Genomic DNA, 55,495 nt, shown 5'->3' with positions numbered 1-55,495 from the left:
TACGGATCGGATAAAGGTGGCAGGAGATAGGTTTTTGCCAGTCTACGGCACCATCCTCGTATGCTTTTTCAATACCACATTTGGTAATTCCTTTTTCATCGAATGTTACATAAGCACATTCGCGGTCCTCCACCATAGGAGTAACATACATTCCGTCGTGCGGATCAGTAGTCCATGTTCCCTGCTCTTCAAGGGCTTTGATTCCTTCCTGAGTAAGGTAAGGTTTTATTTGATCAAAAATACTGTCCAATATCTCAAGCTCGTTTTTATCCAACGGAGCTCCTACATCGCCCTCCACACAACATGCACCTTTACATTTCGTAAGGTTGCAAACAAATTCTTCGGAAAAAATTTCCTCAGAAATCAATTTATCGTCTATCTGAATCATAATTTTTTAAAATAAATCAAAAACTGTACCTGCTTTGAAGGTCAGTAAACTAATAATAATAAGCCATACACCGGCTTCACGCATCCAGTATTTGGGTAAAAATCTCATCATTCTGCTCAGAATAATACTTGAAGGAAATGCCAGAAGCAGCAGATATTCATAGCTTTTATTCATATATAAAATGATGGAAATGAGCTGTGCTACCGAAAAGACTAACAGAAAAGTATACTTGTATCTGCTTATCGGGCTTTTCTTATTATAATTTTTAAAATGGTCATATACTGCATAAATAAGCATCAGAACCACAGGGATCAGTGGCAGAAGCTCCGTATAATCCGTTACCGGTTTCATCTTTCCAAAAGGAAAATAGTCTATATTCCAGGAAGTAAACTGAACGAAATACATGATTGAAAAATAGCTGAATGTAATCAAAACAATTCCCAGTAGAAATCTGAAAAGGTTCAATGTAATTCTGGCAGAAGTAGCAATCACGTGAATAATTACAAACACTGCCATTGGCCAGGTTGTGGGGAGGAAAATAAAGTTCAGTGCCACAATAGCTCCTACAAGAACATATGATTTTTTTCTGGTATCTTCATCGGCACTCGTCAGAAGTAGGATAAGAAAGGAATTGGTAAGCAGCGAAACTGCAATTCCTATATCCAGATTTCCGGGATACAGCCCGAAAATGAAAAAAGTATATAAGAATAAAGGCAGATGGGTCTGATAATTAAGGGCAATACTGTGAAAACAAAAATATCCTAAAGCAATTCCCAGAAAAGTTATTCCGGCAACTATAGCTTCGTAAGTATTGAAATTCAGTATGTTAAATATTACGACTACTAAAAGAAGAAAACCAATATAAACAGGAATTGAAAAAATATTGCTTTCTTTTGAAAGTAATTTAAACATTTTTTATAAATTTGTACAAAGTTAATTTAAAAAAGGAAAATAATGACGTCTTTCTTTCTATTCTTAAGTAAAGTTTTCAAATGGACTTTCGGTTTCTTTGATACTTTCGGTAATGTTTTAAACTGGATTTTATTTGCAGTTTGCTGTGTACTATTTACTTATTGGTGCTATGTACTGGTAGTTACACTAGGTGGTGACAAAGACAAAGACTATTATTCTCCAACGGAAGGTAAGAATCCTTACTACGATCCGAATATCTACAAAAAAGAAGGTTAATTAATTGGTTATATAGTAAAAAACCGATCAAACATTATGATTTGATCGGTTTTTTTATTACTAACGATTAAAATTTTCTGTTTCTTAGTCGTGAATTGGAAGTACCAGAACAGGAATACTTGAACTTTTTGTAATTCCTTTTGTTAAGCTTCCTACAAACACATCATAAATTCCGCTTCTGCCGTGTGATCCCATCACAATATAATCTGCATTTTTCGCTTTTGCATATTCCAGAATAATATCTTTGGCAAGCCCCTGTTTTAGAAGATGTTCACAATCAATATCATGAGCAATGATTCTTTGCTCAATCTTATTAAGCTGTACCAGCTCTTCTCTTATTTCGTTGGCTTCCACTTCCGGAAAATATTGAAATCCCATATCTCCAATAGCAAAGCCGATATCTGATGGCGCTACATGGATCAGGTAAATTCTGCCGTTAAGCTGTTTTGCAAATTTTATGGCACCGTCTACCAGTTGGTCTGTCTTGTCCCCAAAATCTACGGGTAATACAATATTTATCATAACCTCTAATTTTGTTACCTAAAGATAGGAAAAATTTGTCAGACTTTGATGCTAAATACTTATAATATTCGAATATCAAGGATTTTTTCCTCTTCAAGGTAAGCTTCCAGAATATCATTTTCTTCTACCTTTCCAACCCCTTTTGGAGTTCCTGTGAAGATAAGATCACCCACTCTTAAGGTAAAATACTGAGAAGCAAAAGCAATAATATCATCAAAATTGAACATCATATCTTGGGTATTGCCATCCTGAACTTTGTCTTTATTTTTTAACAATGAAAACTGAAGACTATCAAGACTGAAATTCTCTTTTTTGAAAAAACTGCTTACCACAGCAGAGCCGTCAAAACCTTTGGCAAGTTCCCATGGCAGCCCCTTTGATTTTAGCTCACTCTGTAGATCTCTGGCTGTGAAATCTATTCCCAGACCTATTTCTTCATAATGTTTATTGGCAGATTCTTTCTGGATATATTTTCCTCCTTTGGAAATTTTTAATACCACTTCCAGTTCGTAGTGAATATCATTTGAAAATTCAGGGATGTAGAAATCATTTCCCTTCAAAACTGCTGTATCCGGTTTCATAAAGATAACAGGATTCTCAGGAATTTCATTTCCTAATTCTTTGGCATGCTCGCTGTAGTTTCTTCCTATGCAGATGATTTTCATAACTGTTTTAATTTTATTTTGTTGTCTTCGTCATTGCGAGGAACGAAGCAATCTTTATTAAATATTTAATGATGAAGATGATTAATTCCTATTGATTATGAGTGAATTCATTCCCGCAATAATAGCATTTGAATTTGTGGCTCGTCAGAAAAGAAATCCCAAAGAAGCTGGTGGCACTGTCATCTCTGTAAATATGATTGGAACCACACTTCGGACAGACAAAATCAAACTCAGGATCAGAAATCGTGTGTTCTACTTCCAGCGAATATTGCTCATTATCTTTGTAATCCTGAAGAATCTGCTGAGCTTTTTCCACATCTTCTTCAAAAACCTGAAGCTGTATACCGCCTACAGCCTGTGAAAGAAGCCAATCCGATTGAATCAGCTGCTCATTCGCAATGAAGCTGTTGATGCCGTTTTCAGCAAGTATCTGCTTATCCCTGTTAGCTTCAAGGGCTGTCTCATAAAATTTAAAACGAACAAGTTCTGACATTTTTAAAATCTGCTTGATAGTTGAATCTTTGTAAAAACTTTTTTAGTATACAACGGAAAATCAGCATTCTGAAGCCATCCGAAATATCCTAAATCCTTTTGAAATACTGCTTTTACAACCTGGCCTTTATATTTTCCAAAGTTGAAAACTTCTTCCATTTTTTCATTATATCCGATAAATCCGGCAAGATCTGCATTCTTGTTATGGAATGTAAACTCACTTAGCGGTGCTATTTCGTTCGGGATATCATCGTATTTTCCTACCTGGGCATCCAGAACTTCAAAAGTCGCCATTACATCAGCCTCTGCAGAGTGTGCATTTTCTAATGTTTTTCCACAGTAAAACTGATAAGCTGCCCCTAAATTTCTAGGTTCCTTTTTATGGAAAATAGTCTGTGCATCTACCAGTCGGAATTTACTCAGATCAAAATCCATTCCTACTCTTAAAAGTTCTTCTGCCAAAAGCGGAACATCAAATCGGTTGGAATTAAATCCTCCCAAATCACTTCCGGTAATCATCTCCATCACTTTAGAAGCAATATCCCTGAAGGTAGGAGCATCTTTTACATCTTCATCATAGATCCCGTGGATCTCACTGCTTTCTTTAGGAATAAGCATTTCCGGGTTTACACGCCATGTTTTGCTTTCTCTTGAGGCGTCCGGGTTTACTTTTAAGATACAGATCTCAACGATTCTGTCTTTTCCGATATTAGTTCCTGTAGTTTCCAGGTCAAAAATACAAAGTGGTTTATGGAGTTTTAAATTCATGTTGATGATTAATAATTTGAAGTGTGTTTTATATTAAATACGTTATTTTAACTGTCCCTGAAAAATAAGAGACACCAATATATAATAAATAACAAGCATTGGGATTCCTACAATCTGGAATATTGCAAGAATGGCAATTCCTCCTACCAGTAATACTACTTTAGGATAGTTGTCTTTTAATTGTTTGGATTTGAATTTCATGGCCATCATCTTAATCGGGCTGATCAGAAGCCATGAAGTAAGAAGAGTCAACAGAACCAATAGCAGCTCATTATTGAATAAAAAATCAAAAGTTCCTGTTTCTTTAAACGCGTAATAAAGTCCAAACAACAAAACAGTATTTGTAGGCGTATTCAATCCTTTAAAATAATAACGCTGTTCTTCATCAAGGTTGAAGATCGCCAGTCTCAGGCAGGAAAATATAGTCACAATTAGTCCAAGATACTTGATCTCAAACGGAAAGTGAATCCCAAGCAGCTCAGCACCAAACGGTTCCAACGCTTTATACATCGTAAGTCCCGGAATTACCCCAAAGCTCACCATATCCGCAAGAGAGTCCAGCTGAAGCCCCAGATTGGAGTTTGATTTTACTGCTCTGGCTACAAAGCCGTCAAAGAAATCGAAAATTGAAGAGAGAATAAGGCAGATTGCTGTAGTCTGATAATCTCCTAAAATTAAATGTATTGCCCCTACACAGCCTGCAAATAAATTAGCCAGGGTTAAGGCATTGGCAAGATTATTCTTTATAAAATTCATAGACACAAAATTACAGTTTTTAGAAATTCTAACTCAAAATAATCTGAACTAAAAAATGCATTAAAGTGATTTTGATGTAAATTTGTCTCATGAAATTTTTAAAAGGATTGAGAAAACAGGAAGTTCTGGCACTCGTTTACAGGATTTTTCTGGCCTATGTTTTTTATCAGATTGCCAGACTTTTATTCTGGTTTTTTAACAAAGATCTGATTAAAGTTGACTCTGTTTCAGAATACATAAAGCTGGCTTTCCACGGTACGGCTTTCGATACCACAGCTATTTTGTATGTGAATGCCTTATTTATACTTCTTAGTTTATTGCCGTTAGTAATCAATACAAAGAAAGTTTTTCAACAAATTCTTTTCTGGCTTTATTTCATTACCAACGGGATTGCTTATGCGATGAATTTCGGCGATTTTATTTACTACAAGTTTGCACAGGCTAGGCTTACTTCTGCCGTATTTCAGGTAGCAGAACATGAATCTAATGTTTCCAAAACATTGATGATCTCTGTTGGGGAGCACCCTTTTGTACTGATCTGGTATATAGTTTTGATGATTCTTTGGGTTTTCCTTTACAAAAGAGTAAAAGTAGAGGATGTGAAGCCTTCGAAGCTGGTTCCTTATTTTCTGACTTCCATTATTACTCTATGTATTACAGCAGTGCTGGTTGTGGGAGGGATCAGAGGAGATTTCAAACACAGCACAAGACCCATTAATATGGTAGATGCTACCCGTTTTGTAGCCAATCCGCTTCAGGGAAATATAGTGCTCAACAGTACATTCTCCTTTTTCAGAACTTTAAATACCAATAACTTTAAGGAAGTTCATTTCGTAGATGAAAAATATATTGAAGACAATGTACACCCTTATAAAGTATACGATAGAAAGGTGGAAAACCGCCCCAATATTGTTATTTTCATTGTAGAATCTTTCGGGAGAGAATATTCCGGAGCTTTTAATAAAGATAAAAATATCAAAGATTACGTCTCTTACACACCGTTTATGGATAGTCTGGCTGGTCAAAGTCTTATATTTCCTAATACTTTTGCGAACGGAAGGCAGTCTATTCATGGGATGAGCAGTGTATTGGCGGGAATTCCGAGTCTTACTGACGCTTTTACAGGCTCTCCGTATTCCAACCAAAAAATTCAGTCCATTGTTTCTGTGTGTAATGATCTGGGTTATGATACTTCTTTTTATCATGGTGCACCTAACGGTTCAATGGGATTCCTTGGATTTGGAAATATTTTAGGATTTAAACATTATTTCGGAAAAACAGAATATAACCACGATGAAGATTTTGATGGTATGTGGGCCATCTGGGACGAACCCTTCTTACAGTATTTTGCTAAAAATGTAGGAAAGAAACAACCTTTTATGACGACTGTATTTACCGCTTCATCACATCACCCTTTTAAAATTCCTGAAAAATACAACGGGAAATTTAAAAAAGGAAAAATACAGATGCATGAGCCGATACAGTATACCGATTACGCGATTAAAAAATATTTTGAAACTGCTAAAAAGCAGCCTTGGTACAATAACACCATTTTTGTTTTCACAGGAGATCATACCAACCAGGTATATTATCCTGAATATGAAAGAGCGATGAATCATTATGCTGTTCCATTAGTTTTCTACTCTCCGAATCCTGCTTATCAGCTAAAAGGAGTAAGCCAGGAAATAGCCCAGCAGGCCGATATCTATCCTACATTGGCAGACCTTATCGGGTATAACAAACCAATAAGAAGCTGGGGGAGAAGCTTGGTAAGTGATAAAAAATATCCTTTTCTCGTAGTCAATTCAGATGGAAGTACAGATCAGTTCATGATAGGAAATTATATTTACCGATTTGATGGCAAGGAAATCATTGGAGTATATGACAAATCAGATTTGAGTCTTGAAAAAAACATCATGAATGAAATTAAAAATCCTGAAGTGGAAGCCGGAAAGAAAACGGCGAAAGCATGGTATCAGGATTATATGGATAGGGTGATTAACAGGAAGCTTTATTAAGGCTTGGAAGGTAAACTTTGAATTCGCTTTATTGTCTTTCTTTACCTCTTTATGCTTTGTATAACAAAAATTTTTGTTCGTTGAAAATTAATTTATATTTTTATCAATACGTAGATAAGAATATTGTATAAAAATTAAAACTATAAGAAATATGAAAAAATTATTGTTAACGTTCGCGCTTTCTTTTTGCGGTGTGCTTACATTTGCACAGATAGAAGGTAAGTGGAAAACGATAGATGATGAGACAAAACAGGCGAAATCTATTGTTGAAGTGTACAAAAAGTCAGATGGTAAATACTATGGAAAAGTTTCTCAGCTATTAATCAAACCTGCTGATCCGAACTGTACAGTTTGTAAGGATGACAGAAAAGGGAAACCAATTTTAGGATTGGAAATCATCAGAGGATTGAAAAAAGACGGTGATGAGTTCACCGGAGGAACCATTACTGACCCTAAAACAGGAAAAACATACAAGTGTACCATTACAAGAAGCGGTGATAAGCTGAACGTAAGAGGTTACTTAGGATTATCTTTATTAGGAAGAACCCAGGTTTGGGAGAAAGCTAATTAATTTAAGTTTAAATAGAATTTTAGATGACATCTCAGAAACGGGATGTCATTTTTTGTGGATAAAAATTCTCTGTAAATTCTTCAGGACCTGGAAAAGCCACAGGAAGCAAGCAGAAAGCAGGAAAATTGATTTTAAATCCAGTTAATATTCTGACTTCTCTTGGAAATGAAGAGGCTTTTTATGATGTGTATAATAAAAAAACACTATTTTTGTAGTCTAAATTTTTCGAATAAATATGGCAGAATATACTTTTCGTGAGGTAATTGCACAGGCAATGAGCGAGGAAATGCGTAAAGACGAATCCATTTTTTTAATGGGGGAGGAAGTTGCAGAATACAATGGTGCATATAAAGCTTCAAAAGGAATGCTGGATGAGTTTGGTCCTAAAAGAGTAATCGATACCCCAATTGCAGAACTTGGTTTTACAGGAATTGCGGTGGGCGCTGCGATGAATGGTAACAGACCAATTGTAGAGTATATGACATTCAATTTCTCATTGGTAGGAATTGATCAGATTATCAATAATGCGGCAAAAATCCGTCAGATGAGTGGAGGACAGTGGAATTGTCCAATCGTTTTCCGTGGTCCTACAGCTTCTGCAGGTCAATTAGGAGCTACCCATTCTCAGGCTTTTGAAAATTGGTTTGCAAACATTCCTGGTCTTAAAGTAGTGGTTCCTTCAAATCCTTACGATGCGAAAGGGTTATTGAAAACTGCAATTCAGGATAATGATCCTGTTATTTTCATGGAATCTGAGCAGATGTATGGAGATAAAATGGAAATTCCTGAAGAAGAATACTACTTACCATTAGGGAAGGCAGATATTAAGAGAGAAGGTACAGACGTTACTTTAGTTTCTTTCGGTAAGATCATGAAGCTGGCTTTACAGGCTGCTGAAGATATGGCGAAAGAAGGAATCTCTGTAGAGGTTATCGATCTTAGAACGGTTCGTCCTTTGGATTTTGATACTGTTTTAGCTTCCGTTAAGAAAACAAACAGATTGGTTATTTTAGAAGAAGCTTGGCCATTTGCTTCTATATCTTCTGAAATTACTTATATGGTACAGCAAAAAGCATTTGACTATTTAGATGCTCCTATCAAGAGAATTACCACTCCTGATGCACCTGCACCTTACTCTGCAGCATTGTTTGCAGAATGGTTCCCTAAGCTTGAAAAAGTAAAAGAGGAAATCAAAAAAGCGATGTACGTAAAATAGTAATAGAAAAAAACTTCCGAAAGGAAGTTTTTTCATTTATTATATTCATGAAGAAAAATTCTTGACGTCATAAATTTAGTATAAATTTGCGCCTTTAAAATAATTAAGCTGATATGGCAGAAGTTACAGAAGATGGCTACCACTTCGACATAAAGAAACTTTCTTTTATGGGAGTTTTAGTGTCTCTAGGAATTGTTTTTGGAGATATTGGTACCTCTCCGCTTTACGTAATGAAAGCAATTGTGAATGCAAGATCTCAAGGGAGCAATATGCCTTTCAATGAATACATAGAGGGTGCGCTCTCCTGTATTATTTGGACCCTTACTCTTCAGACCACAATCAAATATGTGATCATTGCCCTTAGAGCAGATAATAAAGGTGAAGGAGGAATTCTGGCTTTGTTTTCATTAGTAAGAAACCTCAAGAAAGGATGGTTGTATCTCATTGCAATTGTGGGTGCAGCAGCCCTTATTGCAGATGGAGTAATTACGCCCTCACTGACGGTAATGTCAGCCATTGAAGGTCTTGAAATTTATAACCCCCACACACCTGTTGTTCCCATTACCATCGGAATTCTGATTGTCATTTTTGTGGTGCAGCAGTTCGGAACCAGCTTTATCGGAAAGTTTTTTGGTCCGGTAATGGTTGTTTGGTTCCTCATATTAGGAGGTTTGGGAGTAATGCATTTGAGCGAGAATTTTGAGATTTTAAGATCTTTTAATCCTTACTATGCTTATAAGCTTATTGCCAACTCACCAAGTGCAATTGTGATCTTAGGAGCTGTTTTCCTTTGTACAACTGGGGCAGAAGCACTGTATTCAGATTTAGGGCACTGTGGTGCTAAAAATATCAGAATAAGCTGGGCATTCGTTAAGATTATGCTTATTCTTAATTACCTTGGACAAGGTGCATGGCTTTTGACCAATTACAACAAACCTGGATTCTCCGTAGTAAACCCTTTCTTTGGAATTATGGAAGAATGGATGATCATTCCGGGAGTAATTTTAGCAACAGCCGCTGCAATTATTGCCAGCCAGGCATTGATTACAGGTTCTTTTACCATATTCTCAGAAGCAATGTCTCTTAACCTTTGGCCAAATCAAAAAATTGATTACCCTTCCGGAGTTAAAGGACAGATGTATATCCCAAGAATCAACTGGGGGCTTCTTATTCTGTGTATCATTGTAGTTCTTCACTTCAGAGAATCCGGGAAAATGGAAGCCGCATACGGACTGTCCATTACAGTAACCATGTTGATGACAACCATCTTGCTGGTGTTCTGGCTATTGAAGCATAGAGTAAGCAAAGTGCTGATTTTGGTTTTTGCATTAGTGTATATGGCTATCGAACTAGGTTTCTTTAGTGCCAATATCATCAAATTCATGGAAGGAGGATGGATTACTGTAGTATTAGCTGGTTCTATCGGACTTTCTATGTATGCATGGTATAACGGACGATTGATCAAAACAAGATTTATCCAGTTTGTGAAAATTGAAAAATACGTGTCTATCCTTAAAGACATGAAGCTGGATGAAACCATCCCGAAATATGCTACCAACCTGGCATATCTGAGCCGTGCAAAAAGAAACGATGAGGTAGAATCTAAAATTATCTATTCCATCATCAAAAAGCAGCCGAAAAGAGCAGACCATTACTTTATCCTGAGTATTGTAAACCAGGAAGATCCATATACTTTCAGATATACAGTAGACGAAATTCTTCCGGGTACAGTGTACAAAATCAATTTCCTTTTAGGATTCAAGGTAGACCGAAGAATCAACGATTATTTCAATATGGTCCTTAAAGATTTAATGGCAGACGGAACTATTCCTTCAAGAAGCAGCCACCCATCTTTAAGAGCTCACGAAATACCGCCGGATCTTAAATATGTGATCATAGATAATACTTATATCAACGATATACTTTTAACTGTTAAGCAAAAGATTATTCTTAACATTTACAACTTTGTGAAGTATATCGGAAGTGATGACTTTAAGGCTTGGGGAGTATCTTCCCACAACGTTGAAGTGGAATCTGCCCCGATTACAGAATTAACAGTTTACGATAATAAGATTGAGCAGTCCGGGTATTTCCGTCACAACTCTTAACCCACTAGCAGTAACCATACTATCTATTTAAATAAAATTCAATAAATTTGTAGATAATTTTTTTAATGGATACAATACAAAAAGAAAAAAATATAGCTTTGATCAAGGATGTTTTGAGAAACTACTTATTAGAAAAAGGGTTCCGAAACACACCTGAAAGATATACGATATTGGAAGAGATTTATAATATGGATCATCACTTTAACGTTGATGATCTGTATCTTCTGATGATGCAGAAAAAATATCATGTTTCCAAAGCTACCATTTACAACACGATTGAAATTTTCCTTGATGCAGGCCTGATCCGTAAGCATCAGTTCGGAGAAAAGACATTGACCTCTTCATCTTATGAGAAGTCTTATTTTGACAAACAGCATGACCACCTGGTGATCTACAAAAAAGACTCTGACAAGGAGATTGAAGAAATTATTGAATTCTGCGACCCAAGAATCCAAGGAATCAAAGAAGCCATCGAAGAAGCGTTTGGCGTAAGAATTGATTCTCATTCGCTATATTTTTATGGCACTAAGAATGACTAATTAATGAGAATAATCCTTTTTCTGTTACTCTTTATTTCTACGCTGAATTTTGCGCAGGATAAAACCCCTGTCAAGAGAGATCCTTATTTACAGACTCCCGCCCAGCCTAAGCAGGTGCAGGTAAGACCTGAAGATAAAGTAAAGATCATCCACGCAGATGAAATCAAGAAAAACCCTGAAAAATACGACGGGAATCAATATTTTACCGGGCATGTTCAGATTGAGCACCAAGGCTCTATTCTTACAGCGGATGAAGTGGTTTTGTATAATGAAGAAAACTTTGTAAAAGCCATTGGTAATACAAGGCTTCAAAATACAGATGGCTCTGTCATCACAGCAGGAGAAATGGAATATGATGCCAATACCCAAAAAGGTGTTGCCAGAAAAGACGTTGTCTTAACTGACCCAAAACAAACCATAAAAACAGATATTCTGTATTATGACAGGCTGGCTAATCAGGCTTATTTTAATACAGGGGGAACAATCTCTGACGGTCAGAATGTAACCTACGCCAAAGTAGGAACCTATTTCCTGAATACCAGAGTAGTAGATCTTACCGGTAACGTTAAAATTGAAACCCCTCAATATACCATAGAAGGTCCGAATATCAAACAGAATCAAAATACGAAGATTGCTGATTTCTTAGGACCTACAACTATTACCAGTAAAACCAATCCAAGAAACAGAATCTATACGGAAAAAGGGACTTATAAAATGGATTCCAAGGAGGCTTTTCTAACCAAGAACTCCAGGATATTTTATAATGAGAAAATCCTTACCGGTGATGATATGTACTACAATCAGATTACAGGATTCGGTAAAGCAACAGGAAATGTAACCCTTGATGATCCCAAAGAAAGAAGATATATAAAAGGCGGTTACGGAGAAATCTTTGAGAAAAAAGACTCCGCCATGATGACGAAAAACCCGTATGCGGTGAAAGTGATGGAAAAAGATTCCATTTATTTTGCATCAGAAAAAATTATCTCTTATCAAAGACCGGATTCACTGGATATCAAAGTTAAGAAAAGCTATTTACGAGCCTTTAAAAAAGCGCGTATTTATAAGTCCAATGCACAAGGAAGAGCAGATTCCATCGCTTTCAATGAGACAGACGGAGTAATGCATATGTATACTAACCCTATTCTTTGGAGCGGTGAAAAACAGGTAACCGGAGATAAAGTAGAAGCTTACTTTAATACCAAAACGGAAGATATAGACTCATTAAAAGTAATCGGAAATGCATTTGCGATCAGTAAAGTAGATTCTCTGACTCTGAAAGATGAATTCAATCAGGTGAAAGGAAAATTTATGACTGTTTACTATGAGAAAAATGCCATTAAAGAAGCAAGAGTAGTTGGGAATGCCCAGTCTATCGTTTATGTGGATGATACCGATCAGGAAACCAAAAAACCGGAAAGAATAGGAATTACCCTTTCTAACTGCGGGATTATTGGAGCATTATTTGAAGAAAGAGCACTGCAGATTATCTCGTGCAGTATTGGTGCTGTTTCAGATACGTATCCCATGAGTAAAATTGAACCTTCAAAAAGAAAATTTGCTGATTTTAACTGGAATACAAAAGACAGGATCCGAAAATGGCAGGACATTCTAGTAGATACCCCAAACAACGAGGAAATAAAATACACAGCTGATAGTGAGCTCTTCGATAAAGCGCAGAAAGCGATAGACGATGAAAAAGCAAAAGAAGAAGCTAAAAAGCCTAAACGAACAAGAAAATAATACAAAAGACCAGTACTCACTGGTCTTTTTTGTGGATTAATTTCAGCGTTTAACGAATCTTTTATAGCTTTGCTGAAATTTTTGGAGACAATGGAAATGCATAAAGATTTTTTTATATATCAGGCTCAAACCACAAAATTCGCTGCAGGCTTTGAAGTGGAGAAAGCGGTAGGAAGTTATATTTTTGGAACAGACGGAAAAAAATACCTTGACTTTGTAGCGGGGGTTTCTGCTAATACACTGGGGCATTCACATCCTAAGATTGTGGAGGCAATCAAAGAGCAGGCCGATAAATATCTTCACGTGATGGTTTATGGGGAATATGCACAGGAAAAGCCCATCGCATTATGCAGACTGCTTGCAGAAGCTACTCCGGATCCTCTAGAGGTTACTTACCTTGTGAATAGCGGTGCTGAAGCCATTGACGGAAGCTTGAAGCTGGCCAAAAGATATACAGGAAGAGAAGAAATTGTTTCTTTTAAAAACTCCTACCATGGGAACACTCATGGTGCTTTAAGTGTTTCAGGAAACGAAGCCCATAAAAGAGAGTTCCGCCCTTTACTGCCGATGGTTTCTTTTATTGAATTTAATAATGAAGCAGACTTCGATAAAATCACAGAAAAAACTGCTTGTGTGATCCTTGAAACCATTCAGGGAGCAGCAGGGTTTTTAGTTCCAAATAATGACTATCTGATCAAGCTGAAGAAAAGATGTGAAGAAGTAGGTGCTCTTTTGATTTTGGACGAAATTCAGCCCGGATTCGGAAGAACAGGAAAATTATTCTCTTTCGAACACTTTGGAATCGTTCCGGATATCCTTGTAATGGGTAAAGGAATGGGAGGAGGTGTTCCTGTAGGAGCTTTTATGAGTTCCAGAGAAATTATGGAAGCCCTGTCACATTCACCAAAGCTGGGCCATATTACCACTTTTGGAGGAAATCCACTGATTGCAGCAGCAAGTTATGCCACATTAAAAGAAGTGCTGGAAAGCGGCTTAATGAACGAAGTAGAAGAAAAAGAACAGCTGTTTAGAGAGCTCTTGGTACATCCTAAAATCAAAAATATCAACGGTAAAGGTTTAATGCTTGCCGTGAATCTGGGAACACCGGAATACACGCTGGAAGTAGCCAAAAAATGTATGGAAAAAGGATTGGTGGTTTTCTGGCAGCTATACAGAAATGAATACCTGAGAATCTCTCCACCCCTTACATTATCTAAAGATGAAATCAGAGAAGGATGTCAGATTATTCTTGATATACTGAACGAAAATTAAAGATAAAATCTCTCCTTTCCGGAGAGATTTTTTTATGCTTTACATGGTATAAATAAGCCTTAAAACTTAATGTAATAAAGATTTAAATCCTGTGATAAATATCATACAGATTCTATAAAAAAGTAATTGTTTTTTTGCATAATAAAAAAATTAATTTATATATTGCGGGACGATAAAACAAAGATTATATGGCGAAACATAAAGTCCATTACGAATTTCCAATGCACTGTTTATCAGAGATTTTATACGAATATCTGGCGACTGCAGAGGGATTGTCTGAATGGTTTGCGGATGAGGTAACAGAGAAAGGCGATGATTTCTTTTTTAGCTGGGGCGGAGGACCTGCTGAGAAGGCCACTTTGATCAGATATAAGCCTGAAGGTTTCGTACGTTTCAGATGGGAAGAAGATGAAGGAACAAAAAATTTCTTTGAAATGACAATCACAATTGATGATATTACAGAAGATCTGGCTTTAAATATTACAGATTTCTGTGAAGAAGGTGATGAAGAGGAAAATGCAATGTATTGGGAAAATCTTATTGAGAACCTGAGAATAAAACTAGGTGCGGCATAATACCGGGCTATATTAAATGATAAAACTGATGAACGATTTATCGTTCATTATTTTTTTGTAAATAAATCACATCAAAAATTGGAAAATCAATATTTTACATCAGACGAGTTAAATGTAAAGAACAGAGCCTTTCTTTGGGGAGACTCAGTGAAGGTTTCTTTCTTTGTAAGAAATGGTGGATTGATCATGGACGAAGAATGCTATTTTTTCCTGATGGCTTCCATGAGAAAGATGAGACTGAATATTCCTTTAACCTACACACTGGAGTTTTTCCAGACCCTTTTTCAAAAAGAAATTATTGAAGGTAAAGGAGTAAAGAACGGAATTATCAATTTCCAGGTATTCAGAAATAATGATGGAGTAACATTAGCAAAATCTTCTGTTTCCTATTTTTACGAAGTTTCAGAAATGGCTGATGTGCTTGCAGTTCATCAAAGAACTTTAGAATTAGATTTGACGAAAGAAATTAACGTTAATAATAACCTTCTGAGCAATATCAGGGTTCACTGTCCGGAAAATATCTACGGAACTATTTACGCACAGGAAAACGACCTTGATGACGTGATTCTGTTGAACCCTAATAAGAGAATTGCACGTACCACTGTGGGAAATCTTCTTTTTTTGGAAGGTAACGTTATTAAAGTACCAAAACAGACTGAAGGAGCCTACATTTCTCCATTGATGGAAAATTTTGTTACTTTTTTACATAAAAATAACCTGGCAGATATTCAGGAGCACGAAATTATTGCATTCGAATCTCAAAAAGCTGAAGAAATTTTAATGATTTCTGATGAGAAAGGTATATTTTCTGTAGGTAAGATTAGAAATAAGACTTTTGAAAACTCCCGTTTCTCAGAATTGGTAGAAAGCTGGAAGAAAAGTTTTAATCAATAAAAATTGACAAACCCGGTAAACAACAAAGTTCCAGAAGTCCTTTACCGGGTTTTATTCTGATTAAATCAGAATTTGTATTTTATTTAATATTCGTTGATGACTTCAACGAATTTCTGTGCAATTTCTTTTTGTCCCTTCGTGCTGGTGAGGTACTCTCGGTCTTGTGTATTATTAATAAATCCTAGCTCTACCAATACAGCTGGTGCTTTGGTTTCTCTTAGAATATGAAGATTGCGTCCTTCTATTTTGCGGGTATCAAATTTTTTAGAAATTTTTTCAGCCAATTGTTTTGAACCTTCAGAATTCTGAACATAGATTTCAAAACCATGATCAGGAGTTTCTTTTTTGAGATCTTTGTTAACGTGAAGGGAAATCACCATTTCAGGATTCAGCTTGTTGATCTGATCTGTTCTCTCAAAAAGAGTTGGGAATTTATCAGAATCTCTCGTTAAAATAACTTCATATTTATCCTGACCTTCATTGATTTTCTGGATTTCCTTAGCAATACTTAAAGAAATATTTTTTTCCAGAATTTCACCATAAGTAGCCCCAAAATCATTTCCGCCATGGCTGGCATCTATGACAATGTATTTTTTATTGATAGGAGTAAATGATAAAAAAGCTGTGGAAAATATTGATAAAGCAAGTAATGTAATACCTTTCATATCAGTGATTTTAGTTTGTCAAAGAACGGAAAAACTTTCTTTAAAATTGGTTAAAGGAATCTTAAAGTTTGTTAATTGTATCAATGGTGCGGAAAATACACTTTTTAGTTCAGCGAAATGTCCTCCGGAGAGTTAGCCCAAAGAAGAAATTCTCCCCCAAGATTCTGCATGATGGATTTCCAAAGCGTCTGATCATTAGGAAGGGTGTAATCGAGATTATAAACATCCACTACCGTCCACATTTTTCTTTGAACTTCAGTATCCAGTTGATTAGGAGACCATCCTGAGTATCCTGAAAATATTTTAATATGCTCAATATCCAGCTCACTGCTCAAAACAGCATTAATGATACGCTCAATATCTTCAGTAAGGTAATATTCATCAGTGATGTCCGTATATACTTCTGTAACCCTTTTACCTTTTACGATGAAGAATACTTTGTCGTTCTCTACAGGACCGCCATCATATACCTCAATTTTAAAGTCAAAAAAATCTTTGAACTTGCTACTCATCTGGCTGTTCTTTTTATTTAATATCAAGCCAAATGCACCACTTTCATTATGTTCAATAACCAATACAACCGATCTGGAAAAAAGATCGCCGGAAATGTCAGGTGTCGAGATTAATATTTTACCTTTGTATGAGTGATTCATACTCAAATTTAATAAAAAATATTTATGGAAAACCTGCACGACAAAAGAAAAGTGTACGATAAATCCCAACTTATTGAAAGTGAGATAAAACAAAATCCAATTGAGCAGTTTAGAGACTGGTTTTTGGAGGCAAGTGAAAGCCCAGTGATCTCAGAAGCTAATGCTATGGCTGTTTCTACAGTAGAGGAAGATGGGTGTCCTCGAACAAGAATGGTACTCCTTAAAGCATATACCCATGAAGGGTTTATTTTTTACACCAATTATAACAGCAGAAAAGGGAAAGCAATAGAAAATAATCATAAAGCATGTCTGCATTTTTTCTGGCCTAATCTTGAAAGGCAGATCATTATCAAGGCAGATCTTGAAAAAGTGGCAGAAAACCTGAGTGACGGTTATTTTCATTCCAGACCAAAAGGAAGCCAGTTGGGAGCTGTAGTTTCTCCACAGAGTCAGGTGATTCCCAATAAAGAATTCTTGGAAGAGAAGCTAAGAGAGTTGGAGAAAGAATATGAAAATACAGAAGTTCCAAGACCAGCCAATTGGGGCGGTTATCTCGCAAGACCTTATGAAATTGAATTCTGGCAGGGAAGACCAAACCGTCTTCATGACAGGATTATTTATCAGCTTGAAGATCTGGATTGGAAAATATCAAGACTGGCACCGTAATGGGATAATTAGAGGTTAAAAGCTAGAAGTTAGATGGTAGTGATGATGTTTTTAAAATATGATACCGGCATCCTGAAAATATTAAATTTTGTAATATCAATATGAGCGGGCTTTAGCCCGCTTATTTTATAGAGGCTTTAGCCAAAACTTAATAATTCTTAACCCCTTAAAACGTCTTAATGGTTTAATTTTCTATCACTATTGGCAATAAAAAAAGGCTGTTTCTTAGAAACAGCCTTGAATTTTTGTAATCTGAATGATTATTTTTTCTTAGCACCTGAAACTGCATTTGATAAATCAGCTCCAGCTTTGAATTTAGCAACTTTTTTAGCAGCAATTTTGATCGGTTTTTTAGTTGCAGGGTTAATACCTTGTCTAGCCGCTCTCTCAGCTACTGAGAAAGTACCGAAACCTACTAAAGAAACTTTTCCATCTTTTTTCTTTAAAGTAGTAGTTACGTTACCAATGAAAGATTCTAAAGCAGCCTTTGCTGCAACTTTAGTGATACCTGCATCTTTTGCGATTGCGTCGATTAATTCAGACTTGTTCATAATTTTTAATATTAAAGTTAGTTCGTAATTATAGCAAATATAATACTATTTTCTAATTGTGCAATTTTTTTATTAAAACTTGTAAAATTTTTTTGCTTTTCGGTGAAAACAGTTAAAATATGATAATTCCACTTTTCACGGAAAATCTACGTTACAGGTTACTAAAATCATGCCAAATGCTTATGTGTATTGACTTTAGCAAAAAGTTAATATTATTTTTCGTATTTATTAAATCCTAAATCCTGTATAAACAATTAATTTTTTTGACCATATGATTATTAAATCTATAAGTAATTTTCAGAATCCTTGTGTTTTATAAAATTAAACCCCTGTGTTTGTGGGAGTTTTAAAATCATACGAAAGGTCTGTTTTATTAATTTTTATTAATAAATTTGCATCATGTTAATAGAAGTTTTTAAGTCTAAGATTCATAGGGTGAGAGTAACAGCCTCTGACCTTAATTATATAGGGAGTATAACAATAGATGAAGATCTTATAGAAGCTGCCGGTCTGGTAGTGGGAGAAAGGGTCTATATTGTAAATGTGAACAACGGAGAACGTTTTGATACCTACGTGATCAAAGGGAAAAGAAAATCTGGAGAAGTATGTCTGAACGGGCCTGCTGCAAGAAAAGTACAGAGAGATGATATTATCATTATTATTGCTTATGCTCAGATGACCCCGGAAGAAGCAAAAGACTTCCAGCCGAAGATCGTTTTCCCGGATGAAAAAACAAACCTTCTTACGTAGTCCATGGAGAAAACATCAAAAAGCCCCGTAAAATCAATACTTACAATTGTAATATCGCTTGCTTTTGCAGGCTTTTTTTTATGGCTTGCCTTAAGAGGACTGGATTTTAAAGTGATTCAGAAGTCTCTGGCAAAAGCAAATTATCTTTGGGTCTTGTTTGCATCCGTATTTGGTCTTCTTGCCTATTGGCTTAGAGCGATCCGCTGGAATCTGATGCTGGAGCCAATGGGACACAGAATTTCAAATTCCAATGCCCTATGGTCCATATCATTTGGATATCTGATGAATCTTACCATTCCAAGAAGTGGAGAAGTAGCAAGAGCGACAGCTTTATATGGAGTAGAAAAAGTACCTGTTGATAAATCTATTGGGACTATTATTTTGGAAAGAGTAGTAGATCTTATGTGTATGATGGGATTTTTACTTCTAACAGGAATTTTTAAATTTAATGCAATTCTGGCTTTCTATCATTTTGTAATGGATAAGAAGGATGAGAAAGAAGAGTTTGTGCCTAACTTTTTTGAAAGGCAAATGATGAAATTGGGAATAAGTGATTTTGATTCTTTTTATTTATGCGTTAAAATTGGACTTGTAATACTGGTTTTAATTGGTTTAGGCCTTCTTTATAAATATAAAAAAGAGAAACTTATCAATTTTGGAAAAGGAATTCTTCAAGGGTTAACCTCCATCTTTAAATTAAAAGAAAAAGGAAAATTCATCCTTTATACATTAGGAATCTGGATTTGCTATTATCTGGCAGCTTATCTTGTATGTTTTGCCCTTCCTGAAACCTCAGGGTTTACTTTTGCAGATGGGTTCTTCATTATTGTAGTGGGAACATTGGGAATGATTATTCCTGCCAGCGGAGGTATTGGAGCGTATAATCTTGCAATGAAGTACGGTTTTATGGCACTCTTTATCTCAGTAGGAAAAAGTGCAGATTTTGGAGGTGAAATGGGGCTTACTTATTCTTTTATTTCTTTACCGCTGCAGATTGTGATTATGCTGGTAATGGGATTGATTTCGATTCCTATGCTGGCAAAAGCAAGAAATAAGGCAATATCTGATAGAGAATTTGAAAATTAATTCAATACATTTTAATAAATACAAGGTTCAATTTTTTAATTGAACCTTTTTTATGATCATTTTCTGACTTAAATCGTTTTAATTGAGCTTTATAAAATATTTTTTAATAAATAAATTTGGTCAATTCGTAAATCACTTCTATCTTAATGCGAAAAATAATTCATAATATAAAACACTATGGCAATTAATCTACAGAAAGGGCAAAAGATCGAGATAGGATTAACGAAAATGACGATTGGATTAGGCTGGGATCCCAATGAAGGAACCGGCTACGATTTTGATCTGGATGCTTCTGCAATCATGATTGATTCTGACAGAAAATTAGTAAGCGAAGAATACTTTGTTTTTTACAATAACCTGAATTCTCCGGATGGAGCACTTACCCATACCGGCGATGATCCGAGCGGTAAAAACAGTGATGGCGACGATGATGAAGCTATCGTTATAGATCTTGATAAAGTAGATTCAAGAGTGGAAGAGATTCTTTTTGTAGTCACCATTGAAGATTTTGAAAGAAGAAGACAGAATTTCGGACAGGTAAGAAACTCTTATATCAGAGTTGTGGATAACCATTCTAACCAGGAAATAGCAAAATATGAACTGGACGAAGATTTCTCTATTGAAACAGGAGTAGAGTTCGGAAGGCTTTACAAAAGAAACGGAAGCTGGAAGTTTGAAGCTTCGGGAATAGGATACAGAGCAGATCTTGGTTTCTTTCTCGAGAAATATTACAAAGGGCAAATCATCAAATAAAATCATCAAATACACAAAAACGATAACTATGGCAATTAATTTACAAAAAGGACAAACGATAGATTTAAGGAAGAATGACCGCGGAGAAAGCGTTTATGATCTTTCAAAAGTGACCATCGGCTTAGGCTGGGATGTAAGAAAACAAGGCAGTGGATTCTTTGGAAAGCTCTTCAGCAAAGAAGCTGAATACGATCTTGATGCAGTAGCATTTCTTTTAGACGGCAACGGAAAAGTAGCCAACTTGGGAAGAACAGTGCAGACCAATGACGGAAGACAGATGGGACTTTACCAGGGAGATGTGGTGTTCTTCAATTCTATGCAGCACCCAAGCGGGAATGTATGGCTTACGGGAGACAACAGAACCGGAGCAGGTGATGGTGATGATGAGCAGATTATTGTGAAACTGGATCAGCTGGATCAGAGCTATCAGAAAATTGTGTTCATTGTTACCATTTATCAGGGAAGAACCAATAACCAGCACTTCGGAATGATCGAAAATGCATTTATCCGTGCGGTAGATGCTTCAGGAAAAGAAATTACAAAATACAGCCTCTCTGGCGATTCAAGTATGAATGGTAAATGTGCAATGGTTTTTGCAGAAGCATACCGTCATAACGGAGACTGGAAATTCCGTGCTGTGGGAGAGCCGCACAATACAGATAACTTTATCGATATTCTGAGACAGCAGTACGCTTATTCCAACTAGATTTTTAAATTTTTTCAACTCACATAAAAGCCGGCTTGGAAGTCTCCGACTCCCTCCGCCGGCTTCAGAATTAATACTTGTCTATAATGAGCAGGAGATTATTAGCTTATTTTTTATTAGATACTTCGGGGTCTATGAACGGAGAACCTATTCAGGCATTGAATAATGGTTTTAATGGCCTTATCAGTATGCTTCGGGCAGATCCGCAGGCGATGGACAGCCTGCACTTAAGCGTCATTACCTTTGATAGAGAGGTTAAGAATATTATACCCTTAACAGATCTGGCCAGTTTTTATCCTATGGAGATTACTTGTCCGGATAGTGGCCCAACCCATACAGGAGCGGCTTTGGAAATGGTTTCTGAACTGGTTCAGAGGGAGATTGTAAAAGAATCTGCCGATGCAAAAGGAGACTGGCAGCCGTTACTGTTTATTTTTACAGATGGGAAACCTTCGGATATTCAGAAATACAGACAGATGATCCCTGTGATCAGAGGACTGGAATTTGGCGCTATCGTAGGGTGTGCTGCAGGTCCGAAAGCTGATGAACAGTTTCTGAAAGAATTGACGGATCATGTCGTAAAGCTTGATACTACAGATGCTATTACCCTTTCTTCCTTTTTCAAATGGGTGAGTTCTTCCATTACACAAGGAGGACAATCGCAGAATACGGGAGAACATATCACATTGCCTCCGCCACCATCGGAGCTAAATATTATTATTTAAAAAATTGTCTTTACACAATGAGAAGACTGCCTATTTATTTTTTAGTAGATATCTCCGAATCTATGGTAGGAGAACCTATTGAGCAGGTACAGGAAGGTATCGCCAATATCATCAGGGATTTAAAAAAAGATCCGTATTCACTCGAAACGGTTTATATTTCTGTAATAGGTTTTGCGGGAGAAGCGGAAGTGATTACTCCGATGCAAGATATTATCAGTTTTTATCCGCCTAAAATTCCGATTGGAAGTGGGACATCCCTTTCTCAGGGCTTAATCAAAGTGATGGATTGTATCGACAGGGATATTGTGAAAACAACGTATGAAAGAAAAGGCGACTGGAAACCCATTGTCTTTCTTTTCACAGACGGTGTTCCCACTGATGATGCTACCAAAGCCATTGAAAGATGGACTCATAAATACAACGGGAAATCCAATACGATTGCCGTATCTATTGGGGAAAATACCAATTATAAACTGCTTGGTTCTCTGGCAGATAATGTTTTGCTATTCAATAATTCCGATGAAAATTCTTACAAAGAGTTTTTCAAGTGGGTAACAGATTCTATTAAAACTACCAGCCAGAGTGTAACAGAAGCTAAAAAAGAAGGAATTAATTTGTCTAAAATCGATTCCATGATTCTTGAAAAAGTAGATCCTGAAATGGAACAGAGATTCCCGGATAATAACTTTGTTGTGTTAAACGGGAAGTGTCAGGAAACGGAAAGGCTTTATTTGATGAAATTTAAAAAAGCATTTGCAGAATCCAGCATACCGGGAATGGCTACAAGATATTACAGACTAGACGGAGCATATAAAATTGATGAAAAAGCCTACTACAGACTTTCCTCCAATCAGAAAACCCATCTTAAAATTAATATTGAAGAACTGGATGGAGGGACTTCATGCCCACATTGTGCGAATCCTATTGCATTAGCTACCTGCTCATGTGGAGGAATTCACTGCCTGAGAGGAGAAGGATACAGCAAATGTCCATGGTGTGGAACTTCCGATTATTATGGATTTTCTGGTGGAGGATTTGATATTAACAGAACCTTGGGCTAATGATGGGTAAATTTTTCAGGAAATCAGCTGCTGAATCCAAACTAAAGACGATGGAACAGGCTGTTATTTATAAAGAAAAAGAAGAATTCAAAGACGTTCATTGGGTATTGAAAAATGCCAGTGCCAAACAGTTCTATGAGTTCAGCTTCGATATGGAAGACTTTCCCAATATTAAGATTAAGAATATCGAAAACCTGGAAGAAACAGGGCTCGCTTTTGAAAATAATACAATTTCAGGAACTCCCTTGACGAATAATATGTATCATCTGGATGTTCAGTTTTATCACGCTCATGATCAGAATCAGCTTGAGACAAAGAAAATACAGCTCTTTGTCAACGCAGATCCAAAAGACTTATGGAAAAATATTCCAAGTGATAAAAATGCTGCTTTTTATAAATTGGAAGAAGACTCATTCAAAGGTTCTTTTTCAGATAAAAAGATAGTTGTAGCCTCCAAAAGAGGCCGTTCCCATGCTCATGAAGGTAAATTTCGTGAAGATGATTTTGCTGTGAATAACCTTCCCGAAGATTGGAATATTATTTCTGTTTCAGATGGAGCCGGTTCGGCAATAGCAGCAAGAGAAGGTTCAAGAGTGGCAACAACAACGATCAATCAGTTTTTTAGCTCACAAGAGATTTTAAACCAGATTGACAATAACATCAACATTCTGTATACCGTCCAATCTTCCAGTGAAGAACAATCGGAAGCTAAGAAGAATATCATCAATGTTTTATCGGAAAGTGTTGTACATGTTTATCACGCATTAGAAAAAATAGCCGCAGAAAATGAACTTTCTGTGAATGATCTGCATGCAACCCTTATTTTTACTTTGGTTAAAAAGTTCAGTTTCGGATATGTTATTCTGAGCTTTGGAGTAGGAGATTGCCCCATCAATCTGATTAACACTGACTTTTCTGAAGTAAAACTTTTAAACCAAATGGATGTGGGAGAGTTTGGTGGTGGCACTCGTTTTATCACCATGAAAGAGATTTTTAATGAGAAAATAGCTTCCCGTTTTAGAATTACGTGTGTGGAAGATTTTTCTTATCTGGTACTGATGACGGATGGTATTTATGATCCTAAATTTACCACAGAAAATAAACTGGAAGACACAGAAAGCTGGAAATCACTTTTTGAAGACCTTGCCGGAAATAATGATGACCGGACGAAAGTGGATTTCAACAACGATGAAAAAATTGGTGAAGAACTTTTAATCTGGAGCGATTTCTGGAGCAGAGGAAATCACGATGACCGTACACTGGCTATAATCTATTAATACCATGAAAAAAACCGTTAAGGTTGTTTCTGTTCTGGACACAGCCAAATCCTATGAATATGTAGATGAAAACCCTATCCGTGGTGGGGTGAAAGATGTTTATTTTTCGCCTGATAAAGAATATGTAGTCGCTTTCTACCGAAATCCGTTGGATGAAGGACAAAAGGAAAGAATCATGAGAATTGTTTCCACTTATCTTCAGAATATAAAAGGTGGAAATTCTTCGGAATACTTTCTGAACGAAATATTCAGATGGCCTTACGATATTGTTGAAAAAAATAAACTCACGGGAATTGTAGTTCCGGTTTATCACCATAAATTTTATTTTGGCAAGGGATATATCGGTTCAGATAATATCCAGGGACAGGATAAGGTGGGGAAATGGTTTACCGCCCCCATGTTCCGAAACCAACAATATCCGCTAAGACTGGATCAGTCAGAATTGGGAGATTGGCTGAGCTATTTCCAGATTGCAGTCAATATCAGCAGAGGTGTCAAAAAACTGCATCAGATGGGGCTGGCACACTCCGATTTATCCTACAATAATATTCTGGTAGATCCAGTGACAAAATCTGCCTGTATTATCGATATTGACGGTCTTGTTGTTCCCAAACTCTTTCCGCCGGAAGTGATAGGAACTGCAGATTTTATTGCCCCCGAAGTATTGAAAACAAAACATTTGAATCTTCAGGATCCGGACAGACATTTACCCAATCAAAAAACAGATCTGCATGCTCTTGCCGTTCTGATCTACATGTACCTTCTGAGAAGACATCCATTGCGTGGAGGAAAAATCTGGGATCTGGATTCCGAACAGGATGAAATTTTATCCATGGGAGAAAAAGCGATGTTTGTAGAACATCCGGAGAATAATTCCAATCAGGTAAAAGCAGATCATTTAAGAAAATGGGATGCATTCTGGGGAGATCCTCAAAAGATTCCGTACACTGTTACGGGGCCTTATATTTCAGAATTATTCCGGAAAACATTCATAGACGGATTACATGATCCTATCAGACGTCCCACGGCCAACGAATGGGAAACTGCTTTGCTTAAAACAGTAGATCTGATACAACCTTGTCAAAATTCCAATTGTACTGAAAAATGGTATGTTTTTGATAATACCAGCAATCCAAAATGCCCGTTCTGCGGAACACCCCATCAGGGAACATTACCAGTTTTAGACTTATATTTTAAATTTGATGATGAAGTATGGAAGCCGGAAAATCACAGGCTGATGGTCTATCATAACCAGTATCTGTTCAAATGGCATGTTTCCAGAAAAGTAATACGCAACGAAAACCTGACCATGCAGGATAAAATGCCCGTAGGATATTTTACATTCCATCAGGGAAAATGGGTATTGGTGAATCAGGGATTATCCGGTATGAAGGATGTCACAGAACAAAAAGAAATCCCGCCAGGTTCTATGGTAGAACTCACCGATGGTAAAAAGATACTTTTGTCTTCAGAAGAAGGCGGAAGATTGATCTATGTAACCTTGGCAAACCAGTAACCTGTTATTGCGAACTTAGTGAAGCAATATCATATTTTCAGATCTCACAGATAATGGTGACTATTTGTGCTCGTTTATTTGTGAGATTTGTGTTTAAGTAACGGTTTTAGCCAAAACTTAAAAAAACATCTATTGCCTTTCCGTTTCCATAAAATAAGAATACTGATCCTCATCCACAATTCTGAAACCAAGACTTTTATAAAGATGCTGAGCCTTATTGGTTTTTAAGACACTTAATGACACTGTTTTTCCCGCTATTGAAGCTTCCTCCAAAATATCCTCTAAAATCTTTTTTCCAAGTCCTTTACCTTGTTGGCTGGGATCAATCTGAAGTTGAAGGACCTCAATATTGGTAAATGTTCGGTCTAGTTTTAACAGTCCGATGGGTTGATTATCTAAAAGAATAATATTGGCTTTTTCAAACTTATACAGCACTCTTTGCATGGTCGTTTCTCTATCCGTGGAAAGCCCTGAAGTTTCATAATGAGGATTCATGGTTTTCATTCTGAGATTGAGAAGAAAATCAATATCATTTTCATCAGCTTGTTTATAACGCAGGTCAAGATTCATTTTCAAAAAAATTAGAGTTCTTACTTTAATGCAATTTTTAGTCCCATTTCTTCTTTCATGTACAATAAAACTTCGGCATTTCCTCTGGCATCGTCTACCGGATTGTGTGTATGTTCCGTCTTGCGGAGATGTTTCCATTGGGCAAAAGTATCTTTTTCCAATCCGCAGTAAAGATCAGAAAGTCTTCGGGAAGAAAAACCAAAAGGATTTCTTCCGATAAAATGATGAAAATACCAGCAGATAAACATCCAGTCGAACCCGTTGTTATCACTGATGAAAATAGGCCTGCCTTTGGAATGGGTTGTAATCCAGTCTTCAAAAGCGAGCATTACTTTCTCAGGATCATCAAAACTAATTGTTTCTTCCCTGCTGAAGCCGGAAACCGCTAAAGCATCAGGATTGAATTTCTCGGAAACAGGCTTTAATTTTCCATAAAAAGTAGTGTCCAGTTCATCATTCACGAGTACTGCTCCGAAACAGACCATTGAAAAATCTCCGGGAATCGGGCCGTCCGACTCTATGTCAACCATAATGTAGCTCATTGGAAATAGTTTTAGCAGGACGAAGATATTGAAATAAGTTGAAGGAGGGAAGCGGGAAGAAGGAAGCTGGAAGTTACTTTTTGTTTTATAAAGAACTTCTGTGTATTTTAATCAATGAATAGTTAGAAAAATATCTCAATCAAAAAACTTCATCAGTTCATCGTCTTACAAAACTTCCATCCCCGGCACCCATCTTCCATCTTTAATTTTAAAATTTAAATCAATGTTAAGAAAGATATTTCAATCAAAAATCTTCATAAGTTTATCGTCTTACAAAAACCTCCATCTCCCAGTCTCCATCTTCCTGCCTTATACTATCTCAAAAAAGCCCCTTTTTCCGATTTTTATTTTAGTTTGAGGGATCAGTTCCATTTCTTGATCAGAGTCCGTTATTTTAATCGTATTGATCTGAATACCTCCACTCTCAATTAATCTTCGTATGGCTGATTTGCTGAGGTCACTTTTAAGCTGATGACACAGTTCAACCAGAGAAATTTTATTTTCAATGCTTTTCAATGAACCAATGGCTACCGGTTCATACACTTTCTCTTCAAAATTTTTATTCTGAAACTGATTGATAAAAAACTGTTCTGCATTTTCAGCCGAAGCAGAATCGTGGTATTGGCTGATGATATTCTTGGCAATCAGTTTTTTAATATTCATAGGGTTTTCACCTTCTTGCATACGGAAAAGAAGCGCGCTTTTTTCTTCCATAGAAAAATCTGTGGTCAGGCTGATAAATTCTTCAATCAGTGCATCCGGAATCGACATCGTTTTTCCAAACATTTCATTGGGTTCATCTGTCAGTCCGATAATATTGTTCAGGGATTTGCTCATTTTTTCCTTTCCGTCCAGACCTCTCAATAAGGGCATGCACATCACAATCTGAGCTGGCATTTGGTACACTTCCTGAAGCTGTCTTCCCATCGTGCAGTTGAAAAGCTGATCGGTGCCCCCCATTTCAATATCACATGCTATTTTTACAGAATCAAAACCCTGAAGAATCGGGTATACCAGTTCATGCATCGCAATAGGCGTATTTTCTGTAAACCTGTTATTAAAATCATTGCGGTGCATCAATTGGGCAATAGTAACTTTTGAAAGCAATTGGATTACCTCAGAAAAGTCCAGCGCATCCAGCCAGTCAGAATTGAACACAATCTTTGTCTTCTGTACATCAATTACCTTGGAAAGCTGATTGATATAAGTCTGGGCATTATGCTGCACATCTTCAGCACTCAAGGGTTTTCTTGCTTTATTTTTTCCAGTGGGATCACCAATTCTTGCCGTAAAACTTCCTACGACAATAACAATCTGATGCCCCAGATCCTGAAACTGTTTCAGTTTTTTTAAGACCACAGCATGTCCCAGATGCAGATCCGATGCTGTTGGGTCAAATCCCAGTTTGATGGAAAGTTTTCTGTTTTCTTTTTCGGCTTGTGCCAGTTTTTCTTCCAAGCCGTTTTGAGGCAGAATAATAGCTACATTTTCTTGTAATGAATCAATCATGTTGAATAGTTTTAAAATGAAAAAAGCCCGGACAGGTACTGTCCGGGCTCTATATATACGTTAGATTATTTTATTGGATTACAGATATAGAAAGTCTTCCCGAACGATAGCCGGTGCATAATATTCACTGAAGAATGGAAGACGTAATATGCTGTTCAGATGTTTCATTGTGATCAATAGACAGGAATTTCCTGAGGAGCCAATATCTAAACCATTAAGACGCATTGCAGGGTTATAACAAGATTTGTTTTTAAGAAAAAACTTAACCATCCATCAATCTTAATGGCTTAAAATAATGGTTCAAAACAATTTTACTTGCGATTTTTGAAGCTAATTTCATGCCACAAATCCCTTAAAAGCAAAATACAGCAGAAAGATGCAAAAACAGCATTTTATTATTTGCTTAGTCATCTGGTAAGAAATGAGTAAACATGGGTTGTTCTCCATTTTTTAATAGATATTTTCAAAGAAAAAAATTAATAGTTGAGTGCATGTTCCGAGTATAAATTTATAATCTGATCTTTCCAGATTTCCATATTTTCAGGAGAAGCTTTATCGGCTTTATCAAAAAATAAATGTCTGATGATTTCCAGCCCGGAATAAATGAAAATACCATTGTCAGAAGTTAAAGTAAGTGCTTTATCCATGCCGATCTTTTCATATTCTTCATGAGATTTTCCATGGGTATTGATAATTACGGTTTTTTTACCTTTCAGAAGCCCTTTCTGTATGCCCTGATCATAACGGTAAGCAAACCCATAACTGAATACACGGTCTATATATCCTTTCATCATAGCCGGAAGCCCTGTCCACCAGATAGGGTAGATAAAAGTAATCTGTTCGGCCCATGAAATATGCTCCTGTTCAGTTTTTATATCGTCTGAAACTTTTCCCAAACGCTGCCCCTGCATATCATCCAAAGAAAATACTGGATCAAAACCGATTTTATAAAGATCTCTCACAATAATTTCCTCGTTATGGGATTGGAGTGTTTCAATAACAGTGTTTAAAAGAGTGTGATTTAAACTGTTTTCATTAGGATGCGCGTAAATGATTAAATGTCTCATTGTTTTGATTGTTAAGATTAATGAGACAAAAGTACTGCGGTGCACTCTTCAAAAATTGTAAGAAAACGAACCGGTCTATTTGGACTTTGGATTACAGATTTCCTGCTGGAATTTTAAATACTGAGCCGGAGAAATATTGATAAAATGCTTGAAATCATGAATGAGCTGGCTTTGGTCATAGTATCCGCATTCATCAATGATAGTAAACCATTTGACCTGATTTTGATTTTGATTTTCAGTTTCTTTTTCAATGAGTTGGATAGCTTTTAAAAAACGGTTGTAGCGGGTAAGCTCCTTTAAAGAATATCCAAACTGTTCTTTCTGCTTTCGCTGTATGTTTCTTTCAGTCTGTTGAGTCTGCTCGGCAATTACTTTTATTGGATTTAAAAGATCGTTCTCAAAATGGCTCAAAAGCTGGCCGGTAATATCCCGATCCTGCAGATAAGGTCTGCAGAATTCAAGAATATGATCTACCTGTTTTGTGGTTGAATCTAATTGGGTAAGCTGATGCCAAAGCTCTGTAAAACAATTTTCTTCCAGCAGCTCATCCGGATGTTTTACCGATTGTTCAATAGATATTTTTCCAAAAAATCTGAAAAATGCATCATCTTTGAAATTGGCAACCAAAATAGAACATCCTGCTGGAAGCGTATATTCAAGGGCTTGTCTCACTGGTCCGAATACCATACATTTATCTACCCCTATCATAGTCTTTTCCCTTGTAGACATGGTAGCACTTTTCCCAAAACAAAATAACAGAATCATCTGATAAGTAGGTAAAAGTGTTTTGGTAACTGATGTTTCAGATGTATTTTCAGCAAAATAAAAGTGAGTAAATACATTTTCAAATTCCTGTGGAACTGAAATTCTATATTCATTATATTCCGGATGTAATTCCATAGGCTTGAAATTAGAAGATGAGGTATTTGACCATTTTATAATTGATCATAGAAGCTCCTTTCACATTGACTGTCTGTTCCTGGATAACCTGAAAACCTGCTTTTTCAAAAAATGATCTGGCTGTTTTGCTTACATCAGAAGTAATTTCTTTCTGTTGCTGCTGAAGAGCTTCTTTTTCAATCTGATGATAAAGCAGGGATGCGATTCCTTTATGCTGATGATCTTTGTGTACAAAAAGCAGATCAATGTAATTCCACTGATCGAGCGTACAGAAACCCACTATTTTATTTTCGAGGACAGCAATTAAAACATATTGATCTCTGATCACGTTCATCCATCTCTCCTTATTCTCAGCACCGGATTTCCAGGCTTCAAGCTGTTGAAGATTATAGTCTTTTTTACACACTTCATCTATTGTTGCTGTAAAAAGCTGTAACATTTCCGGAAGATCAGCACTGGCCCCCTTTCTGATGGTAATGCTGTGATTATTGGATGTAATGTTCTTCATAAAGCTTTTGCTGTTCTTTATTGAGATGTGGATAAAAGAGATTCATCTGCAGTAGCGTATAGTGCTGAATGGCTTCTTTCGGATTGAGTTTCAAAATCAGCCTGTTATGCGTAAGCCAGTTATCAGCAATGATAAAAATCTGTTCAACAAGACCGTCAATTATAAAATGAGGAATATCTTTCTGCAATATATTGCTCTTCTGAAGATCCGAAAAAATCTGCTGGAATTCTTCTTTTCTGCTAAAATTAATCCCTTCATATGTAGATTCTATGTCGGGATTCTGATTCAGGATATCTATAAAATTGATGAATATAAAACGGAAAGAATAAAAAATTTCGCACGTAGAATAAGTAAACTTGTAAAGGTCTTCCAGCGTTTTATTTTTCCTTTTTTTCATCTGGTTGAGCAGCTCATCCATTTTTAAGGTAAGCTCTGAGAAAAGAATCTTAACGATGTCTTCTGAATGTTTGAAGTGATAATGCAGATTTCCCGCACTCATATGAAGTTCAGCCGCAATATGCCTTGTGGTAATATTGTTATACCCTTTATCATTAAATAATTCCAGTGCTTTAGAAAGAATTTTATCCTTTGTCTTCATAACCCAAAGATAAGAATATCAGAGTGGATATAAATCATATTTTTAAAATTGGAACACTTGTTCTAATTTAATATATTTGCAATATCAAATCTTATGACGATGGAAGGTAAACAGAAATTCAATTATGATTCAGCAGAAAGTACTGATAAAGAAAATAAAACAGAGCCTCAGGAAGTAATATCAAAAATATTACAGGTAATTCTCGGGATAATAATGGCCGTATTGCACATGTGATGAAAAAAAGAATTTCATATTGGTTTCTGCTGGGGCTGATAGTCTGGGGTGTAATTATTCTGCTGAGGCGAAACGGAATTTTTATTCCCATTATCAATGATTATTTTACGGATTGTATTACTGTTCCTATGTATTGCTATCTGATAGAATATATCATGAATGTGGTTCTGGGCTATCAATGGAAACCTGATTTGAAATTCGTACTGACCTCAGTACTGTATCTTTCTTTTTTGTTTGAAGTACTCTGCCCGAAACTATCTGCTTACTTTACCGGAGATTTTCTTGATGTGCTGGCTTATTTTGTAGGAGGAATGGGATACTATTTTTTTGCAGGCAGGCAGATTCATAAAAAAGCCGGCAGTTCCACATCGTAAAAGAAGACCGTCGGCTGTGTTATAGTTTTTATCCTGGTTCAATAATTATTCTTACTGTATTTTGAGCAGCAGTTTTGTATAAAAGACAGTTATTGAATGCAAGATGTTATATGGATGCAAAAAAAGTTATTCCTGCTCAAGCTTGATGATAGAACCTTTATAAAACTTGGTGAGATCATACAGATCAGTAAAATAGTGCTGAAGATCCGGAACGACTGCAGTATTAAAATCCTTCAGATTATATTGGTTTTCTGCCAGAAGATATAAATTCTGGTTATCCGGTTTCAGATATTCACAAAGTATATTATCCGGATGCTGTTTCCTGTTGAGAATTTCTGTAAAGAATATTCCGTAGATCAGAAATTGATTGAAATTTTTGGAATCAACAATATAATTCATTTCCTGCTTCAGGAGTTTTTCATAATCTGAAAGAATCTGAAGAAAATTGTCGGCATGAAGGGTAGTCGGAATTTCATAAAAAAGGTCAATACCATTGATAAAAAGTTGTGTTTTGGTTTCTTCGTGATCTGCAGAATACACCTGATGGAACCATTGGAAAATAAGCAAAAGCTCTTCCTGCGTGAGTTCTTCAACGGAATCCTTTACTTTTTCTTTAATGGTTTCAAGTGTTTTTTGCGCTTCAGGCTGAAGAAATTTCAGAATATTTTCTTCTTCACGGCTGAGCTTATTGTACAAATTAATTTTGGCAACAGTTGGATTGGTCTTGATGAAATAAAGTTCTTCCGCCATAGTTATTTACCAAATCAGATTTCAAATGGTTATTTAAATATACAAAATATGCGTCAACCGCATTAAAAAAATTAATATGCATTGAATGGTATGGCTATTTTGCCGTTTCATGAAGTGCAATTCTGTTTCCTTCTGAGTCTTCAAATTCTGCTACAACAAAACCGTATTTTTCGTCTGTTCTTTTCGGATAAAGAACCGAACCTCCATATTGAACAGCTTTTTCCAATGTTTGGTCAATATCTTCAGTTTTAAAATAAATAATGACACCCTCTTTTGAAGGTTTGTAGACCTCTCCTTTGGCTAATGCTCCTGTGATTCCTCTGTTTTTTTCTTCAAAAGGAAACAAAGCCATCTCATAGCCGTCTATGATTTCTTTATCAAAACTAAAGTTGAAAACAGCAGAATAAAACTTTTCAGCACGCTTCATATCATTTACTGGAATTTCAAAGTAGACAACAGGATTAGTAGATTTCATATTTTTTGCAGGATTAGTTTTCTGTGGCTGACTACAAGATACATTGATTAGCAACAAAAAGATCAAAAAGTAAGGCAGCAGTTTCATGATATCAAAGTTTAAACAGTGGATATTATTTCCTGAATCTAAAATAAAGTTTTTATCTCAATTTAAAAAATAGATAGACTTATCTATTTTTTATTTACATTTGTAAAAATTTTTTATGATGAAAAAAGAAAAAGTACGCGAAAGAATTATCAGGGTTGCTTCAGATCTGTTTTACAAACAAGGATATAATTCTACGGGAATCAATCAGATTATTGCTGAAGCTGATATTGCTATTGGTTCTTTGTACAATCACTTTTCATCTAAAAATGATCTTCTTCAGGCCTATCTTGTCAAAGAAGAACTGGATTGGTTTGATGGGTTTGAAAAAAGTACTTCTAAAATTTCAAACCCGAGAGAAAAACTTCTGGGGCTTATTGATTACAGAAAAAAACTGCAGCAGACTTCAAAGTTTGCAGGATGCCACTTCATTAAAATTGTCTCCGAAATAGGAGAGGGTAATCCTTCTGTCTCAGCTTTTGCTAAACAGCATAAAGAAAAGCAAAAAGAGATGATTAGAACACTCGTTAATGAATATGCAGTTCAAGTGCAGAAGACAGATTCTGATTTAATAGCAGAAAATATTTTTCTGTTAATAGAAGGAGCAGTTGTTACATCCACGATCAATAGACAAAATGATGCTTTTGACCAGGTGAAAAAAATTGTTCAGGGTTTATTGCCTTAACTTTTTTTTGATACATAAAAAATAGATATATCTATATAAAAATGAAACATAAGTATTTGAAATTATTGGTGATATTGTTGGGTCAGTTGTTGACGATCATGGATATTTTTATCATCAATGTGTCCATCCCTTCCATACAGCGTGATCTTCATGCTTCAAACGGAAAAATGCAGTTTATGATTGCAGCTTACCTCATTGGATTTGCCTCTTTACTGATTACAGGAGGGCGATTGGGTGATCTGTACGGGAGAAAAAAGATCTATATGATTGGATTGATTGCTTTTATGATAAGCTCGATTGCCTGTGGATTTTCTGTAGGAGCAGGACAGCTGGTTATTTCAAGGTTTGTGCAGGGGATAAGCGCTGCGATGATGGCCCCTCAGGTATTGTCTATGATACAGATTCTGTTTTCTGATCATCAGGAACGAACCAAAGCAATGGGCTGGTACGGAATTACGATCGGAATAGGAACGGTTTTGGGGCAGTTTCTAGGCGGCTATTTTTCATCTCTGACGATGATGAATGAGCCATGGAGACTAATTTTTCTGATGAACATCCCCATTTGTTTACCGGCAGTTTTTCTTACGCTGAAACTATTGGATGAATCTAAAATTTCTGTGAAACAATCTTTTGATGCAGTTGGAGTTTTGATCCTTTCTGCAGGACTGTTCTGCGCTACTTATGCATTGACGATGTCTGATCATGATGGTCTCCATTTTAAAAATGTTTCATTAATGATCATTTCGGGTGGGATTTTATTCACATTTATAAAAAATCAAAAGAAAAGAATCCAAAATAAACGAGCTTATCTTATTGATTTTGATCTGTTCCGTTATAAAAATTTTAATCTCGGAATCATCGCGGTTTCTTTCTTTTTTATCATGCTGGATTCCTATTTTTATATCCTATCTCTCTTTTTTCAAAATGGTTTAAAGATGAGTCCCCTAGAAGCAGGAGAAATTATTGTTTTTCAGGGACTGGGTTTTATATTAGCATCTTTTATTTCCGTAAAATTTATTTTACGATATGGGAAAAAGGCCCTGATAGCAGGACTTAGTTTTATTATTTTGGTTTTAATTTTTCAGTTGTTTTTATTCAGAATGCAGATGGAATTTCCGGTTTTTTGTCTGCTTTTGTTCTTGCATGGGCTGGGAATAGGTTCTATTATTCCTTCACTGGCTAATATCGCGTTGTCAGGAATGCCTGAAAAATTGATTGGTAATGCCTCTGGTGTTTATACTACTTTACAGCAGATTGCTGCCATTATCGGAATTGTTGCTGTAGGAAGTGTTTTCTATTATTTTCTGGGAGAAAAATCTGCTATACACAATTATCACAATGCTTTTTCTGTGGGATTACTGATCAATATTTTCTGTCTGATATTTGTAATGATCAGTATTTTTAAAGTTCCGGATCATGTTCTTCCCGAAATGAGGCATAGAAAATAGAAGACAGTTTTTAAGGTTTCTTTGTTGAGGTTTTTATCTTGTTTAAAGTTGCTTTCGCAAGCATTTTAGTCACTTCAGTAGGAGAATGGCAGTCACAGTTGCTGAGTCCAATCACATAAATATCTTCACTTGGAATGTAAACACCCATGCTTTTAAATCCGAATACACTTCCTCCATGTTCGAGATCAGGAACTCCATTAATATCTTTCAAATGCCATCCGTAACCGTAGGTAAATTCTTCACCATTATTCAGTTTATATTTTTGAAAAGCTTTTTGTGTTTCCTTTGAATTTAACAATAGATTTTGATTCAAAGCCTGCTGCCATTTCAGCATATCACCTGCAGTAGACATTAGTGAGCCGGAAGAAAATGGAATGCTGAAACTGATGACGGTTTTATTCACAAATTCCTGTTCTTTTTTGTGATATCCGTAAGCTCTTTGAGGGATAACTTTTCTGTCGGAAGCGTAATAAGAATGACTCATTCCAGCTTTGTCAAAAATATTTTTCTTAATAAAGTTTTCATAAGTACTTCCGGAAACCAGTTCTATGATATATCCCAAAACAATATATCCGGAATTGTTGTAATCAAATTTCTCTCCGGGAGCGAAATCCACAGGTTCATTTTTAAAGAAATTAACCATCTCTTCTGGCTTCATCTCCTTTTGAGCAATAGTAGAAAGTGATTTTATTTTCGTGAAATCTTTTATTCCTGAAGTATGGGTCAGAAGATGATGAATCGTGATTTTATCTCCATTGGGATAATCTTTGATGTATTTTGAAACGGGATCATTGGTATTGAGTTTTCCGCCCTGCTCCAGCATCAGAATGGCTATGGCAGTAAACTGTTTGGTCATTGATCCGATTTGGAAAACGTTATCCGGAGTCATATTCACGTTGAGTTCAAGATTGGCTTTCCCAAATGCTTTCCGGTACAGATTTTTTCCGTTTTGAGTGATCAGAAAAACACCTCCGGGTTCATTTTTATTCCCGAATTCAGTCTGAATAATACTGTCAATTTTCTTTTTATATCCTTTTGATTGTAGCTGAGCATCCACTGTATTCATTAAAAATGGAATCAGAACAAAAGCGGGTATTAATTTTTTAATAATCATATCTATGTAATTTGTTATGCAAAGATATGATTTATTTTTATTACTATGTTATACAATATAGTTGTTGATTTTTTTTTTTAATTCAAGATGTTGTTATTCTATACAATTATTTGGAAACAGAGATGAGCAACATCATAGGTCTGCGGAGTTCCTCTTTCATCTCAGGAATTTCTTTCAACATTTCCTGACTAGGTTCCGGCTCAATGACTTCTTTGATTTTGAAGCCGTGTTTTAATAAAGTATTTAAATAAGAAGTTAAAGTACGGTGATATTTGATTACATTTTCTCCCAGAAAAGTAGTGTTTCTTTTTCCTTCTATAAAATATCGGTCTACCGGCCAGCAGGTTTTTCCCCCATTTTTATCATATACCCAATCCTGACCGCCTTCTGCAGTAAAAATAGGATGTTCTACCGAGAAAACAAATGATCCGCCAGGCGTAAGCCATTGATAAATATTATGAACTAGAGTATCGAATGATTCTACATAATGCAATGTGAGTGAACTCAGTATCAGATCAAATTTTTCTGCAGGATAATTCACCTCTTCCAAAGCTTTTCTTTCATATTGAATGCCTTCCATATTGTTGATCTCTTTAGCTTTTGTCAGCATTTTCTCTGAAAGATCAATTCCGATCACAGATTTTGCGCCATTTTCCATAGCATAACGGCAATGCCATCCGAAACCACAACCTAAATCAAGAACCTTTTTAGCTTCAAAATCAGGCAGCATATTCTTCAATGTGTGCCATTCTCCGGCTCCTTCCAATCCAATCTGAGAACGAAGCATTTTTTCGTACTGGTCAAAAAATGAAGGATTATCGTATTTATTTTCTTTCATAGCTTTAAAAAATTACGGTTCTTTAATTAAAGTCATTTTGACTTTTTTATGTTGCGTATCATCTATCCATGTCAAGGTTTTTCTAGATCTTAAACTTTCAGGCTTTGAGAATTTTTCAGTCTATTAAGGGATTGATCATTTCTGCAATTTCATTCGTGAAAACGGCTCTTATGTAAATTTACAACAATTATATCAAAACTCAGAGGCTGCTGATCACTGAAAAAAAGCTGAATGTTCAACATCCAGCTTTATATTATAGTTTTTTAATTGAAATCTTTTTAATTTGATTCCGTATACTTTTTGAAATTATCAAGAATAGCCTGCCAGCCTCCTTTCTGCATTTCTTCAGGGTTTTGATTTTCCGGATCGAAAGCTACGTCTACATGAGTTTGACCCTCCTTTTCTTTAAAGTCAACACGTACTTGTCTTCCGTCTGGCATGGTATACATAAAGTTTTCCCCATCTTTTATTTCATCATAAACTGCTTCAAAGTCGAAACCGAAACTTCCGTCTTTAGCTTCCATTCTTGCTGCGTATTTTCCTCCTACTTTCATATCATTGGAAGCTGAAGGACATTGCCATGAAGGATCAGCAAAGTTCCATTGAGTGATATGGTCAGGGTTGGTGTAATAATTCCATACTTTTTTTGCATCTGCACTGATGGTAGCAGAAACTGTGATTTTGTGGCTCATTTTTTATGATTTTAATGTTAATAATAATTCGTCAAGTTTTTCAAGAGTAGCCATCATGCCCTGTTCCATACCCATCTCAATAATAGTTTCCAGATCAGCTAAGGATTGATAGGAGACAATAGTTTCTACAAGGGTATTTTCATTTTTATCTGTGAAAGAGACTACCCATTCTGCCTGAGGCAGACTTGCATTGATTTCTCCCTGTTCATTACAGAAGGCATCGCTGGAAGTATAAGAATCAATAGGGCTGATCTTGTGATAACTTACCCAGCCCCAGTATTCCGTTCCACTTGGCTCTACCATTGCATAATGCCAGTGACCGCCTTCACGGAATTCCATTGATTTTGTTTTTGTAGTCAGTGGTTTTGGGGCAAACCAACGGTCGAGTAGGTTACTTTTTGTGTAACAATCCCAAACCATTTGTCGGTCTGCCATAAATTCACGTCTGATTGTAAGGGTGTTCTTTTCCTTGTCTGCCAAAAAATCGAACTGAAGAAGATGTTTCATAATATTTTATAGTTTGTTTTGGTTAAAATGATTAAAACACGGTGGTTTTATAAAGTCTACCTTTATTTCTGCTGGCTTTTTAATGTTGCCAGTAAAGTGTCAAGCTGCTCAAAACGGCTTTCCCAGATCTTTCTGAACTGTTCCAGCCAATGATCTATTTCTTTCATTTTATCAATTTCTAAAAAGTAATAAATTTCCCTTCCCTGATGATTTGGGGTTACCAATTCGCATTCAGTCAGGATTTTCAGATGTTTTGAAACGGCCTGTCTGGTGGTGTCAAAATGCTCAGCTATGGCATTCGGTGTCATTGCCTGTACTGCTATCAATGCAATAATAGCTCTGCGCGTGGGATCTGCTATAGCCTGAAAAATATCTCTTCTCATAGATGATGATTTTTAAATGAAACCATATGGTTGCAAATGTATGTGCAACTTTTTGGTTTCGCAAATTTTTTTAATAAAATTTATAAATCAAAAATTTGAGAAATAATAGATAGTGTTTATTGATTGGTTTTCAATCAGTTGTTTGTGGTTGATTTGGATAAACTTTATCTTTTGTTTTCCCGCATGGCTTTGATCAATCTGTCATTTCGTTGATCTGCTCTTGCATTATTTAAAGAAAGTACAGCCCAAATGGCAGCAGGAAGCCATCCGATCAGGGTAATCTGCAAAATCAGACAGATAATTCCTGTGAGAACTTTTCCACGGACCATGAAAGATAAGAAGGGAAGTAATATGGCTAATAACATGATTATGAGTTTTAATTGAATTGATTTTTTAACGGGATTGAGGATCGAAATAGGCTTTGAAAGTAAGAGGATCTTCCGTTTTATCCTCAGCTTCTTCAAGATACTCCAAATACTCTTCCTGATGTTTTTCCATATAAACAAGCACAATGGCAAGATTTACAAAGAGATTTTTGTCTTTGGAGCCTAAATTCAATGCCTTTTTTAAATACTCCAGAGCCATTTCATTTTCTCCCATATCAGAATAAATAGCACCAATATTGATTAAAGCCGAAGTGTTTTCAGGCTCAATAAGTAAAATTTCCTCTAATTCTTTCACTAAAAGATCGTTCAAAGTGTCCCAATGGTCTTCATTTTCCCATCTTTTAGCCTGAAGTTTTTTTACGTTTTCTAATCTTAATGTTATACTACTCATTATTTAAAATTACAGAATGGATGATTGCTTATAATGTGCAAATTTAGCTTTTTACTCTTTAATTCCATCCAGTATTGCAGCTTTCAGTATTTCAATGTTGATATCTTTCAAAGCTTTGAATTTAATACAATATCCCGTTACACTGGCTTTCCCTATTTTTTCTCCATAGGTTTTAGCTAAATAGGTTTTATCACTGATATTCATAATATAAAGGGAAATGCCCGTTGTATTGGCACTCATTCCAATCTGGTAAAAGTCTCTGGTTTTTCCGCCAGCATATTGCATAGTATACAATCCATATCCAATATTAGGATTGGAAACGGTTTTATTCTCACTGTTTTTACCATCCAGAAACCACAGCTGGCATTCCGGCATCAGCTCCAGAATGATGTGGTGAAGTTGCTGCATGTCATTATGTTTTAGCTCTGGCTGGCTGTTGATATAGTCTTGGATTTGTTCTTGAATGGTCATGTATCAGAAATTGATTGAGGTTATCGGATGACTAATTTAAAACAAAAAAGAACAGCAATCACTGTTCTTTTTATATTGTATTTTCGTATTGATTATCCAAATGCTCTTTTCAGTAAGCTTTCCACTTTCGGTTCGCTACCTCTGAAATTTTTGTAAAGTTCCATTGGGTCTTTTGTTCCGCCTGAAGAAAGCAGTATTTTATATTTGGCTGCAATCTCAGGATTGAAGATGCCATTTTCTTTAAAATATTGGAAAGCATCGGCATCCAAAACTTCTGCCCATTTGTAAGAATAATATCCTGCAGAATATCCTCCCTGAAAAATGTGTGAGAAACTTGGGCTCATTGCTGTCTCTGAGTTGGAAGGATAAAGAGTGGTTGCTTTGGTATATTTATCCTCAAATTCTTTTACACTCTCGTTCTCCAGTTCTGCCACTTTTGTATGATAGTTCATGTCCAAAAGTCCAAAACCTAGTTGTCTTAAAGTCTGATACCCTTCCATGAAGTTTTTAGACTGTTCGATTTTCTCAATTTTTTCGTCGGGAAGTACTTCTCCGGTTTTATAATGCTTTGCAAATGTTTTTAGAAACTCCGGTTCATAACAGAAGTTTTCCAGGAACTGTGATGGAAGTTCCACAAAATCCCATTTTACGGAAGTTCCGGAAAGGGTAGGATATTGAGTATCCGCCATCATTCCGTGAAGAGCGTGTCCGAATTCGTGGAATAGAGTAGTCACCTCCTGGAACGTCAGTAAGCTAGGACTATCTTTTGTCGGTTTGCTGAAGTTGCAGACAATTGAAATGTGCGGACGGGAATTTTCACCGTTTTGCTTGTATTGGTTTTTGTAGCTGGTCATCCATGCTCCGGCCCTTTTCCCTTTTCTTGGAAAATAATCAACGTATAATAATGCCTTGTAGCTGCCAGTCTGAGCGGAGTCGAAGGCCTCCTTTACTTCGTATACTTTTACATCTTCATGGTATTTCGGAATGTCATTTCTCTCCTCAAAACTCAGTCCGAAAAGTTTTCCAGTCAGCCCGAATACTGCATCCTGAACCTGATTTAATGGGAAATAAGGCTTTAGTTCTTCATCATTAAGATCGAATTTAGCCTTACGAAGTTTTTCAGCATAGAATGCGTGGTCGTAACCTTGCATTTCATCAATTCCATCGGCTTTTGCTAAAGCTTTTAATTCTTCAATTTCTTTATCAGCATAAGGTTTTGCTTTCGTTAAAAGTTCATTCAAAAAATCTAAAACTTTTACCGGAGATTTAGCCATTCTCTCTTCCAGTACAAAATCTGCATAGTTTTTATATCCGATAAGCTCAGCTTTTTGCTGCTTTAAATTCAGAAGCTCTTTAATAAGGTTTTGGTTGTCAAATTCTCCACCGTCAAAAGATTTTTTACCATTGGCCAAAGCCAGTTCCTTTCTCAGTTCACGGTTTTCAGCATACGTCATAAACGGAATATAGCTTGGATATTGTAAAGTCACAACCCAGCCTTCAAGGTTTCTTTCTTTAGCTTCCTCAGCATATTGATCGATGATGGCTTCAGGAATTCCTGCAAGATCTTTTTTATTCGTGATATGTTTAAAATAAGCATTCGTAGAAGCCAGTACATTTTGTCCGAACTGTAAAGATTTTAAAGAAAGATCCATGCTGATTTTCTTTAATTTTTCTTTGTCTTTCTCATTCAATAAAGCGCCGCTTCTTACAAAACCTTTGTAGGTCTCATTCAAAAGCATTTCCTGCTCTTCATTAAGATTATATTTTTCCTTTTCATCATATACTTTTTTGATTTTGCTGAAAAGAGCTTCGTTCTGAGAAATTTTTGAAGAATATTCTGTTAAGATCGGAGAAACTTCCTGAGCAATCTGCTGGATTTCGTCGCTGGTCTCTGCAGAATTTAAATTGAAAAAAATATTAGAAACCACGTCCAGCTGTTCCCCGGAATAGGCCAATGCTTCAATTACATTTTCAAAATTGGGCGCATCAGGATTGTTGACAATAGCATCAACTTCTGCTTCAGATTTTTGAATCAAATCCTTAAATGCAGGAAGATAATCTTCATTTTTAATGCTATTGAATGGAGCTGAATGATATGGTGTGTTAAATTTTTCTGTTAAAATATTCATTTTTGATCTTTTTATATAAGGTAAATTTAATGATTCATTGGGAACCACAGCTGAAACGGTCAAAAATAATGCCTCAGTGGCAAGTTGTGACAAAAATACCTTATCTTTAATTAATCTTGTCATATGGAAAGAGGGAGTGATGTGGGAATATTTAATTTTGAAAACAGATTTGAACATCATTATTAAAATAAATAACCTTAAATATGTAGACTATGAAAACACTCTTAAAAATTATTGGTACCATTATCGTACTGATTCTCATCTATGCTGTAATTGCCATGCTGGCTTTCAGTAAAGATTACCACTATGAAAAATCTATTGTTATCAATGCACCACAGGAAAAAGTATGGACCTATACAGGTAATTTAAAAGGATATAATCAATGGGATCCTTTTTCCAAAGCTGATAAAAATATTGTCATTACCTATTCCGGAAATGGAGATAAAGTAGGAGATTCCTATCATTGGAAAGGAGATAAAAATGTAGGAGAGGGAGAACAGTCGATTACTGAGCTGATTCCAAACCAAAAAATGGGTACAAAACTTCACTTTGTAGAACCTTTTGAAGGAGATATGAAAGCGAATTTCATTATGGCTCCTGAAGGAAGCGGTACCAAAGTGACCTGGATGATAGATAATGAGCTTACTCCTATGATGAAGATTATGAAACCTTTGATGAACGGAAACATGGATAAAATGTTTAGCCAGGGGCTAGGTGATCTGAAGAAACTAGCTGAAAAATAAAATGAAAGCCTTGTAAATTTTACAAGGCTTTTTTATTACAATTCTTTCTTACCAATCTCGTTGATGGAGTTATAGTTGCCTTCACCTTTAGGATTAGGACCATACTCATTAGGACCGTGATCGCTGTCTGCGAATAACATCCATAAACTATAGAAAGGAATTAATTGATACCAACCGGAATTTCCTCTGTCGTGACATCTTTTTGCCCCTTGTGCAAGAAGAAACCAAAGAAATGGAATCAGTAAAAGAAAGAATACAAAAGTAACACTGCCTGATGGTTCGTTACTCTGAAAGTAGATATTAAAAGGTACAGAAAATACCAGATATAGAAGATAGGACAATCCGTATTCTGTCCTTCTGATTCTTCCATCAAATGAAAATGGTGCTTTAAACATGGTTTTAGTTTTAAAAAAGGCAAATCTAAAGATAATTTTTTAAAAGATAATGGTTATTTTGTGAGCATTATTTTATGTTAAGCCCGGGAAATATTATTCTAAAAATATTATCTTTATATAAAGAATAGATTGTATGGAGAAGATCGTATTTGAAAAAAGTGATATCAGAGACTTTGTGAAGACCACCATCGCAGAGAAAATTGAAAAGCTTAAAAACTTTATTGAATTTACCCTGGAAGCCAGTCGCGACATCAAAAAAACTCCGAAGTATGACAGCATGAGAGAAGAAATACAGGAGGAGATCTATCAGATGCAGCGACAACTGGGGGCTTTGAATGATCTTAAAAGAAATATGGCAAAAGTACTGAATACAGCTACAGAAAAAGTGCAGCTTGGTTCTCTGGTTATCACGAACAAAGCCAGATTTTATATATCTGTGTCATTAGGGGAGTTTTTTTTTGAGGGAGACAGGTTCTACGCCATCTCTCCCGAAAGTCCTATGGCCAAAAAAATGATGGGGATGAAGCCTGGCGATGAATTTACCCTGAACCAAATCCATCAGAAGATTATAGAGGTTTTGTAAAAGTAAAAAGTAAAAAGTAAAAAGTAAAAAGTAAAAAGTAAAAAGTAATTTTGATAAGCTTTTAATATTTCTATTATCCCACTAAACATTAAACTTCCTTCATTCCGCTTCCTGCATCCATCTTTTTCGTAATTTTGTTGTATGAATAATGCATCCATTTTAAAAGAAATTATAGAGCAAAGAAGAAGTATTTTCCCAAAAGATTATACAGACACAGAGATATCTCAGGAAGTTGTAGAGGAAATTGTAAACTCTGCCACATTTGCTCCCAATCATAAACGTACTAAACCTTGGCGTTTCAAGATATTCAAAGGAGAAGAAAAAGCACAGCTGGCATCAGAAATGCAGGCAATCTATAAAGCAATTACACCCGAACAGCTTTTCTTAGAAAAAAAATACGCAGATATCGGTTTTAAAATCAATAAAGCCAATGTTGTAGTTTCCATCGTAGTCAATTTCAGCGGAATGGTTCCTGAATGGGAAGAAATAGCAGCAACTTCAATGGCCGTTCAGAATATGTATCTTACCTGTACAGCAAATAATATCGGGTGTTACTGGAGCTCTCCTAAAATTGTAGAGGAGTTGAAAGATTCCTTGATTATTGAAGAAAACCAGCAATGTCTGGGACTTTTCTATATGGGAATGGTATAGATGAAGAATATTTACAGAAATTATAATGAAGAAGATCTGCATGCTGCTTATCTTCATATGACTGATCATACCGGTACAATCAATGATGAACTGCGTGAAGCCATCAGTCAGCAATTCAATTATGATGAATTTGTAAAAGCAGCAGAATTCAGGAAGGTTTTAGTTAAAGAAAAAGGGAGAATCTCATTTGAAGTACACAAAATGGTACAAAAGGGAGAAAAGATAGATACTATTCTTGAAACGATCTCTTCGAAAATGATCGGAAGCAGTGATTTGAAAGTTTTTATTCTGGATAAATTTGATCAGTTTTCAAAAGTAAAAGAAAATGATAAAATAGATTCGAAAATAATTTTTAAAAGCCTTTTAGGACTTGTAGCAGCTTCTGTTACCGGACTTCTTTTTTTTAAGGCTGTGATGACATCTACAGGAGAATTTTCATTTTTTCTGCTGGTACCTGTTTATATCATCAACTATTTCGTGATCTATGGAATTACGGGAAAGACGCGGGATAATTTTGTTGTTTTTATGGCTGTTCTTATTTCCGTAATTATTTCAACAATATTCTCTCTTGCTATGCTTGGTTAGAAAAAAATAATTTGAATTTATAAAACTTTTTACTTTGAGCTTTTTACTTCAAACTTTTTTACTATCTTTGCACTCTTAAATATTTAACTGGGACGAGTTCCCATAAAATTCAAACATTATGTCAGTAAAAATCAGATTACAAAGACACGGTAAAAAAGGAAAACCTTTTTTCCACATCGTGGTTGCAGATTCTAGAGCTAGAAGAGATGGTAAATTCATCGAAAAACTAGGAACTTACAACCCAATTACTAACCCAGCAACTATCGAATTGAACGTTGATTCTGCTGTACAGTGGTTAAACAACGGTGCTCAGCCTACTGATACTGCTAGAGCTATTCTATCTTACAAAGGTGCTCTTTACAAAAAACACTTACAAGGTGGTGTAGCTAAAGGTGCTTTTGACGAAGCTGAAGCTGAAAAAAGATTCAATGCTTGGGTAGAAGCTAAAGATTCTAAAGTACAAGGTAAAGTAGAAGGTTTAGCAACTGCTAAAGCTGATGCTAAGAAAGCTGCTTTAGAAGCTGAAGTAAAAGTAAACGAAGCTAGAGTTGCTGCTGCAGCACAAGCTGAAGCTGATGCTAAAGCTGCTGAAGAAGCTGCAAACGCACCTGCTGAAGAAGTTGTTGCTGAAGCTACAGAAGGAGAAGCTCCTGCTGCTGAAACTGAAGAAAACACTGAAGCTTAAGAACAAACCCTGTTATGCGTAAAGAAGATTGCTATTTTTTAGGAAAAATCACACGCAGACATGGACTTGCGGGTAACGTAATCCTTAAATTGGATACCGATCAACCCGAGCTTTACAATAAATTGGAATCAATATTCGTTGAAATCAACGGATTATTGGTTCCATTTTTTATTGAAAAATCATCATGGAGCAAACTTGATGCTCTGAATCTTGCATTCAAAAACTCTTCTGAGGCTCTAGTAGATCAGGTGTTGGGTAAAAGTGTTTACCTTCCGCTTACTTCATTGCCTAAACTTTCAGGAAAACAATTCTATTACCACGAAATCATTGGATTCGAAATTTTTGATCAAAATGATAACAACTGTGGAGTGATCAGATCTGTAAACGATCAGACGGCACAGGTGTATTTCGTTACCAATCTGGATGGAAAAGAAGTGGTTATTCCTATGATCAAAGACTGGATTCTTGAAGTTGACAGAGAAGAAAGAACAATCAAAATGGAACTTCCTGAAGGTCTTATTGATGTATTCCTTGTTCCATCCAAGAAAGACGAATAGCTTTAATAAGCAATAAGCAATAAGCAATAAGCAATAAGCAATTCTTTCTCACTTTTCCACATTACTTTACTTACTACTACATTACTGATTTTCATTACTCATTTTTAAGGAGGGTAAAAGATAATCCTGTACTATTTTCTCAGATTGCTGGTGTGCATACGGTTTGTTGTAAGCTTGTGCAGTAATTACTATGACAACTGGTATTTGAATGAAAATAATGATTTTATTTCCCCCATTTCCACTGGATTGGAAAGCTTCATAACTTTTGTTTCCCACCGTGTAAACCTTTCTCCAGAATAAATATCCATATCCTTCAAAATCAGGATTATCAGTAAAATAATTGGTGAAAGATTTTTTAATCCAGTCCTTACTCAATATTGTTTTTCCATTCCACACTCCGTTATTTTTATACAACTGTCCGAATTTTGCAAAATCAAGTGTTTTCATACGTAGTCCTCCCGCCAGTGAAGGCTTTTGCTGTGGTGTAAACTGCCATTTATAGTTGGTGATTCCAAGAGGTTGAAATAACTTCTTATCAGCATATTTTTCCAAACCTTGTGGAACTTTTTTATCTAAAATATCTCCTGTTAATACAACCCCAGCTGTGAAATAACTCCAATTTTTCCCTATTGTATTCTCTGTCATGGGCAGATCTAATATAAACTTAATCCAGTTTTCAGTGGGATACATATTTTCTTCATTTCCGGGAGATTCATAATTTTCATCGTTTCCGTCGAATCCTGAGCTCATTGTCAATAAGCTTTTTATCGTGACATTGTCTTTTTGTGAAGCATAATTTTTAAAGGGCTTCAGGTCATAAAATTCCTTCAGATTTTGATTCTCACTCTTTAAATATCCATCTTTGATCGCGATTCCCGTTAAAGCTGAAGAAAAAGACTTTCCTACTGAACGGGTGTCTTGCAAGGAGTCTCTTCCGGATCCGTTGAAATATTCTTCAAGAAGCAATTTCCCTTCTTTTATAACGACAACTCCGGTTATATTTTTAAACCTGTTTTCTGCAATTTTCTTATTCAGGTTTCTGATGGTTTCCTTATTGATTTTTTCCTGAGAAACCTTCCATCCGCTATTAGAGTGAATGGGTTGAAGTGCAATTTGCTGCTCCGGAATGTTTTGAGAAGGAACGGTAAGATTGATCTGCCCTTCCGCAATGACAGGGCCTGTTTTAATGGTGCCAGTATTGAGATAAGGCCGGATTTCAATTTTCAAAATGTGATTTCCAGCTGTCAGTGCATCAATTCCGTTATGAGCCATATAAAAACGCATCCATAAATACCTTCCCCATGAATCTTCATTTTTACTGCTGACAAGAGGAATTCGCAATGAAGTTTTGATTTTTTTACTGTCCGGAGTCCCCGCACCTGTATTGAGATTTTCTTTATAGATAAGCTTTCCATCTACATAAAATGAGAATTGATAATTTCCTTTTTTAAGCAATTCATCAATAGTCCAGCTGGGTTCAAGCTGATGAAGATAGTTGACAAGAGAATTGTCAAAGAAAGCATGAATCCCCAGATCTCCATTTTCCTGAAATACAGAAGAAGTGAGGAAATCTGAATCTTTCAGATTTTCCAGCGCAATGTTTTGGGTAAGAAAAACAATTTTTCCGGAGTATTTTTTCTGAATCGGATTCTCGATTTTCTCAGGATTGACAATATTTCTACTTTGTCCCTGATAAGAATAAAATGTAAAGATAAAGATCAATAATAGGATAGGTTTCATCTTAAAAAAGTATTTAAACAAAAATAATGAACTTCCTTATGCTAAAATAGAATGAAATTAACATTTCTAATGTATTATTAATCTCTACAGAGTTTAATTAAATAGCTTTCTGAATTCTCCCGGAGAATGACTGGTTTTCTGTTTAAAGAGCTTACTGAAAGATTGTGGATGTTCGAATCCTAGTTCATAAGCAATTTCGCTTACAGATAAACTGGTGGTACTCAACCGCTCTTTAGCAGAATCAATTAATCTATTTTGAATATGCTGCTGTGTATTTTGCTGAGTATGTAAACGGAGTAGTGTTCCCAGATAATTGGGCGAAATATTCATTTGCTCAGCAATAGTTTTAACGGATGGAATTCCGTTTTCAAGGAGATTTCCGTTTTCGAAACACTGGGAAAGGATCTCTTCGAACTTGTACAATAATTCGTGACTTGATTTTTTTCTGGTGAAAAATTGACGTTCATAAAAACGATCTGAGTAAACCAGTAATAATTCAATCTGTGAAATAATTAGTTCCTGCGTAAATCTATCGGTGTTTGCCTGATATTCCCGTTCAATATTTTTAAAAATATCAACAAGGGTTTTCTCTTCTTTATCGGAAAGAAAAAGAGCTTCTTTCACCTGATAGCTGAAGAAATCATAAGATTTTATTTTCTTTGTTAAAGAAGTATTCCACAGAAAATCAGGATGAATAAGCAATAAAAATCCGGTGGGATTTACCTGAACATCGGGATTGACTTCAAGACTTAAATATTGCTGAGGCGAAACAAAGCAAAGTACTCCTGAATTGAAATCATATTGCTGCTGCCCATAATTGAACTTTGGGCTGACATTTTTTTTAAGGCCAATAGAGTAAAAATTCTGAATCCATTTCAATTCATCATTTTCCACAATATAATTGACTTTACTGTAATCTATCAAACTGATCAGAGGATGTTCAGGATTGGGAAGGCCACAGAAAGCATGAAAATCTGAAATGGAATTAAAACGAATAGGCTGTTTCATAGAGCGAAGTTAGTTGTTTTTGTAAAAAGGATAATGGACTGATTCAAAAAGTCTTCTACTCCGGCCAGCTGATTTTTCTAAAGTTTTATATTTAATTTATTCGATTAAATTAAAATAGTAAGTATTAGGAATGTCATCTTGAGCGGAGTCGAAGAATATTACCAGATTAAATCGCAGTAGAAACGGTAAGAGTTTCCCATTTCTCAGCGTCTTTCTTTAAAATATCAATTTTGTTATTCAGAAATTCCATCGTTCCTACCCCTAATAATAAATGTACCGGAGGATTTTTCTCTTTACTGATTTGGATCAGAACATCAGCTGCTTTTTCAGGATCATTAGGCTGGTTTCCATTGATTTCATTAAGGTGAGCCTGTTCCGAATTTCTTGCTGCTTCATAAGCCTGAATAGGATTAGAAGGTGTTTTCACAGAATCTTTGGTTAAGAAATCTGTACGGAAATATCCTGGATAAACAACGGTAGCGTGAACTCCAAAATCTTTTACTTCTTCAGCCAGCGCTTCTGTAAATCCGGCAACGGCAAATTTTGTTGAACAATAGATTCCCCAGCCCGGAAAATTAGCAGAGTATCCGCCCACAGAAGAAATATTGAAGATGTTTCCTGATCTTTGTTCACGAAGATAAGGCATTGCATTTCTGATCACATTTAAGGTTCCGAAAACATTCACCGCATAATTTTCTCTTGCTTCCTCATCGGTAAGTTCTTCCAGAGTTCCGATTTGTCCATAGCCTGCATTGTTGACCACCACATCAATTCGTCCGAAATGATTAACTGTTTTTTCAATGGCAGATTTAATGTCGTTATTGTCTGTAATGTTGACGCTGAGCGGAAGGAAGTTTTCTGAAGTTTCTCCGATAGTAGAGATCAGGGATTCAACGGTACGGCTTGTAGCAGCAACCTGAAATCCTTCGGATAGTAATTTTTTTACCAACTCGAATCCTAAGCCTTTTGAAGCTCCTGTCACGAACCATACTTTCTTTGTTTCCATTTTTAAATATTTTTTTGTTTAAATGATGGTACAAAGATGGAAACTTACGAAAAGGGAAATGTATCCAAATCGGGGAATGATGTATCCAAATCGTGAATGGTGATTGTATTCAGATAGATTTTAATAATTTTTCAGAAGATTTCTGTATTTCAAAGGAGTAATTCCCATATTTTCTTTAAAACATCTGATAAAATGACTTTGATCTGAAAAACCACATTCCATGGCAATATCTGTCAAAGAATTAGGCAAAGTGAGAAGTTCAAGAGATTTGTTGAGCTTTAATTTTCTGAGATATTCACCCAGATTGCAATGAAAATACTTGTGAAAATCCCTGCTGAGATGAATAGGATGGATGTTCAGTGTTTTGGAAAGTTCCGTAAGATTAAGATTTTCCGTAAAGCTTTCATGCAGAATCTCATTGATCTGACCTACCCATAAAGGTTTTCTTTCAGTATTTTCCTTTTGATGGGTTAACTGACTGAAAAGATGGATTAACAGCTGATTGACAGCGAGTTCAAACGAAATATCATGGGTTTTTGTTTCCTTGAACATCTGATAAACCAGAAGTTTCAGTGCCGGATCTTTTATATTAAAGCTGCCTTCCACTTTACTTTTCTGAATATCGAACCGGTCAAACCAATTTTGTGAAAGCTCGATATGAAAGCCTCGTGTAAAAACATCAGGTTTAATATTGTAATGCGGATCTTCCCAATGATGATATAATAATGTTCCTGCAGAACAGCCATGGACTTCTTTTCTGTTTCCTTCCGTCATATTGCCTTGCAGAAGAAAAGTGAAATAAGCATTTTCATGATAATGCCAGTCTACGTAAGGATGCGTATACTCCGTATCGGTGATGGTCAATCCTTCCAGATTGACGATCTGATTGGTGTCTCCAAAATATTCGCCGTTACGAAGAGTATTCATGATAAATTTTGTTTTAACCGGTCAATCTGTTCATACATTTTATTGAAAAACATTTTCCTTTCGCGGTTTCCGGATTCATTCAGTGATCTGGAGTTCTTGATCTGATGCTCAAAATAGCTCAGGGAATCTTCACACGTTATTTTATCATTGGTCATCATATATCCGAACATGCTGAAAGGCACAAAAAAGGAACACTGTTCTTCATTTTTGAATAAAATACTGTTGTTTAAAATTACTAAATCATTCACATAAATCTGAAAATTAGTTTTTTCCAGCGTTTTGATTTCAAGTCCTTCCAGTAGTTTTCTCAGGTCTTCCAGAATGAGATCCACATCATTTTTCTTTAATAATCCCATTTCATAATAGAATGAGATTTGTCTCAAAGCACTCATAATCGTAGTGTCATTCCATATTTCCGTTACGTTTTGTTTATCGTAAAGATCTTTCAGCAGATCATTCTTTACAGAATGGTATTCCATATTAAATTCATGAAACGGACTCAGGAACTTATCCTGATTCAGTAAATTCATCCAGACATAAAACTTGAAACGGGACAGAATGGAATCTGAAATGGTATAAAAAAATGGGATGTCTTTTGCGGAATAAAATACTTTGGAATTGGTAATATTCTGAAAAACATTCAAAATCTTCAAAGAGTTTTCGAAATAGTTTAAAAGATCTTCGGTGGTTTTTACAGGTTGTGTTCTCTTTACAACCAACTGATTTTCCGTTCCCAGAAACTGATCCAGCGAGATCTGATAGTATTTGGCGAGCTCCAGTGCTTCTTCGAAACTGAACTTGGCTTTCATAGAAGTCCTTCTGTGAGCGGCATCATAGCTGATATTAAGAATATTGGCGATCTCATCATTTAAAGATTTCTCACCTATTTTTCTTCGGATTTCCTTGAGCAGAGCTTCCTGGTGCATAGTTTTGTGATTTTCACAAATGTAGTATTTTTTGTGGAAAGAGTTTTTGATTTTCTGTTTAGAAGGCGGGAAGCCTGAAGCTGGGGGAAGGGAAGTCTTGCAGGGCGAAAGAAACAATAACAATTTAAAAGTAACTGAATTTATAATCACTATTACTATTGATCACTCAAAGTAACTTCCAGCTTCCTTCTTCCCGCTTCCAACCCCTCATTTTGTGATTTTCGCAAACAGGATGTTTTTTTTAATTTTTTTTCACATTCGGAACTGTGTCTTCAGTAGATAATTTTGAACTATAATTTTAAAATAAGAGTTATGAAAACACGAATTTTATTAATAGCAGTTCTTTTATTCAATAGTCTGGTGTATGCATCAGACAGTATAAAAGTAGATTCTTTGAAACCGAGATTGATTGCCGCTTCACCTTCAAAGAACGTAAGAAATGTTAATGGCCTTTTATTTAAATATTTTGATGAAGAAGAGCATTTTAAACCTAAAAAAGTAAACGGTTTGGGAATGGGATTCAATTTTCTGGGTGTTTTCCTGCCGCCGTTAATGCTGTTCAATTTAAGTTTACCCAGCAACGATGATTATGTTATTGTTCCCCGCGAAAAGATGAATATGATCAACGGACTTCAATTGTCGCTTATCAATATGGAACCCACAGTCACTAATGGTTTGGAGATCAATGTTTCTAGTAATGTCAATACTTATGCTGTGACCAACGGAATGGCTGTCTCTCCATTTTTTAATCTGCATCATGAAATAAAAGGGGTTTCTGTAGCTCCATTGGCCAATATTGGGCATAGATGCAGGGGAATACAGATCGGTTTATACAATAAATGTGATGATTTCAGAGGAATACAGATTGGTGGGTGGAATGAGAACGGAAAGAGAAAACTGCCTTTAATCAACTGGAATTTTAAGAAACAAAAAAGAAAATAAGAAGTGATGAAAAAACTTGTTGTAATTATTACGCTATTTCTTTGTGGCTTTCTGAAAGCTCAGTTTGAAGAAATTAAAGAGAAAAAGTGGCTGGTTCTTCTTCTCAGTACCAGAATTGAAGGAACTTCAATGGACAGTAAGGCATTCTGGTCCATAGGAACAAAACTGACTGATGGTGATAAGAATTATTACAGCTTAAGAGGCCATTTTAACTGGTGGGACGAAAGAAGGCTGTTGGTCATTCCGGAGTTTGATTATTTCAGAAAAGTGGTTTCGTTTCGGGATGGCGCAGAGGTATCATCTCTATATGTCGGAGCAGGAGTTTCGCCCTATACGGTTTCACCCAAAGTAGGAATCAACTTTTACCATTTCTTTTGTGCAGAATTCGGGTACAACTTCGAATATAATACGTATAAACCTTTTCCAATTAAAGGATTCCGCTTTGGTTTAGGAATTAACCTTGTTTTTTAAATGATTTTAAACCCTTAAATAATTCAATCATGAAAAATTATAAACTGATATTATTTTTATTACTGTTTTCAGTACGTATTTTTTCACAAAATACAATCAACGATACAGTGAATACTTCAACAGAAGAAACCTTTGACTATAAAAAATATTATGACTGTGATTTTGGAGAAGGAAATGTTTTGATCGTCCTCAAAAAAGGGAAAGAATTTACAGACTTTAAAGATTTAATAAAATCCAGAAAAGGTTTTGCTATTAAAATGGAAGCCATTTACAGTATGGAATTTGCAGATGGAAAAAGATATGAATCAAGTGTGGTGAAGAAAATTACAAATGACAGCCTTTCAATCACGAATTTTTTCAACGAAAATGCCGCTAAACTGGCGGGGCAACCTTTTAAATTGATCAATTATCCTCTTTCCTCTTTGAAATATGTCCGTTTTATTGATGACAGAATGCTGTCTCTATACAGCAAAAAGAATATTCAGAAGAATTTTAATCTGATAGTGAAGAAAATAGATTGGGCAAAAATGTGTCCTGCTGTTCTTCAGTTTAAAGACAGAAACGGTGAGATGAAAGTCTGTCATTTCTACCTGACATCGCAAGGGTATGATCTTCTTTACGAAGACAAGGGAAGGGTATATTATTTGGAAGGCAGGGTAGAATGGAAATAATTTTTGGAGAGCGTACAATTTTTAACGCAGTACTCTCTCTTTGTAGAATTATTATCATTAATTTTAATGAAAATATTGATTAATACTTGGAAAAAAGTAAAAGGAGTGGTGTGTCTACTGAAGAAAAATAATATTTTTGTAATATAGCTAGGATGAATGATGAAAATTAAGTTTTTATTACTGTTTTTGATTATTGGCGCTGTGTTTTGTCATGCACAGACCAATAATGAAGAAAAAAATACTCCGGAAAAACGAACTTATGAGGAATTGGAAAAAGAATTCTATAGTAATCGTATGGGAGAGGGAAACAGTAAGAGTATTGCAGATTATTATCTTAAAAAGGCAAAATCTGAAAAAGATGCGATGCATACTGCTGAAGGATATGTCATGCGTCATTTCGAAGAAAATTTATCTGATGCATTAAAGGATCTAGACAGCTTACAACATATCACCCAAAGCTCCAAAGAAAATACTTATCCGGCCAGAATTTATCTGTTAAGAGGAAATCTTTATTTTAAAAATAATAATCTCCAGTCTGCATTGAATAATTATATCCTTGGACTGAAATATGCCAAAGAAAAAGGAAATAAAAGGCAGATTGCCATGGCACATATCAGTATTGCCTATCTGAATAATTATATCGGAAAACATGCAGAGACAGCTAAAGTGCTGAGACACTACGCTTATGATGCAGATTATATGAATGAGGATGAGAAAAAGACGCTCAAAATGAATTTGGCTGATGCTTACATTGAAATCAATAAGATGGATTCTGCTTATATCCTGATACAGGATGGTTTACAAGAATCCAGGAAAAATAAAGATC

The 55,495-nt window shown here is 35.8% G+C and carries 67 protein-coding genes (2 of these 67 cut by a window edge); 32 read left to right on the top strand and 35 right to left on the bottom strand.

Annotated elements, in window-relative coordinates; genetic code table 11:
- Together CQ046_RS04580 and CQ046_RS04575 are read right to left on the bottom strand one after the other, a co-directional pair.
- Positions 1-388: the 5' portion of a DUF3109 family protein gene (locus tag CQ046_RS04580; protein ID WP_105701129.1), read on the bottom strand. Its footprint begins 197 nt before the window's first position; the window shows 388 of its 585 coding nt (coding positions 1-388); its start codon is at positions 386-388; the stop codon falls past the left edge of the window.
- 6 nt (positions 389-394) lie between these two features.
- The gene (locus tag CQ046_RS04575) at positions 395-1,300 is read right to left on the bottom strand and encodes a DUF6427 family protein (RefSeq protein WP_105701128.1); all 906 of its coding nucleotides are present in this window, start codon (positions 1,298-1,300) and stop codon (positions 395-397) included.
- Positions 1,301-1,342: 42 nt separating this feature from the next.
- Between CQ046_RS04575 and CQ046_RS04570 the strand changes: the two genes are divergently transcribed.
- Positions 1,343-1,576, top strand: coding sequence for a DUF6341 family protein (locus tag CQ046_RS04570; protein ID WP_047386641.1), 234 nt, complete (start codon positions 1,343-1,345; stop codon positions 1,574-1,576).
- An 84-nt stretch (positions 1,577-1,660) separates the two neighbouring features.
- Here the strand turns inward: CQ046_RS04570 and CQ046_RS04565 are convergent, their stop codons facing one another.
- From CQ046_RS04565 to CQ046_RS04545, 5 genes are all read right to left on the bottom strand, one after another.
- Positions 1,661-2,098, bottom strand: coding sequence for a universal stress protein (locus CQ046_RS04565; protein ID WP_105701127.1), 438 nt, complete (start codon positions 2,096-2,098; stop codon positions 1,661-1,663).
- Between the two features lie 59 nt (positions 2,099-2,157).
- On the bottom strand, positions 2,158-2,763 hold the full coding sequence (locus CQ046_RS04560) for a fumarylacetoacetate hydrolase family protein (RefSeq protein WP_105701126.1): 606 nt from the start codon (positions 2,761-2,763) through the stop codon (positions 2,158-2,160).
- Between the two features lie 88 nt (positions 2,764-2,851).
- Positions 2,852-3,256: a DUF2007 domain-containing protein gene (locus tag CQ046_RS04555; RefSeq protein ID WP_105701125.1), complete on the bottom strand. Its 405-nt coding sequence runs from the start codon at positions 3,254-3,256 to the stop codon at positions 2,852-2,854.
- 2 nt (positions 3,257-3,258) lie between these two features.
- Positions 3,259-4,023, bottom strand: a complete 765-nt coding sequence (locus tag CQ046_RS04550; protein ID WP_105701124.1) for a 3'-5' exonuclease — start codon at positions 4,021-4,023, stop codon at positions 3,259-3,261.
- Positions 4,024-4,065: 42 nt separating this feature from the next.
- Complete coding sequence (locus CQ046_RS04545) at positions 4,066-4,779, bottom strand: CDP-alcohol phosphatidyltransferase family protein (RefSeq protein ID WP_105701123.1); 714 nt, start codon at positions 4,777-4,779, stop codon at positions 4,066-4,068.
- A gap of 89 nt (positions 4,780-4,868) precedes the next feature.
- On the opposite strand from CQ046_RS04545, the gene CQ046_RS04540 reads away from it, so the two are divergent.
- The 9 genes from CQ046_RS04540 to CQ046_RS04500 all read left to right on the top strand — a co-directional run bounded on the left by CQ046_RS04540 (position 4,869) and on the right by CQ046_RS04500 (position 15,715).
- On the top strand, positions 4,869-6,797 hold the full coding sequence (locus CQ046_RS04540) for an LTA synthase family protein (protein WP_105701122.1): 1,929 nt from the start codon (positions 4,869-4,871) through the stop codon (positions 6,795-6,797).
- 151 nt (positions 6,798-6,948) lie between these two features.
- A complete protein-coding gene (locus CQ046_RS04535) occupies positions 6,949-7,368 on the top strand; it encodes a DUF2147 domain-containing protein (RefSeq protein ID WP_105701121.1) in 420 nt (139 codons plus the stop codon).
- A 235-nt stretch (positions 7,369-7,603) separates the two neighbouring features.
- The gene (locus tag CQ046_RS04530) at positions 7,604-8,584 is read left to right on the top strand and encodes a pyruvate dehydrogenase complex E1 component subunit beta (RefSeq protein ID WP_034696867.1); all 981 of its coding nucleotides are present in this window, start codon (positions 7,604-7,606) and stop codon (positions 8,582-8,584) included.
- Between the two features lie 113 nt (positions 8,585-8,697).
- Positions 8,698-10,692, top strand: coding sequence for a KUP/HAK/KT family potassium transporter (locus CQ046_RS04525; RefSeq protein ID WP_105701120.1), 1,995 nt, complete (start codon positions 8,698-8,700; stop codon positions 10,690-10,692).
- Between the two features lie 65 nt (positions 10,693-10,757).
- Positions 10,758-11,231, top strand: a complete 474-nt coding sequence (locus tag CQ046_RS04520; protein ID WP_089689882.1) for a Fur family transcriptional regulator — start codon at positions 10,758-10,760, stop codon at positions 11,229-11,231.
- 3 nt (positions 11,232-11,234) lie between these two features.
- Positions 11,235-12,974 carry an OstA-like protein gene (locus CQ046_RS04515; protein WP_105701119.1) on the top strand — a complete coding sequence of 580 codons (1,740 nt, stop codon included), beginning with the start codon at positions 11,235-11,237 and terminating at the stop codon, positions 12,972-12,974.
- 96 nt (positions 12,975-13,070) lie between these two features.
- Positions 13,071-14,246: an aspartate aminotransferase family protein gene (locus tag CQ046_RS04510; RefSeq protein WP_105701142.1), complete on the top strand. Its 1,176-nt coding sequence runs from the start codon at positions 13,071-13,073 to the stop codon at positions 14,244-14,246.
- 188 nt (positions 14,247-14,434) lie between these two features.
- Positions 14,435-14,821 carry an START-like domain-containing protein gene (locus tag CQ046_RS04505; protein ID WP_034696870.1) on the top strand — a complete coding sequence of 129 codons (387 nt, stop codon included), beginning with the start codon at positions 14,435-14,437 and terminating at the stop codon, positions 14,819-14,821.
- Between the two features lie 78 nt (positions 14,822-14,899).
- Positions 14,900-15,715: an aminotransferase class IV gene (locus CQ046_RS04500; RefSeq protein ID WP_105701118.1), complete on the top strand. Its 816-nt coding sequence runs from the start codon at positions 14,900-14,902 to the stop codon at positions 15,713-15,715.
- Positions 15,716-15,798: 83 nt separating this feature from the next.
- On the opposite strand, the gene CQ046_RS04495 is transcribed toward CQ046_RS04500, so the two are convergent.
- Both CQ046_RS04495 and CQ046_RS04490 read right to left on the bottom strand, forming a co-directional pair.
- Positions 15,799-16,380, bottom strand: a complete 582-nt coding sequence (locus tag CQ046_RS04495; protein ID WP_105701117.1) for an N-acetylmuramoyl-L-alanine amidase — start codon at positions 16,378-16,380, stop codon at positions 15,799-15,801.
- A 104-nt stretch (positions 16,381-16,484) separates the two neighbouring features.
- Positions 16,485-17,033, bottom strand: a complete 549-nt coding sequence (locus CQ046_RS04490) for a YqgE/AlgH family protein (RefSeq protein WP_105701116.1) — start codon at positions 17,031-17,033, stop codon at positions 16,485-16,487.
- Between the two features lie 24 nt (positions 17,034-17,057).
- Between CQ046_RS04490 and pdxH the strand changes: the two genes are divergently transcribed.
- Entirely contained in the window at positions 17,058-17,699 is a 642-nt protein-coding gene (gene pdxH, locus CQ046_RS04485; protein WP_105701115.1) for a pyridoxamine 5'-phosphate oxidase, read from the top strand.
- Positions 17,700-17,959: 260 nt separating this feature from the next.
- Here the strand turns inward: pdxH and CQ046_RS04480 are convergent, their stop codons facing one another.
- Complete coding sequence (locus tag CQ046_RS04480) at positions 17,960-18,250, bottom strand: HU family DNA-binding protein (protein ID WP_002976900.1); 291 nt, start codon at positions 18,248-18,250, stop codon at positions 17,960-17,962.
- A 399-nt stretch (positions 18,251-18,649) separates the two neighbouring features.
- Here CQ046_RS04480 and panD point away from each other — a divergent pair, with 399 nt between their 5' ends.
- From panD to CQ046_RS04440, 8 genes are all read left to right on the top strand, one after another.
- Positions 18,650-19,000 carry an aspartate 1-decarboxylase gene (gene panD, locus CQ046_RS04475; protein WP_029294648.1) on the top strand — a complete coding sequence of 117 codons (351 nt, stop codon included), beginning with the start codon at positions 18,650-18,652 and terminating at the stop codon, positions 18,998-19,000.
- Between the two features lie 3 nt (positions 19,001-19,003).
- A complete protein-coding gene (locus tag CQ046_RS04470; protein ID WP_105701114.1) occupies positions 19,004-20,086 on the top strand; it encodes a lysylphosphatidylglycerol synthase transmembrane domain-containing protein in 1,083 nt (360 codons plus the stop codon).
- 177 nt (positions 20,087-20,263) lie between these two features.
- Complete coding sequence (locus tag CQ046_RS04465; protein WP_103232447.1) at positions 20,264-20,839, top strand: TerD family protein; 576 nt, start codon at positions 20,264-20,266, stop codon at positions 20,837-20,839.
- A 28-nt stretch (positions 20,840-20,867) separates the two neighbouring features.
- Positions 20,868-21,545: a TerD family protein gene (locus CQ046_RS04460; protein ID WP_105701141.1), complete on the top strand. Its 678-nt coding sequence runs from the start codon at positions 20,868-20,870 to the stop codon at positions 21,543-21,545.
- An 86-nt stretch (positions 21,546-21,631) separates the two neighbouring features.
- The gene (locus tag CQ046_RS04455; protein ID WP_105701113.1) at positions 21,632-22,270 is read left to right on the top strand and encodes a vWA domain-containing protein; all 639 of its coding nucleotides are present in this window, start codon (positions 21,632-21,634) and stop codon (positions 22,268-22,270) included.
- A 17-nt stretch (positions 22,271-22,287) separates the two neighbouring features.
- Positions 22,288-23,331: a TerY-C metal binding domain-containing protein gene (locus tag CQ046_RS04450; protein WP_105701112.1), complete on the top strand. Its 1,044-nt coding sequence runs from the start codon at positions 22,288-22,290 to the stop codon at positions 23,329-23,331.
- Positions 23,331-24,608, top strand: coding sequence for a PP2C family serine/threonine-protein phosphatase (locus CQ046_RS04445; protein WP_105701111.1), 1,278 nt, complete (start codon positions 23,331-23,333; stop codon positions 24,606-24,608). The genes CQ046_RS04450 and CQ046_RS04445 overlap by 1 nt, the downstream gene beginning before the upstream one ends.
- Positions 24,609-24,612: 4 nt before the next feature.
- The gene (locus CQ046_RS04440) at positions 24,613-26,124 is read left to right on the top strand and encodes a helix-hairpin-helix domain-containing protein (protein ID WP_105701110.1); all 1,512 of its coding nucleotides are present in this window, start codon (positions 24,613-24,615) and stop codon (positions 26,122-26,124) included.
- A gap of 129 nt (positions 26,125-26,253) precedes the next feature.
- Here the strand turns inward: CQ046_RS04440 and CQ046_RS04435 are convergent, their stop codons facing one another.
- The 8 genes from CQ046_RS04435 to CQ046_RS04405 all read right to left on the bottom strand — a co-directional run bounded on the left by CQ046_RS04435 (position 26,254) and on the right by CQ046_RS04405 (position 31,818).
- On the bottom strand, positions 26,254-26,694 hold the full coding sequence (locus tag CQ046_RS04435; RefSeq protein ID WP_105701109.1) for a GNAT family N-acetyltransferase: 441 nt from the start codon (positions 26,692-26,694) through the stop codon (positions 26,254-26,256).
- A 20-nt stretch (positions 26,695-26,714) separates the two neighbouring features.
- Positions 26,715-27,236, bottom strand: coding sequence for a 3'-5' exoribonuclease domain-containing protein (locus CQ046_RS04430; protein WP_105701108.1), 522 nt, complete (start codon positions 27,234-27,236; stop codon positions 26,715-26,717).
- A 309-nt stretch (positions 27,237-27,545) separates the two neighbouring features.
- Entirely contained in the window at positions 27,546-28,745 is a 1,200-nt protein-coding gene (gene tyrS / locus CQ046_RS04425; RefSeq protein ID WP_105701107.1) for a tyrosine--tRNA ligase, read from the bottom strand.
- Between the two features lie 78 nt (positions 28,746-28,823).
- The gene (locus CQ046_RS23390; protein ID WP_123906567.1) at positions 28,824-29,015 is read right to left on the bottom strand and encodes a hypothetical protein; all 192 of its coding nucleotides are present in this window, start codon (positions 29,013-29,015) and stop codon (positions 28,824-28,826) included.
- 206 nt (positions 29,016-29,221) lie between these two features.
- Positions 29,222-29,812 (bottom strand): NAD(P)H-dependent oxidoreductase, encoded by a 591-nt coding sequence (locus tag CQ046_RS04420; RefSeq protein WP_105701106.1) that lies wholly within the window; start codon positions 29,810-29,812, stop codon positions 29,222-29,224.
- A gap of 75 nt (positions 29,813-29,887) precedes the next feature.
- The gene (locus CQ046_RS04415) at positions 29,888-30,712 is read right to left on the bottom strand and encodes a helix-turn-helix domain-containing protein (RefSeq protein WP_105701105.1); all 825 of its coding nucleotides are present in this window, start codon (positions 30,710-30,712) and stop codon (positions 29,888-29,890) included.
- Between the two features lie 10 nt (positions 30,713-30,722).
- On the bottom strand, positions 30,723-31,220 hold the full coding sequence (locus tag CQ046_RS04410; RefSeq protein ID WP_105701104.1) for a GNAT family N-acetyltransferase: 498 nt from the start codon (positions 31,218-31,220) through the stop codon (positions 30,723-30,725).
- Complete coding sequence (locus CQ046_RS04405) at positions 31,198-31,818, bottom strand: TetR/AcrR family transcriptional regulator (protein ID WP_105701103.1); 621 nt, start codon at positions 31,816-31,818, stop codon at positions 31,198-31,200. The genes CQ046_RS04410 and CQ046_RS04405 overlap by 23 nt, the downstream gene beginning before the upstream one ends.
- 233 nt (positions 31,819-32,051) lie before the next feature.
- On the opposite strand from CQ046_RS04405, the gene CQ046_RS04400 reads away from it, so the two are divergent.
- Positions 32,052-32,426 (top strand): hypothetical protein, encoded by a 375-nt coding sequence (locus CQ046_RS04400; protein ID WP_105701102.1) that lies wholly within the window; start codon positions 32,052-32,054, stop codon positions 32,424-32,426.
- Between the two features lie 126 nt (positions 32,427-32,552).
- Here CQ046_RS04400 and CQ046_RS04395 read toward each other — a convergent pair whose 3' ends face one another.
- Both CQ046_RS04395 and CQ046_RS04390 read right to left on the bottom strand, forming a co-directional pair.
- Positions 32,553-33,176, bottom strand: a complete 624-nt coding sequence (locus CQ046_RS04395; RefSeq protein ID WP_105701101.1) for a hypothetical protein — start codon at positions 33,174-33,176, stop codon at positions 32,553-32,555.
- Positions 33,177-33,270: 94 nt separating this feature from the next.
- A complete protein-coding gene (locus tag CQ046_RS04390) occupies positions 33,271-33,651 on the bottom strand; it encodes a VOC family protein (protein WP_105701140.1) in 381 nt (126 codons plus the stop codon).
- Between the two features lie 205 nt (positions 33,652-33,856).
- On the opposite strand from CQ046_RS04390, the gene CQ046_RS04385 reads away from it, so the two are divergent.
- Positions 33,857-34,420 carry a TetR/AcrR family transcriptional regulator gene (locus CQ046_RS04385; RefSeq protein WP_105701139.1) on the top strand — a complete coding sequence of 188 codons (564 nt, stop codon included), beginning with the start codon at positions 33,857-33,859 and terminating at the stop codon, positions 34,418-34,420.
- Between the two features lie 41 nt (positions 34,421-34,461).
- Entirely contained in the window at positions 34,462-35,868 is a 1,407-nt protein-coding gene (locus CQ046_RS04380; RefSeq protein ID WP_105701100.1) for an MFS transporter, read from the top strand.
- A 10-nt stretch (positions 35,869-35,878) separates the two neighbouring features.
- Here the strand turns inward: CQ046_RS04380 and CQ046_RS04375 are convergent, their stop codons facing one another.
- From CQ046_RS04375 to CQ046_RS04335, 9 genes are all read right to left on the bottom strand, one after another.
- Entirely contained in the window at positions 35,879-36,982 is a 1,104-nt protein-coding gene (locus tag CQ046_RS04375; RefSeq protein WP_105701099.1) for a serine hydrolase domain-containing protein, read from the bottom strand.
- Positions 36,983-37,088: 106 nt separating this feature from the next.
- Positions 37,089-37,820: a class I SAM-dependent methyltransferase gene (locus tag CQ046_RS04370; protein WP_105701098.1), complete on the bottom strand. Its 732-nt coding sequence runs from the start codon at positions 37,818-37,820 to the stop codon at positions 37,089-37,091.
- Between the two features lie 278 nt (positions 37,821-38,098).
- Entirely contained in the window at positions 38,099-38,512 is a 414-nt protein-coding gene (locus CQ046_RS04365) for an SRPBCC family protein (RefSeq protein ID WP_105701097.1), read from the bottom strand.
- 3 nt (positions 38,513-38,515) lie between these two features.
- Entirely contained in the window at positions 38,516-39,019 is a 504-nt protein-coding gene (locus tag CQ046_RS04360) for an SRPBCC domain-containing protein (protein ID WP_105701096.1), read from the bottom strand.
- Positions 39,020-39,081: 62 nt separating this feature from the next.
- A complete protein-coding gene (locus CQ046_RS04355; RefSeq protein ID WP_105701095.1) occupies positions 39,082-39,402 on the bottom strand; it encodes an ArsR/SmtB family transcription factor in 321 nt (106 codons plus the stop codon).
- A 164-nt stretch (positions 39,403-39,566) separates the two neighbouring features.
- Positions 39,567-39,767, bottom strand: a complete 201-nt coding sequence (locus tag CQ046_RS04350; RefSeq protein ID WP_228406875.1) for a YqaE/Pmp3 family membrane protein — start codon at positions 39,765-39,767, stop codon at positions 39,567-39,569.
- Positions 39,768-39,795: 28 nt separating this feature from the next.
- Entirely contained in the window at positions 39,796-40,179 is a 384-nt protein-coding gene (locus CQ046_RS04345; protein WP_105701094.1) for a tetratricopeptide repeat protein, read from the bottom strand.
- 51 nt (positions 40,180-40,230) lie between these two features.
- Positions 40,231-40,650 (bottom strand): DUF1801 domain-containing protein, encoded by a 420-nt coding sequence (locus CQ046_RS04340; protein WP_105701093.1) that lies wholly within the window; start codon positions 40,648-40,650, stop codon positions 40,231-40,233.
- A 92-nt stretch (positions 40,651-40,742) separates the two neighbouring features.
- Complete coding sequence (locus CQ046_RS04335; protein ID WP_105701137.1) at positions 40,743-42,779, bottom strand: M3 family metallopeptidase; 2,037 nt, start codon at positions 42,777-42,779, stop codon at positions 40,743-40,745.
- Positions 42,780-42,991: 212 nt separating this feature from the next.
- Here CQ046_RS04335 and CQ046_RS04330 point away from each other — a divergent pair, with 212 nt between their 5' ends.
- Positions 42,992-43,522 carry an SRPBCC family protein gene (locus tag CQ046_RS04330; RefSeq protein WP_105701092.1) on the top strand — a complete coding sequence of 177 codons (531 nt, stop codon included), beginning with the start codon at positions 42,992-42,994 and terminating at the stop codon, positions 43,520-43,522.
- A gap of 35 nt (positions 43,523-43,557) precedes the next feature.
- Here CQ046_RS04330 and CQ046_RS04325 read toward each other — a convergent pair whose 3' ends face one another.
- Positions 43,558-43,917: a DUF805 domain-containing protein gene (locus CQ046_RS04325; protein ID WP_105701091.1), complete on the bottom strand. Its 360-nt coding sequence runs from the start codon at positions 43,915-43,917 to the stop codon at positions 43,558-43,560.
- 133 nt (positions 43,918-44,050) lie between these two features.
- Here CQ046_RS04325 and CQ046_RS04320 point away from each other — a divergent pair, with 133 nt between their 5' ends.
- From CQ046_RS04320 to rimM, 5 genes are all read left to right on the top strand, one after another.
- Entirely contained in the window at positions 44,051-44,500 is a 450-nt protein-coding gene (locus CQ046_RS04320) for a hypothetical protein (RefSeq protein ID WP_105701090.1), read from the top strand.
- A gap of 141 nt (positions 44,501-44,641) precedes the next feature.
- Positions 44,642-45,151: a nitroreductase gene (locus CQ046_RS04310; protein WP_105701088.1), complete on the top strand. Its 510-nt coding sequence runs from the start codon at positions 44,642-44,644 to the stop codon at positions 45,149-45,151.
- Entirely contained in the window at positions 45,152-45,736 is a 585-nt protein-coding gene (locus CQ046_RS04305; RefSeq protein WP_105701087.1) for a hypothetical protein, read from the top strand.
- Positions 45,737-45,854: 118 nt separating this feature from the next.
- On the top strand, positions 45,855-46,421 hold the full coding sequence (locus tag CQ046_RS04300) for a 30S ribosomal protein S16 (RefSeq protein ID WP_105701086.1): 567 nt from the start codon (positions 45,855-45,857) through the stop codon (positions 46,419-46,421).
- 14 nt (positions 46,422-46,435) lie between these two features.
- A complete protein-coding gene (gene rimM / locus CQ046_RS04295; protein ID WP_105701085.1) occupies positions 46,436-46,978 on the top strand; it encodes a ribosome maturation factor RimM in 543 nt (180 codons plus the stop codon).
- 81 nt (positions 46,979-47,059) lie between these two features.
- Here rimM and CQ046_RS04290 read toward each other — a convergent pair whose 3' ends face one another.
- The 5 genes from CQ046_RS04290 to CQ046_RS04270 form a co-directional block, all read right to left on the bottom strand.
- Positions 47,060-48,718, bottom strand: coding sequence for a serine hydrolase domain-containing protein (locus tag CQ046_RS04290; protein ID WP_105701084.1), 1,659 nt, complete (start codon positions 48,716-48,718; stop codon positions 47,060-47,062).
- 93 nt (positions 48,719-48,811) lie between these two features.
- The gene (locus CQ046_RS04285; RefSeq protein WP_105701083.1) at positions 48,812-49,726 is read right to left on the bottom strand and encodes a helix-turn-helix domain-containing protein; all 915 of its coding nucleotides are present in this window, start codon (positions 49,724-49,726) and stop codon (positions 48,812-48,814) included.
- 166 nt (positions 49,727-49,892) lie between these two features.
- Positions 49,893-50,732 carry an SDR family NAD(P)-dependent oxidoreductase gene (locus CQ046_RS04280; protein ID WP_105701082.1) on the bottom strand — a complete coding sequence of 280 codons (840 nt, stop codon included), beginning with the start codon at positions 50,730-50,732 and terminating at the stop codon, positions 49,893-49,895.
- Between the two features lie 120 nt (positions 50,733-50,852).
- On the bottom strand, positions 50,853-51,659 hold the full coding sequence (locus CQ046_RS04275) for a helix-turn-helix transcriptional regulator (RefSeq protein ID WP_105701081.1): 807 nt from the start codon (positions 51,657-51,659) through the stop codon (positions 50,853-50,855).
- On the bottom strand, positions 51,656-52,585 hold the full coding sequence (locus CQ046_RS04270) for a helix-turn-helix domain-containing protein (protein ID WP_105701080.1): 930 nt from the start codon (positions 52,583-52,585) through the stop codon (positions 51,656-51,658). The genes CQ046_RS04275 and CQ046_RS04270 overlap by 4 nt, the downstream gene beginning before the upstream one ends.
- Positions 52,586-52,897: 312 nt before the next feature.
- On the opposite strand from CQ046_RS04270, the gene CQ046_RS04265 reads away from it, so the two are divergent.
- From CQ046_RS04265 to CQ046_RS04250, 4 genes are all read left to right on the top strand, one after another.
- Entirely contained in the window at positions 52,898-53,527 is a 630-nt protein-coding gene (locus CQ046_RS04265) for an LA_2272 family surface repeat-containing protein (protein ID WP_105701079.1), read from the top strand.
- Positions 53,528-53,533: 6 nt separating this feature from the next.
- Positions 53,534-53,998, top strand: coding sequence for a hypothetical protein (locus tag CQ046_RS04260; RefSeq protein ID WP_105701078.1), 465 nt, complete (start codon positions 53,534-53,536; stop codon positions 53,996-53,998).
- Between the two features lie 29 nt (positions 53,999-54,027).
- Positions 54,028-54,669, top strand: a complete 642-nt coding sequence (locus tag CQ046_RS04255) for a hypothetical protein (RefSeq protein ID WP_105701077.1) — start codon at positions 54,028-54,030, stop codon at positions 54,667-54,669.
- Positions 54,670-54,825: 156 nt separating this feature from the next.
- Positions 54,826-55,495 carry the 5' portion of a helix-turn-helix domain-containing protein gene (locus tag CQ046_RS04250; RefSeq protein ID WP_105701076.1) on the top strand. It continues 1,073 nt past the right edge of the window, so the window shows 670 of its 1,743 coding nt (coding positions 1-670); it begins with the start codon at positions 54,826-54,828; its stop codon lies off the right edge, out of view.

Origin of the sequence: Chryseobacterium sp. MYb7, from assembly GCF_002979455.1 — a bacterium.
In the GTDB taxonomy this organism is placed as follows: domain Bacteria; phylum Bacteroidota; class Bacteroidia; order Flavobacteriales; family Weeksellaceae; genus Chryseobacterium.
The sequence above is the reverse complement of the archived record's forward strand: the minus strand, read 5'-3'. Positions and strand labels throughout refer to the sequence as shown.

Excerpts from the sequence above, each read along its gene's own strand:
- CQ046_RS04550 (WP_105701124.1), bottom strand. The coding sequence starts at position 4,023 with ATGAATTTAAAACTCCATAAACCACTTTGTATTTTTGACCTGGAAACT.
- CQ046_RS04535 (WP_105701121.1), top strand. The coding sequence starts at position 6,949 with ATGAAAAAATTATTGTTAACGTTCGCGCTTTCTTTTTGCGGTGTGCTT.
- CQ046_RS04465 (WP_103232447.1), top strand. The coding sequence starts at position 20,264 with ATGGCAATTAATCTACAGAAAGGGCAAAAGATCGAGATAGGATTAACG.
- CQ046_RS04375 (WP_105701099.1), bottom strand. The coding sequence starts at position 36,982 with ATGATTATTAAAAAATTAATACCCGCTTTTGTTCTGATTCCATTTTTA.
- CQ046_RS04355 (WP_105701095.1), bottom strand. The coding sequence starts at position 39,402 with ATGAGAAGAGATATTTTTCAGGCTATAGCAGATCCCACGCGCAGAGCT.
- CQ046_RS04395 (WP_105701101.1), bottom strand. The coding sequence starts at position 33,176 with ATGGCGGAAGAACTTTATTTCATCAAGACCAATCCAACTGTTGCCAAA.
- CQ046_RS04310 (WP_105701088.1), top strand. The coding sequence starts at position 44,642 with ATGAATAATGCATCCATTTTAAAAGAAATTATAGAGCAAAGAAGAAGT.
- panD (WP_029294648.1), top strand. The coding sequence starts at position 18,650 with ATGTTAATAGAAGTTTTTAAGTCTAAGATTCATAGGGTGAGAGTAACA.
- CQ046_RS23390 (WP_123906567.1), bottom strand. The coding sequence starts at position 29,015 with ATGGTTAAGTTTTTTCTTAAAAACAAATCTTGTTATAACCCTGCAATG.
- CQ046_RS04515 (WP_105701119.1), top strand. The coding sequence starts at position 11,235 with ATGAGAATAATCCTTTTTCTGTTACTCTTTATTTCTACGCTGAATTTT.
- CQ046_RS04350 (WP_228406875.1), bottom strand. The coding sequence starts at position 39,767 with ATGTTATTAGCCATATTACTTCCCTTCTTATCTTTCATGGTCCGTGGA.
- CQ046_RS04570 (WP_047386641.1), top strand. The coding sequence starts at position 1,343 with ATGACGTCTTTCTTTCTATTCTTAAGTAAAGTTTTCAAATGGACTTTC.
- CQ046_RS04385 (WP_105701139.1), top strand. The coding sequence starts at position 33,857 with ATGAAAAAAGAAAAAGTACGCGAAAGAATTATCAGGGTTGCTTCAGAT.
- CQ046_RS04285 (WP_105701083.1), bottom strand. The coding sequence starts at position 49,726 with ATGAAACAGCCTATTCGTTTTAATTCCATTTCAGATTTTCATGCTTTC.
- CQ046_RS04335 (WP_105701137.1), bottom strand. The coding sequence starts at position 42,779 with ATGAATATTTTAACAGAAAAATTTAACACACCATATCATTCAGCTCCA.
- CQ046_RS04560 (WP_105701126.1), bottom strand. The coding sequence starts at position 2,763 with ATGAAAATCATCTGCATAGGAAGAAACTACAGCGAGCATGCCAAAGAA.
- CQ046_RS04555 (WP_105701125.1), bottom strand. The coding sequence starts at position 3,256 with ATGTCAGAACTTGTTCGTTTTAAATTTTATGAGACAGCCCTTGAAGCT.
- CQ046_RS04420 (WP_105701106.1), bottom strand. The coding sequence starts at position 29,812 with ATGAGACATTTAATCATTTACGCGCATCCTAATGAAAACAGTTTAAAT.
- CQ046_RS04305 (WP_105701087.1), top strand. The coding sequence starts at position 45,152 with ATGAAGAATATTTACAGAAATTATAATGAAGAAGATCTGCATGCTGCT.
- CQ046_RS04415 (WP_105701105.1), bottom strand. The coding sequence starts at position 30,712 with ATGGAATTACATCCGGAATATAATGAATATAGAATTTCAGTTCCACAG.
- CQ046_RS04275 (WP_105701081.1), bottom strand. The coding sequence starts at position 51,659 with ATGAATACTCTTCGTAACGGCGAATATTTTGGAGACACCAATCAGATC.
- CQ046_RS04265 (WP_105701079.1), top strand. The coding sequence starts at position 52,898 with ATGAAAACACGAATTTTATTAATAGCAGTTCTTTTATTCAATAGTCTG.
- CQ046_RS04360 (WP_105701096.1), bottom strand. The coding sequence starts at position 39,019 with ATGAAACATCTTCTTCAGTTCGATTTTTTGGCAGACAAGGAAAAGAAC.
- CQ046_RS04460 (WP_105701141.1), top strand. The coding sequence starts at position 20,868 with ATGGCAATTAATTTACAAAAAGGACAAACGATAGATTTAAGGAAGAAT.
- CQ046_RS04435 (WP_105701109.1), bottom strand. The coding sequence starts at position 26,694 with ATGAATCTTGACCTGCGTTATAAACAAGCTGATGAAAATGATATTGAT.
- CQ046_RS04450 (WP_105701112.1), top strand. The coding sequence starts at position 22,288 with ATGAGAAGACTGCCTATTTATTTTTTAGTAGATATCTCCGAATCTATG.
- CQ046_RS04545 (WP_105701123.1), bottom strand. The coding sequence starts at position 4,779 with ATGAATTTTATAAAGAATAATCTTGCCAATGCCTTAACCCTGGCTAAT.
- CQ046_RS04505 (WP_034696870.1), top strand. The coding sequence starts at position 14,435 with ATGGCGAAACATAAAGTCCATTACGAATTTCCAATGCACTGTTTATCA.
- CQ046_RS04455 (WP_105701113.1), top strand. The coding sequence starts at position 21,632 with ATGAGCAGGAGATTATTAGCTTATTTTTTATTAGATACTTCGGGGTCT.
- CQ046_RS04410 (WP_105701104.1), bottom strand. The coding sequence starts at position 31,220 with ATGAAGAACATTACATCCAATAATCACAGCATTACCATCAGAAAGGGG.
- CQ046_RS04290 (WP_105701084.1), bottom strand. The coding sequence starts at position 48,718 with ATGAAACCTATCCTATTATTGATCTTTATCTTTACATTTTATTCTTAT.
- CQ046_RS04575 (WP_105701128.1), bottom strand. The coding sequence starts at position 1,300 with ATGTTTAAATTACTTTCAAAAGAAAGCAATATTTTTTCAATTCCTGTT.
- rimM (WP_105701085.1), top strand. The coding sequence starts at position 46,436 with ATGCGTAAAGAAGATTGCTATTTTTTAGGAAAAATCACACGCAGACAT.
- CQ046_RS04480 (WP_002976900.1), bottom strand. The coding sequence starts at position 18,250 with ATGAACAAGTCTGAATTAATCGACGCAATCGCAAAAGATGCAGGTATC.
- CQ046_RS04300 (WP_105701086.1), top strand. The coding sequence starts at position 45,855 with ATGTCAGTAAAAATCAGATTACAAAGACACGGTAAAAAAGGAAAACCT.
- CQ046_RS04340 (WP_105701093.1), bottom strand. The coding sequence starts at position 40,650 with ATGACCATTCAAGAACAAATCCAAGACTATATCAACAGCCAGCCAGAG.
- CQ046_RS04510 (WP_105701142.1), top strand. The coding sequence starts at position 13,071 with ATGCATAAAGATTTTTTTATATATCAGGCTCAAACCACAAAATTCGCT.
- CQ046_RS04280 (WP_105701082.1), bottom strand. The coding sequence starts at position 50,732 with ATGGAAACAAAGAAAGTATGGTTCGTGACAGGAGCTTCAAAAGGCTTA.
- CQ046_RS04490 (WP_105701116.1), bottom strand. The coding sequence starts at position 17,033 with ATGAATCACTCATACAAAGGTAAAATATTAATCTCGACACCTGACATT.
- CQ046_RS04255 (WP_105701077.1), top strand. The coding sequence starts at position 54,028 with ATGAAAAATTATAAACTGATATTATTTTTATTACTGTTTTCAGTACGT.
- CQ046_RS04440 (WP_105701110.1), top strand. The coding sequence starts at position 24,613 with ATGAAAAAAACCGTTAAGGTTGTTTCTGTTCTGGACACAGCCAAATCC.
- CQ046_RS04325 (WP_105701091.1), bottom strand. The coding sequence starts at position 43,917 with ATGTTTAAAGCACCATTTTCATTTGATGGAAGAATCAGAAGGACAGAA.
- CQ046_RS04270 (WP_105701080.1), bottom strand. The coding sequence starts at position 52,585 with ATGCACCAGGAAGCTCTGCTCAAGGAAATCCGAAGAAAAATAGGTGAG.
- tyrS (WP_105701107.1), bottom strand. The coding sequence starts at position 28,745 with ATGATTGATTCATTACAAGAAAATGTAGCTATTATTCTGCCTCAAAAC.
- CQ046_RS04565 (WP_105701127.1), bottom strand. The coding sequence starts at position 2,098 with ATGATAAATATTGTATTACCCGTAGATTTTGGGGACAAGACAGACCAA.
- pdxH (WP_105701115.1), top strand. The coding sequence starts at position 17,058 with ATGGAAAACCTGCACGACAAAAGAAAAGTGTACGATAAATCCCAACTT.
- CQ046_RS04430 (WP_105701108.1), bottom strand. The coding sequence starts at position 27,236 with ATGAGCTACATTATGGTTGACATAGAGTCGGACGGCCCGATTCCCGGA.
- CQ046_RS04260 (WP_105701078.1), top strand. The coding sequence starts at position 53,534 with ATGAAAAAACTTGTTGTAATTATTACGCTATTTCTTTGTGGCTTTCTG.
- CQ046_RS04520 (WP_089689882.1), top strand. The coding sequence starts at position 10,758 with ATGGATACAATACAAAAAGAAAAAAATATAGCTTTGATCAAGGATGTT.
- CQ046_RS04345 (WP_105701094.1), bottom strand. The coding sequence starts at position 40,179 with ATGAGTAGTATAACATTAAGATTAGAAAACGTAAAAAAACTTCAGGCT.
- CQ046_RS04470 (WP_105701114.1), top strand. The coding sequence starts at position 19,004 with ATGGAGAAAACATCAAAAAGCCCCGTAAAATCAATACTTACAATTGTA.
- CQ046_RS04495 (WP_105701117.1), bottom strand. The coding sequence starts at position 16,380 with ATGAAAGGTATTACATTACTTGCTTTATCAATATTTTCCACAGCTTTT.
- CQ046_RS04365 (WP_105701097.1), bottom strand. The coding sequence starts at position 38,512 with ATGAGCCACAAAATCACAGTTTCTGCTACCATCAGTGCAGATGCAAAA.
- CQ046_RS04390 (WP_105701140.1), bottom strand. The coding sequence starts at position 33,651 with ATGAAATCTACTAATCCTGTTGTCTACTTTGAAATTCCAGTAAATGAT.
- CQ046_RS04525 (WP_105701120.1), top strand. The coding sequence starts at position 8,698 with ATGGCAGAAGTTACAGAAGATGGCTACCACTTCGACATAAAGAAACTT.
- CQ046_RS04380 (WP_105701100.1), top strand. The coding sequence starts at position 34,462 with ATGAAACATAAGTATTTGAAATTATTGGTGATATTGTTGGGTCAGTTG.
- CQ046_RS04370 (WP_105701098.1), bottom strand. The coding sequence starts at position 37,820 with ATGAAAGAAAATAAATACGATAATCCTTCATTTTTTGACCAGTACGAA.
- CQ046_RS04320 (WP_105701090.1), top strand. The coding sequence starts at position 44,051 with ATGGAGAAGATCGTATTTGAAAAAAGTGATATCAGAGACTTTGTGAAG.
- CQ046_RS04540 (WP_105701122.1), top strand. The coding sequence starts at position 4,869 with ATGAAATTTTTAAAAGGATTGAGAAAACAGGAAGTTCTGGCACTCGTT.
- CQ046_RS04330 (WP_105701092.1), top strand. The coding sequence starts at position 42,992 with ATGAAAACACTCTTAAAAATTATTGGTACCATTATCGTACTGATTCTC.
- CQ046_RS04530 (WP_034696867.1), top strand. The coding sequence starts at position 7,604 with ATGGCAGAATATACTTTTCGTGAGGTAATTGCACAGGCAATGAGCGAG.
- CQ046_RS04445 (WP_105701111.1), top strand. The coding sequence starts at position 23,331 with ATGATGGGTAAATTTTTCAGGAAATCAGCTGCTGAATCCAAACTAAAG.
- CQ046_RS04400 (WP_105701102.1), top strand. The coding sequence starts at position 32,052 with ATGAAAAAAAGAATTTCATATTGGTTTCTGCTGGGGCTGATAGTCTGG.
- CQ046_RS04405 (WP_105701103.1), bottom strand. The coding sequence starts at position 31,818 with ATGAAGACAAAGGATAAAATTCTTTCTAAAGCACTGGAATTATTTAAT.